The sequence below is a fragment of the Roseovarius atlanticus genome (assembly GCF_001441615.1).
Taxonomy (GTDB): Bacteria; Pseudomonadota; Alphaproteobacteria; order Rhodobacterales; family Rhodobacteraceae; genus Roseovarius; species Roseovarius atlanticus.
This window is the reverse complement of record NZ_LAXJ01000029.1, coordinates 1-57,253: the sequence shown is the minus strand read 5'-3', so window position 1 is coordinate 57,253 and position 57,253 is coordinate 1. Positions and strand designations below refer to the sequence as shown.

At 60.6% G+C, this 57,253-nt stretch carries 51 protein-coding genes and 1 pseudogene (1 of these 52 cut by a window edge); 20 read left to right on the top strand and 32 right to left on the bottom strand.

Annotated elements, in window-relative coordinates; genetic code table 11:
- The 11 genes in view from XM53_RS20575 to XM53_RS20525 are tightly spaced (at most 14 nt apart) and all read left to right on the top strand, a layout consistent with a single transcriptional unit that may run on beyond the window.
- Positions 1–242, top strand: the 3' portion of a protein-coding gene (locus XM53_RS20575) for a type IV secretion system protein VirB3 (protein WP_057796685.1). It extends 37 nt beyond the left edge of the window; the window shows 242 of its 279 coding nt (coding positions 38–279); the start codon falls outside the window, past its left edge; its stop codon occupies positions 240–242.
- Positions 232–2,616, top strand: coding sequence for a VirB4 family type IV secretion/conjugal transfer ATPase (locus XM53_RS20570; protein WP_057796684.1), 2,385 nt, complete (start codon positions 232–234; stop codon positions 2,614–2,616). Before XM53_RS20575 ends, XM53_RS20570 begins: the two co-directional genes overlap by 11 nt.
- On the top strand, positions 2,613–2,828 hold the full coding sequence (locus tag XM53_RS20565; RefSeq protein WP_057796683.1) for a hypothetical protein: 216 nt from the start codon (positions 2,613–2,615) through the stop codon (positions 2,826–2,828). The genes XM53_RS20570 and XM53_RS20565 overlap by 4 nt, the downstream gene beginning before the upstream one ends.
- A gap of 4 nt (positions 2,829–2,832) precedes the next feature.
- The gene (locus XM53_RS20560; protein WP_057796682.1) at positions 2,833–3,987 is read left to right on the top strand and encodes a lytic transglycosylase domain-containing protein; all 1,155 of its coding nucleotides are present in this window, start codon (positions 2,833–2,835) and stop codon (positions 3,985–3,987) included.
- A complete protein-coding gene (locus tag XM53_RS20555) occupies positions 3,984–4,781 on the top strand; it encodes a type IV secretion system protein (RefSeq protein ID WP_057796681.1) in 798 nt (265 codons plus the stop codon). Before XM53_RS20560 ends, XM53_RS20555 begins: the two co-directional genes overlap by 4 nt.
- A 14-nt stretch (positions 4,782–4,795) precedes the next feature.
- Positions 4,796–5,443, top strand: coding sequence for a virB8 family protein (locus XM53_RS20550; protein ID WP_057796680.1), 648 nt, complete (start codon positions 4,796–4,798; stop codon positions 5,441–5,443).
- Entirely contained in the window at positions 5,440–6,141 is a 702-nt protein-coding gene (locus tag XM53_RS20545; protein ID WP_149917079.1) for a TrbG/VirB9 family P-type conjugative transfer protein, read from the top strand. The genes XM53_RS20550 and XM53_RS20545 overlap by 4 nt, the downstream gene beginning before the upstream one ends.
- Complete coding sequence (locus XM53_RS20540) at positions 6,138–7,463, top strand: TrbI/VirB10 family protein (RefSeq protein ID WP_057796679.1); 1,326 nt, start codon at positions 6,138–6,140, stop codon at positions 7,461–7,463. Before XM53_RS20545 ends, XM53_RS20540 begins: the two co-directional genes overlap by 4 nt.
- 1 nt (position 7,464) lies before the next feature.
- Positions 7,465–8,499 carry an ATPase, T2SS/T4P/T4SS family gene (locus XM53_RS20535; RefSeq protein ID WP_057796678.1) on the top strand — a complete coding sequence of 345 codons (1,035 nt, stop codon included), beginning with the start codon at positions 7,465–7,467 and terminating at the stop codon, positions 8,497–8,499.
- Positions 8,486–8,935, top strand: a complete 450-nt coding sequence (locus XM53_RS20530) for a hypothetical protein (protein ID WP_236544583.1) — start codon at positions 8,486–8,488, stop codon at positions 8,933–8,935. The genes XM53_RS20535 and XM53_RS20530 overlap by 14 nt, the downstream gene beginning before the upstream one ends.
- A complete protein-coding gene (locus tag XM53_RS20525; RefSeq protein WP_057796676.1) occupies positions 8,935–9,960 on the top strand; it encodes a type IV secretion system protein in 1,026 nt (341 codons plus the stop codon). The genes XM53_RS20530 and XM53_RS20525 overlap by 1 nt, the downstream gene beginning before the upstream one ends.
- Positions 9,961–10,121: 161 nt before the next feature.
- Here the strand turns inward: XM53_RS20525 and XM53_RS20520 are convergent, their stop codons facing one another.
- The 5 genes from XM53_RS20520 to mobC form a co-directional block, all read right to left on the bottom strand.
- The gene (locus XM53_RS20520; RefSeq protein WP_057796675.1) at positions 10,122–12,398 is read right to left on the bottom strand and encodes a S8 family serine peptidase; all 2,277 of its coding nucleotides are present in this window, start codon (positions 12,396–12,398) and stop codon (positions 10,122–10,124) included.
- Positions 12,391–13,515: an AAA family ATPase gene (locus XM53_RS20515; RefSeq protein WP_201455457.1), complete on the bottom strand. Its 1,125-nt coding sequence runs from the start codon at positions 13,513–13,515 to the stop codon at positions 12,391–12,393. The genes XM53_RS20520 and XM53_RS20515 overlap by 8 nt, the downstream gene beginning before the upstream one ends.
- 194 nt (positions 13,516–13,709) lie before the next feature.
- Entirely contained in the window at positions 13,710–15,692 is a 1,983-nt protein-coding gene (locus tag XM53_RS20510; RefSeq protein ID WP_057796674.1) for a type IV secretory system conjugative DNA transfer family protein, read from the bottom strand.
- Entirely contained in the window at positions 15,685–18,033 is a 2,349-nt protein-coding gene (locus tag XM53_RS20505; protein WP_057796673.1) for a relaxase/mobilization nuclease domain-containing protein, read from the bottom strand. Before XM53_RS20505 ends, XM53_RS20510 begins: the two co-directional genes overlap by 8 nt.
- On the bottom strand, positions 18,020–18,607 hold the full coding sequence (gene mobC, locus XM53_RS20500) for a plasmid mobilization relaxosome protein MobC (RefSeq protein WP_057796672.1): 588 nt from the start codon (positions 18,605–18,607) through the stop codon (positions 18,020–18,022). The genes XM53_RS20505 and mobC overlap by 14 nt, the downstream gene beginning before the upstream one ends.
- A 552-nt stretch (positions 18,608–19,159) precedes the next feature.
- Between mobC and XM53_RS20495 the strand changes: the two genes are divergently transcribed.
- The 4 genes from XM53_RS20495 (at position 19,160) to XM53_RS20480 (ending at position 22,177) form a co-directional block, all read left to right on the top strand.
- Positions 19,160–19,879 carry a nucleotide-binding protein gene (locus XM53_RS20495; RefSeq protein ID WP_009574174.1) on the top strand — a complete coding sequence of 240 codons (720 nt, stop codon included), beginning with the start codon at positions 19,160–19,162 and terminating at the stop codon, positions 19,877–19,879.
- 10 nt (positions 19,880–19,889) lie between these two features.
- Positions 19,890–20,531, top strand: coding sequence for a hypothetical protein (locus XM53_RS20490; RefSeq protein ID WP_057796707.1), 642 nt, complete (start codon positions 19,890–19,892; stop codon positions 20,529–20,531).
- Positions 20,532–20,692: 161 nt separating this feature from the next.
- Complete coding sequence (locus XM53_RS20485; protein WP_038147482.1) at positions 20,693–20,932, top strand: hypothetical protein; 240 nt, start codon at positions 20,693–20,695, stop codon at positions 20,930–20,932.
- A gap of 120 nt (positions 20,933–21,052) precedes the next feature.
- Positions 21,053–22,177, top strand: coding sequence for a Fic family protein (locus tag XM53_RS20480; RefSeq protein ID WP_057796671.1), 1,125 nt, complete (start codon positions 21,053–21,055; stop codon positions 22,175–22,177).
- 25 nt (positions 22,178–22,202) lie between these two features.
- Here the strand turns inward: XM53_RS20480 and XM53_RS20475 are convergent, their stop codons facing one another.
- The 6 genes and pseudogenes from XM53_RS20475 to XM53_RS20450 all read right to left on the bottom strand — a co-directional run bounded on the left by XM53_RS20475 (position 22,203) and on the right by XM53_RS20450 (position 33,860).
- A complete protein-coding gene (locus XM53_RS20475; protein WP_057796670.1) occupies positions 22,203–24,530 on the bottom strand; it encodes a DEAD/DEAH box helicase family protein in 2,328 nt (775 codons plus the stop codon).
- Positions 24,530–26,518 (bottom strand): site-specific DNA-methyltransferase, encoded by a 1,989-nt coding sequence (locus XM53_RS20470; protein WP_057796669.1) that lies wholly within the window; start codon positions 26,516–26,518, stop codon positions 24,530–24,532. The genes XM53_RS20475 and XM53_RS20470 overlap by 1 nt, the downstream gene beginning before the upstream one ends.
- Before the next feature lie 291 nt (positions 26,519–26,809).
- Positions 26,810–27,067: pseudogene (locus XM53_RS20465) on the bottom strand (WGR domain-containing protein); the annotation flags it as partial.
- 84 nt (positions 27,068–27,151) lie between these two features.
- On the bottom strand, positions 27,152–28,084 hold the full coding sequence (locus XM53_RS20460) for a DUF2493 domain-containing protein (RefSeq protein ID WP_057796668.1): 933 nt from the start codon (positions 28,082–28,084) through the stop codon (positions 27,152–27,154).
- A 364-nt stretch (positions 28,085–28,448) separates the two neighbouring features.
- Complete coding sequence (locus XM53_RS20455; RefSeq protein WP_057796667.1) at positions 28,449–29,480, bottom strand: DUF7146 domain-containing protein; 1,032 nt, start codon at positions 29,478–29,480, stop codon at positions 28,449–28,451.
- A 3-nt stretch (positions 29,481–29,483) separates the two neighbouring features.
- Positions 29,484–33,860, bottom strand: coding sequence for a strawberry notch family protein (locus XM53_RS20450; RefSeq protein ID WP_057796666.1), 4,377 nt, complete (start codon positions 33,858–33,860; stop codon positions 29,484–29,486).
- A gap of 177 nt (positions 33,861–34,037) precedes the next feature.
- Here XM53_RS20450 and XM53_RS20445 point away from each other — a divergent pair, with 177 nt between their 5' ends.
- A complete protein-coding gene (locus XM53_RS20445; RefSeq protein WP_057796665.1) occupies positions 34,038–34,334 on the top strand; it encodes a hypothetical protein in 297 nt (98 codons plus the stop codon).
- Between the two features lie 220 nt (positions 34,335–34,554).
- On the opposite strand, the gene XM53_RS20440 is transcribed toward XM53_RS20445, so the two are convergent.
- From XM53_RS20440 to XM53_RS20400, 10 genes are all read right to left on the bottom strand, one after another.
- Positions 34,555–35,256, bottom strand: coding sequence for an RES family NAD+ phosphorylase (locus XM53_RS20440; RefSeq protein ID WP_057796664.1), 702 nt, complete (start codon positions 35,254–35,256; stop codon positions 34,555–34,557).
- Entirely contained in the window at positions 35,253–35,654 is a 402-nt protein-coding gene (locus XM53_RS20435; protein ID WP_028095451.1) for an MbcA/ParS/Xre antitoxin family protein, read from the bottom strand. The genes XM53_RS20440 and XM53_RS20435 overlap by 4 nt, the downstream gene beginning before the upstream one ends.
- Positions 35,655–35,719: 65 nt before the next feature.
- On the bottom strand, positions 35,720–36,364 hold the full coding sequence (locus XM53_RS20430; protein WP_057796663.1) for a hypothetical protein: 645 nt from the start codon (positions 36,362–36,364) through the stop codon (positions 35,720–35,722).
- The gene (locus XM53_RS20425) at positions 36,357–36,776 is read right to left on the bottom strand and encodes a hypothetical protein (RefSeq protein ID WP_057796662.1); all 420 of its coding nucleotides are present in this window, start codon (positions 36,774–36,776) and stop codon (positions 36,357–36,359) included. Before XM53_RS20425 ends, XM53_RS20430 begins: the two co-directional genes overlap by 8 nt.
- Before the next feature lie 75 nt (positions 36,777–36,851).
- Positions 36,852–37,049 carry a hypothetical protein gene (locus XM53_RS22790; RefSeq protein WP_082631157.1) on the bottom strand — a complete coding sequence of 66 codons (198 nt, stop codon included), beginning with the start codon at positions 37,047–37,049 and terminating at the stop codon, positions 36,852–36,854.
- Between the two features lies 1 nt (position 37,050).
- Positions 37,051–37,428 (bottom strand): DUF6915 family protein, encoded by a 378-nt coding sequence (locus tag XM53_RS20420; RefSeq protein ID WP_057796661.1) that lies wholly within the window; start codon positions 37,426–37,428, stop codon positions 37,051–37,053.
- Positions 37,429–37,438: 10 nt separating this feature from the next.
- A complete protein-coding gene (locus XM53_RS20415; RefSeq protein ID WP_057796660.1) occupies positions 37,439–37,930 on the bottom strand; it encodes a DUF6878 family protein in 492 nt (163 codons plus the stop codon).
- Positions 37,931–38,027: 97 nt separating this feature from the next.
- The gene (locus tag XM53_RS20410; RefSeq protein WP_057796706.1) at positions 38,028–38,546 is read right to left on the bottom strand and encodes a hypothetical protein; all 519 of its coding nucleotides are present in this window, start codon (positions 38,544–38,546) and stop codon (positions 38,028–38,030) included.
- A gap of 96 nt (positions 38,547–38,642) precedes the next feature.
- Complete coding sequence (locus XM53_RS20405) at positions 38,643–39,143, bottom strand: hypothetical protein (RefSeq protein ID WP_007803268.1); 501 nt, start codon at positions 39,141–39,143, stop codon at positions 38,643–38,645.
- Positions 39,144–39,236: 93 nt separating this feature from the next.
- Positions 39,237–40,436, bottom strand: a complete 1,200-nt coding sequence (locus XM53_RS20400) for a hypothetical protein (protein WP_057796659.1) — start codon at positions 40,434–40,436, stop codon at positions 39,237–39,239.
- Between the two features lie 241 nt (positions 40,437–40,677).
- Here XM53_RS20400 and XM53_RS23265 point away from each other — a divergent pair, with 241 nt between their 5' ends.
- Genes XM53_RS23265 through XM53_RS20385 form a run of 3 tightly spaced genes read left to right on the top strand, consistent with a single transcriptional unit; the run spans position 40,678 to position 43,134 of the window.
- Entirely contained in the window at positions 40,678–40,887 is a 210-nt protein-coding gene (locus tag XM53_RS23265) for a hypothetical protein (RefSeq protein WP_112324410.1), read from the top strand.
- A gap of 53 nt (positions 40,888–40,940) precedes the next feature.
- Positions 40,941–42,041 (top strand): HesA/MoeB/ThiF family protein, encoded by a 1,101-nt coding sequence (locus XM53_RS20390; protein WP_160321421.1) that lies wholly within the window; start codon positions 40,941–40,943, stop codon positions 42,039–42,041.
- On the top strand, positions 42,031–43,134 hold the full coding sequence (locus XM53_RS20385; RefSeq protein WP_144435636.1) for a HesA/MoeB/ThiF family protein: 1,104 nt from the start codon (positions 42,031–42,033) through the stop codon (positions 43,132–43,134). Before XM53_RS20390 ends, XM53_RS20385 begins: the two co-directional genes overlap by 11 nt.
- A gap of 321 nt (positions 43,135–43,455) precedes the next feature.
- On the opposite strand, the gene XM53_RS20380 is transcribed toward XM53_RS20385, so the two are convergent.
- The 4 genes from XM53_RS20380 to XM53_RS20365 form a co-directional block, all read right to left on the bottom strand.
- Positions 43,456–43,860 (bottom strand): single-stranded DNA-binding protein, encoded by a 405-nt coding sequence (locus tag XM53_RS20380; protein ID WP_057796655.1) that lies wholly within the window; start codon positions 43,858–43,860, stop codon positions 43,456–43,458.
- A gap of 808 nt (positions 43,861–44,668) precedes the next feature.
- Positions 44,669–45,820, bottom strand: a complete 1,152-nt coding sequence (locus XM53_RS20375; RefSeq protein WP_057796654.1) for an HNH endonuclease — start codon at positions 45,818–45,820, stop codon at positions 44,669–44,671.
- Positions 45,804–46,304 (bottom strand): hypothetical protein, encoded by a 501-nt coding sequence (locus XM53_RS20370; RefSeq protein ID WP_057796653.1) that lies wholly within the window; start codon positions 46,302–46,304, stop codon positions 45,804–45,806. The genes XM53_RS20375 and XM53_RS20370 overlap by 17 nt, the downstream gene beginning before the upstream one ends.
- Positions 46,301–47,542 carry a nucleotidyltransferase domain-containing protein gene (locus XM53_RS20365; protein ID WP_057796652.1) on the bottom strand — a complete coding sequence of 414 codons (1,242 nt, stop codon included), beginning with the start codon at positions 47,540–47,542 and terminating at the stop codon, positions 46,301–46,303. The genes XM53_RS20370 and XM53_RS20365 overlap by 4 nt, the downstream gene beginning before the upstream one ends.
- A gap of 447 nt (positions 47,543–47,989) precedes the next feature.
- On the opposite strand from XM53_RS20365, the gene XM53_RS20360 reads away from it, so the two are divergent.
- Positions 47,990–48,868, top strand: a complete 879-nt coding sequence (locus tag XM53_RS20360) for a hypothetical protein (RefSeq protein WP_057796651.1) — start codon at positions 47,990–47,992, stop codon at positions 48,866–48,868.
- A 300-nt stretch (positions 48,869–49,168) separates the two neighbouring features.
- On the opposite strand, the gene XM53_RS23615 is transcribed toward XM53_RS20360, so the two are convergent.
- From XM53_RS23615 to XM53_RS20330, 7 genes are all read right to left on the bottom strand, one after another.
- A complete protein-coding gene (locus XM53_RS23615; RefSeq protein WP_007803240.1) occupies positions 49,169–49,333 on the bottom strand; it encodes a hypothetical protein in 165 nt (54 codons plus the stop codon).
- 387 nt (positions 49,334–49,720) lie between these two features.
- Entirely contained in the window at positions 49,721–50,194 is a 474-nt protein-coding gene (locus XM53_RS20355; protein WP_057796650.1) for a hypothetical protein, read from the bottom strand.
- A gap of 99 nt (positions 50,195–50,293) precedes the next feature.
- On the bottom strand, positions 50,294–52,462 hold the full coding sequence (locus XM53_RS20350) for a ParB/RepB/Spo0J family partition protein (RefSeq protein ID WP_057796649.1): 2,169 nt from the start codon (positions 52,460–52,462) through the stop codon (positions 50,294–50,296).
- Positions 52,463–52,642: 180 nt separating this feature from the next.
- A complete protein-coding gene (gene repC, locus XM53_RS20345) occupies positions 52,643–53,854 on the bottom strand; it encodes a plasmid replication protein RepC (RefSeq protein WP_057796705.1) in 1,212 nt (403 codons plus the stop codon).
- Between the two features lie 214 nt (positions 53,855–54,068).
- The gene (repB, locus tag XM53_RS22785) at positions 54,069–54,998 is read right to left on the bottom strand and encodes a plasmid partitioning protein RepB (protein ID WP_010138191.1); all 930 of its coding nucleotides are present in this window, start codon (positions 54,996–54,998) and stop codon (positions 54,069–54,071) included.
- On the bottom strand, positions 54,982–56,175 hold the full coding sequence (gene repA, locus XM53_RS20335) for a plasmid partitioning protein RepA (RefSeq protein WP_057796647.1): 1,194 nt from the start codon (positions 56,173–56,175) through the stop codon (positions 54,982–54,984). Before repA ends, repB begins: the two co-directional genes overlap by 17 nt.
- 134 nt (positions 56,176–56,309) lie before the next feature.
- Entirely contained in the window at positions 56,310–57,191 is an 882-nt protein-coding gene (locus tag XM53_RS20330) for a recombinase family protein (RefSeq protein ID WP_057796646.1), read from the bottom strand.
- Between the last annotated feature and the right edge of the window lie 62 nt (positions 57,192–57,253).

Below are 57,253 nucleotides of genomic sequence, written 5' to 3'. Positions count from 1 at the left end.
GGCCACCGAAGCTGATGGGCCTGCCGATCATGTACGCCATGGTCTGGCTCTTCGGCTCGACGCTTCTGTTCCTCTGGGTGCAGAGCTGGGTGGTGGCCGTCTTCGCGGGGCTGGCCTGGCCGGCGCTTTGGAAAGCCGCAGACTGGGATCCGAACTTCCTCGATGTCCTGGTGATCACCCTGCAGGAAACCCCGCCCACGGCGAACCGCAAACTGCACGGAGGCGACAGCTATGCCCCGTGATGGAATTGCCGATGAGGTTGAGAACGCCATCGATCCGCTGACCGCGCTACCCGCATGGGTCAAGGGCGAGAAGCGGCTCTCAATGATGCTGCCTTATGTGAGCCTCGTGAACGACCGAACGATCCGGACACGCGGCAACGAACTGATGCAGTGCATCCGCCTCGAGGGGGTGAACAGCACCACGAGCGAGGACGGGCATCTCGACCGGATCGGAGGGTTGCTGGCTGGCATCGTCGCGCAGGTGGGGACGGAGTTCTCCTTCTACCTGCACAAGGTCTCGAAAGCGGTCGATGTGACCCTGCCGCCCATTCCGGGCGAGGGGTTTGCTGCCGCCCTCGACAAACGATGGCACGCGCATCTCGGCCGCGCGGGCTTGCGCGACAAGACGCTGACCCTGACCGTGCTGAAGCGACCTGAGACCGGCAGCCGCTTGCCGTTCGGGCTTGGGGCGTCTCGCTCGCGACATGCGGCCGACACCAACCGCCGCTTGCGCAAGCTCGACGAGGTTGTGGGGTTTCTGCTGTCCTCCTTCGATGAGCTGAAGCCCCGCCTGCTGACCGCAATCACCGGCGAGCTTCTGGGCTTCCTCGGTTCACTCAACACGGGCGAGGAGCACCCGCTCTTCCCCCGGTCGCGCATCGGTGTGATCGCCGAGGACGTAGCCAATACGCGCGTCACCTTCCGCGGCACGACCATCGCACTCTCGGACGGTGCCGTCGGCGACAAGCTCGGGGCGATCTTTGCGGTGAAGAACTACCCGGCCAAGACCGATAGCCTGATGCTCGACGAGTTGAATCTGCCCGTCGACATGGTGGTCACGCACTCTTTTGTGCCGATCAACGCCAACATCATGGCGGGCCGGATCAAGCGGCAGCTGCGGCTAATGCAGGCCGCCAATGACGGAGCCGTCAGTCTCGCCCAGGAACTGGAACTCGCGCAGGACGATCTGGAATCCAAACGCCTGATCTTCGGCGAGCACCACATGACCGTGGCCGTCTATGCCCGCACCCAGACGGCGCTTGACGATATCGCGGCCGAAATCCGCAACATCTCCGCCACCTCCGGGATCAACCTGATCTCGGAAGCCTTCGGGGCGCGGGCGCATTTCATGGCGCAGCATCCCGGGAACACAGGGGCGCGCAGCCGCAAGGCCGCAATCACGAACCACAACTTCGCCGATCTCGCTACCTTCCACCGCACCCCGCTCGGAAAGACAGGGCGGGAAGTCCCCTGGGGCGTGCCGATCACGCTCTTTCCGACACCCGAGCGCAGTGGTTTTCGCTTCAACTTCCACGAACAGGGCGCGCCGGATCGCGAGCCCACGGGAGGCCACACGCTGATCCTCGGCCGTCCCGGCTCCGGCAAATCCGTCCTGGCGGCTTTCCTGATGACCATGGCACGGCGGGCAGGTGCGCGGGTCTTCGTATTCGACTATCGCGCGGGGATGGAGATGGCCGTCCGCGCGCTCGGCGGCAGCTATTCGACCGTGCGGGCGGGGCGCCCCACGGGCCTCAATCCGCTCCAGACCGAGATCGACGTGCGGGGCCAGGCATGGCTTGCTGATTGGCTCGCGAGCCTCCTGGAGCGGCGCGATCGACCGCTGACCCCGGTTCAGACCAACCGATTGCAGGAAGTCGTGCGCCAGAACGCCAGCGCAGGACATGCGGGCCTACGTAACTGGTCGGATTTCGCCTCGCTGCTGGTCTCGACCGATGACGAGGGCGATCTCTTCGAGCGTATGCAGGAATGGACGGCCGAGGGTCGCTACGGCTGGATCTTCGGGGCCAATGCCGAGGACAGTTTCAGCATCGATGGAGACGTCGCGGGCTTTGACCTCACCGGCATCCTCGATTCCGAGAGCGAGCGGGAACGCATGGCGGTCCTGTCCTACCTCTTCCGCCGGGTTGAGCGGGTGATCGAGGACCGCAAGCCCACCATCATCGTCATCGACGAGGCATGGAAAGCCCTCGACAACGCCTACTTCGCGGAGCGACTCAGCAACTGGCTGGTGACCGCCCGCAAGCAGAACGCCGTCGTCGTGATGATGACGCAATATGCCAGCCAGCTCGAGCGCACGCGCACCGGCAAGACCATCGTGGAAGCTGTGCCAACCCAGGTGCTCTTGCCCAACATTCGTGCTTCCGCCGCTGACTACGCGATGCTCGGCCTGACCGAGAAAGAGCTCGACGTGCTTCTGGGCGTCGGCTCGGCCTCGCGGCTCGCGCTTGTACGCGACGACCGTGGTTCCGTCGTGATCGATGCCGATCTCAGCGCGCTCGGCCCGCTCGTGACCATCCTTGGCGGAATGGAGAAGGGCGAAGCGCTTGTCGGCGCCGATTATCGCGAACGTCCTGATTTCTGGAGAGTGACATGACCCGTACCATCATTCGCAGCGTCGTGCTGCTCGGGCTCGGCCTGACCCTGACAGCCTGTGCGCAGTATAACCCCCCGCAAGCCAACTGCTTCAATTTTCGCGAGGCACCTGCGCAGGCAGGAACCGCCACCGCCACGATCTCGACCATGGGGGCGGAGGTCACGCGGCGCGACACGGCCTGCGATTTCGTCCTCTTGGGGGCGGGCGGCTGAGCCAATGCGGACCTGGCTTCCTCTCTCGATGATCGGCTTTGCACTGGCAGGTCCCACACTGGGGCCAGCGGTCGCCCAAGGCGTGCCGACCTTCGATCTGCGCCTCTTCGCAGAGCGGCAGGCCATCCTTGAGCAGACCGATCGGGACCTGGCACTGCAGCAGGACCGGCTAAGCCGCGAGGAGGAACTGGCCGAAATCGAGCGCCAGCAACTCGCCTCCCTCGAAGGGCTGATGGATGCCATGTCGCTTGGCGCTGGAGACGTGGCCGGAACCGTGGCGGGGCTCGAGGCGGTAGACGACGTCGAAAGCGCGGCCGCCAGTCTTTATGCGCCCGAGGACACCAACCCAGCGGCAGCGCGGATGTTCGGCGATGCCCGGGAGGGGATCGAGGAGCTGATCATCCGCGCAGCACGCGACACCCATAGTCTGTCCGGGGTCGGCCGCGCAGGTCTTTCGCTCGTGCAATGGCGCTGTCTCTTGCAGGCGCTGATATGGCAGGAAAGCCGTTTCCAGATCGGGGCACGCTCGCCCGTGGGGGCCTTCGGACTTACCCAAATCATGCCCGGTACCGCGGGCGATCTCGGGATCTACCCGGCCTATTACGACGATCCCTATCTGCAGGTCACCGGCGGTGCGCGATACCTCGCACAAATGCTGAACATGTTCGATGGCAACATTATCCATGCGCTCGCCGCCTATAACGCCGGGCCGGGCAATGTGCAGGATTATGGCGGTGTGCCACCATTCGCGGAAACCCAGCATTATGTCCTGGTGATCCCGCAGCAGTACAACAGCTACCTCGCGGCCGTAGGCGGCATCGATGCGCTCGGCACCATCGACCCTGTGCTCCTCGCCAACGCGAGTTTCAGCCTCTCGGCCCACGGCGCAGGGGTCTATGGCGACTTTTCGCTGGTCTCGGTCCGTGCCGCCGCCCTGCGGGTTCAGGACATCATCACCCGCATTGGTGAGACCGAGGATCTGCACGAGGCCATCGCGCTCAACACCTATGCCCGGGCCGAACTGGCCCGGCTGGTCGCAATCCGGACCCGGATCAAGGCCGCCCGAACCGAGCCACTCAGTGCCGAGCAGATCGCCTTGGCGGCGGCCCAGGCTGCCGAGCGGCAATTCATGGATTTCAGTCAGGAGGATTTGCGTTGAACCTGCGCCTGCCCCGTTCCCTTTTCGCCGGTAGCATTGCTCTCGCGCTCACCCTCAATGTCACCGGACCTGTCGCGGCACAGGGTGTGCCCACGGTGGACACTCAGAACATTGCTCAGGAAATCCGCCAGCTTCAACAGATGCTGCAGGATTTCGGGATCCAGACCGATCTTCTGGACAATGCGTTGGAGCAACTGGACATGCTGCAAAGCCAGCTCGATCAGCTGAACGAGATGTATGCCTCGCTCACCGGGCCGCGCAGCATCCTCGGGCTTGCCATGGGCGGGGACCTCGACACCTTGCTTGAGGCCAACTTCGAAGACATCCCCGGCCTGATCCGAGGCATCCAGGCGGGCGATTGGAGCGCGCTCATCGGGCCCAATGCCGGGCCCATGCGCACGCAGATGGAACAGGCGCTGGCAAGCGCCGGGTTCGACGAGGATTCACTCCGCGAGATCGCCACCAGCGGCAATCCGGGCGCCGAAGGCGTGGCCACGCGGGCAACCACAGGTGCTGTGATGTCGGCGGCGGCGCAGAACAGCCACGCAGAGGCGGAACAGTCTCTCGAACGGGTGGAACGTCTGGTCGAGATGATCCCGGACATGGAGGATCTCAAAGCCTCGATGGATCACAACACCCGCGTCACGGCGGAACTCGCCATCGCTATGACCCGGATGTGGGAGCTGGAAGCGATTCAAACCCTAGGCGCAGGCAATGCAGGCGTGGTTGACGCCGCCACCGTTGCCGAAGAACGCCGCTACATGGACTTCACCTTGCCGGACCTTGAGCCATGAGTAGGGCAGGGGTGATGACTGCGCGCGAACTCGTGGAAGAGGAACTTGTCTACGGTGCCCTGCGCCGGGAACAGCTTTGGCGGATGATCGGCCTTTCTGGAGCAGGCTTTGGTGTATTCGGCTGTTTGACAGCTGCGGCTGTCGCGCTGATGGTCGAGACGCCGCCTCCCGTGGTTGTCCCCTACGATCCCGCGACCGGGATGGCGCTCCCCAATGCCACGGTTGAAACCGTGTCGCTCGCCGAACGCCCTGCCGTGATCGAAGCGCAAATCTACCGCTACATTCTCGACCGCGAGACCTACAACCAGCTCGACAACGATCTTCGTGTCCGCCGTGTCCTGGCGCAGTCTTCCGGGTCGGCCGAGGCCAGCATGCGCGCGATGTGGACATCGGGTCAGGAGAACTATCCGCCGACGCGATACGGGGCTGCGGCCGAGATGGCCGTTGAGATCGCATCGATCACCCTTATTGGCGAGAACCGCGCCCAGGTGCGGCTCAGAAAGCGCCTGACAAGCCCGCAGGGGGTACAGGATGGATCGTTCACTGCCACGTTGATGTTCGAATTCCAGCCCGAGCGGACCCGCGCGATCGACGATGTCTGGCAAAACCCTTTCGGTTTCACCGTCACCCAATATGCCATCCGATCGGACCGTTCCGAATGACTAGCACTCCAATCTTTACCTTGTTGGCCGCCAGTTTTCTCACGTTCGCGGGATCGACTGCCTTGGCCGAGACCACGCCCCGCCCAGGTTCTCATGACAACCGCGTGCGCGTAGCGACCTGGACTGAAGGCCAGGTTTACCGTGTCGTCACGACTCTGACCCGCGTCACCACAGTCGAATTCGGTGAGGGTGAAACCATCCGCTCGATCATCGCCGGCGATACGGTCGGGTTTCAATTCGACGGTGTCCCGGGTGGCCGTGCCTTCGCCATCAAGCCGACAGCATCTGGCGTCGCCACCAACATCACCGTCTACACCAACCGCCGCTCCTACTACTTCCATGTCGTCGAAGCCCGGGAGACGCCGCATTATGTCGTGCAGTTCCGCTATCCTGAAAACCGCGTGCAACCCACCAGGGCGGTTGCGGCCGATGCGCCGAACGCGAACTATGCGGTCAGCGCCCGAGAAGAGTTCACGCCGACGGCCATCTGGGATGATGGTACCTTCACGTATTTCCGGTTCGCACGGAATGCGCCGGTGCCCGCCATCTTCCGATATTCGAACGGCAGGGAACGCGCGGTGAACAGCCAGGCCTTGAGTGACGGCGTCATCCGCGTGTCCGGCGTCAACCGACAATGGGTCCTTCGCCTTGGCGAAGAGGTGATTTGCGTCCAGGACGCAGGACAGGCCACATCATGACCGAAGGTACGGAAGACCTCGCCGCGCGCCTCGCGGCTCTCGAAGGTTCGACGGGCAAAGCGAAGGCCAACAAGCGGCCTGCGCCGCTTGCCGCGATCCTTGGAGTCGTCGGCATCGCGGCAGCAGGCGGTCTGGCATGGGCTGCCCTGCAGCCGTCGGCAGAAGCACCAATGGCGACCGCCGCGCCGGAGGAGTTCCAGAGCAGCGGCCCCGGATTCGGAGATCTGGCGCCGATTTCTGCCCCAGAGCCCAGCCAAGCCCCGCCTGCGGACACAGGTCCGAGCGAGTCGGAACTCGCGCTGATGGAAAGTCTTGCGACATTGAGAGCGGAACTCGAGGACCTGCGCGCAAGACCGGCCGAGGCCGCAGATAGCGGGGCGGAGCAGGCGATTGCAGACCTGACGGCGCAAATTGCCAACTTACATGAAGCATCCGCCGAGGCTCAGCGTGCCCTCGAGCGTCAGCTGACCGAGCGGGATCGCGAATTGGATCAGCTCCGCATGGACTTGGAACTTGCACGGCTTGCACCACCAGAGCCGACCTCATTGGGACCAAGTGAAGAAGAATTGCGGCTGGCCGAACTCGAAAGGCGGCGCGCAGCCGAAGCTGAGGCCCGCGCAGAGCGCATCGCGTCTCCTATGATCGCGTTCTCCGGGATGGGCGCGGGTGCGGATAGGGAGAATACGCTGGAAGCCGCGCGTCTGAATGCAGATGAAGCCTTTGTTCGTTCGGGCGCGCAACCAGCACAGGTGACACGTGCCGAAGTGATCGCGAACCCATCGAACACGGTTGTTCAAGGCACCATGATTCAGGCTGTGACAGAGACGGCCCTCGACAGCACACTGCCCGGCGCGATCCGCGCCATCGTCTCGGAAGACGTCCATTCTTTCGATGGAACGCGTATCCTGATCCCGCGCGGCGCGCGGCTGATCGGGCGCTACCGCTCCGATGTCGCACTTGCCCAATCGCGCGTCATGGTGGCATGGGACCGGATCATCTTGCCCGATAATCAGACCGTGCAGATCAGCGCCTTCGGTGGAGACGAACTCGGCCGTACTGGCACCACCGGGTTTGTCGACACCCGTTTCGCGCAACGCTTCGGCTCCGCCGCGCTGATCTCCTTGATCGGTGCCTTGCCTGCGGCTGCAGCGGGTCAAATCGACAGCGAGGCGGCAGCCGATGTTGCGAATGATGTCGGCACCGACCTGCGCGATAGCACGCAAAGCGTGATGCAGGACTATCTGGCGATCCGGCCAGTGATACATGTCGATCAGGGTACACGGATCACGGTCATGGTCGACCGTGACCTGGAGATCTTCTGACATGGCGGCAAGCTATCTCGAAGCCTCGCTCGATCGCCTCGGCGCGCCGGTGCAGCGCGACGATACGATCGAGATCTGCATCAACCCCGACGGGCATGTCTGGGGCGAGTTCCAGGGCGATCATTTCATGCAGGGCCTCGGCACGCCGCTGACCCAAACCGAGATCAAGGACCTCGGCAACCAGATCGCCTCCGCCGCCTCGACGACGCTCAGCACGAAGAAGCCTATCGTCTCGGTCTCGATCCTATATCGAGATCGCCCAATCCGCGCGCAGGTGATCCAGCCGCCGGCAGTCGAGGGCGGTTTCTCGATTTCTCTTAGGTTTTTCTCCTCCCTGCCGCTTGAGAAGGTCAAACTCGGATTCCTTTTCGGCAAGGAACGCAGCCTTGAGGGTCTGCGTCGCGAACGGAACGCCGCGCTCCGCGATGTGGTGGCCTCCGGCGACATCGATGCCGCCCTGCGCTTCTGCGTCGAGAACAAGCTCAACATGATCGTTTCGGGCGGCACCTCGACCGGCAAGACAGTCGCGGCGCGCAAGATCCTTTCGCTGATCCCGCCCGAAGAGCGGATCATCACCATCGAGGAGGCGGCCGAGCTGCGCCCCGAGCAGCCCAATGTCGTGACGTTGATCGCGGACCGGGACACGGATGCCCGCAGCGCCGATGTGCTCTTGGCCTCAACGCTTCGCATGCGACCCGACCGGATCGTCCTCGGCGAAGTCCGCGGGCGCGAGGCGATGACGTTTCTCGAGGCAATCAACACCGGCCACGGTGGATCGCTGACTACGCTGCATGCCGAGACCCCACAACTTGCTGTTCGCCGCCTCGCCATCGCCGCCCTGAAAACCGATGTGCCGATGACCTATGCCGACATGATCGATTACATTGAGGGCTCGATCGACGTGATCATTCAGGCAGGCCGCCATGAAGGCGCGCGCGGAATCACCGAGTTCTTCCTCCCGGGTCAAACCACAGATTTGAACCTCGACACGGTCGACGGCAGAGGCAACAAGAGCCCCTCCGTTGCCGCTGAGTAAAAAAGGAACCCCCCAGATGCGAAAACCAATTCTCGCACTCATGCTTGCCGCCTTGGCGGGCCCCCTTGTGGCGCAGACTTCGCCTCAGGTTTCAAACGATCTCACAGTCGATATGTCGCCTCAACAATACCGGATCTGCAACGATCGTCCGGCGCGACCGACTTGGATGGACGAAATCAATCCGCGTGAAGCTTACAAGGCAGCAGCTTTGATGGAGTTGTACGAAATTCGGGCCTGGGAGGAGATCGCTGAATCTGGCGACTGCAGCTGTGAAACCCGCTTTCCCGCTTGGGATAGCTCCGATGGCGAATATCATGAAAGGTATGCAGGCCTTAGCCAAGCCGAGCATTCAGCGTTTCGCCGCGACTGGATTGAAGTAAGGAAGCAACTCGAGCCAAGCGTGCGTACAATCTGCGAAGCTCAAGGCAACTGGTAATGGGCGTCGTCAGCTGGATGGTCGGAACGGCAGACGCGTTCCTTGTCGATGCGGCTGAGTCCCAGTTCGGGGCCGTGGCAAGCAATACCGGCACGATCGTCCTGCTGATGGTCACGCTTTCGCTAATCGGCGTCTGCATCAACATGGCATTCCAGTTCCGCAGCATGGATGGGGCCAGCTTCTTCTGGTACCTGATCAAGCTGACCCTTATCGGTCTGTTCGCCTTCAATTGGGCAAACTTCAATGCAGTAGCAAACGCAGTCATTGGAGGCTTGGACTACGTCGCTGGCGCACTGGTGTCTTCGGTTGGCGGCGGAGGAGCCGGAGCCACACACTTTGCCGGCGAATTCGACATCCTGATCGAAAAATTCAGCCAGTACCTGAATGCCATCGGCAGCAACCTGAACTGGATGACGGGCGCGATCCTAGGCGGCATCGGGCTTATTCTTTTGAGCCTCCTTGGCTTCATGACCGGCATCGTCCTCATATTCGCCAAGATGATGCTGACCCTCATGCTCGGCCTTGCTCCGATCATGATTGCATTGTCGCTCTTCGACGCAACCAAAGATTTCTTCCACAGATGGGTCTCGACGACAGTCAGCTATGCCTTCTACCCCATCGTAATCGCAGCAATGTTCTCGACCGTCGTCGGCATGGCGAATTCGCTGCTAGCCCAGCTGGGTGATCCGAACTCGGCAACCAACATCGGATCGCTCGTGCCGTTCTTCGTCATGGTTTTCCTGGCCAAAGGATTTGTAGCAGCAACACCCCTGATCGTTCGCGGCATCTCGGGAAACCTAATGGTGGCGGCGGCACCGGCGATCGTCAGCGGGTCCGCAGGGGTACTGCGAGGGCTGGCTAACACATCTGGTGTCCAGGGCAGGGCACGGATAGGGGCGCTCACGACGGGTGAGGCGATTGGACGTGGAACTGTACACGCTCCTGCTGCGGTAAAAAGCGCCGCGGCGACGGCGAGCGCGCAGGTGGTCAGGATGGCGGAGAGGGCAAAGCGACTAGGGCAATAGCGCCGCGCTCAGCTTCTCTGATTGAGTTTTGTTTCGGCGCAAAGGACACAAATCGTACAATCTACCAAACCAAATGGAGGAACATTGGCGGCGACATGTTCCTCACAGGATCCGAATAGTGACCTTTTCGAATCCTTCACCGAACCGAGAACGCTGCAAGGTTAGCTGTCCCCGATTTCTACATCAATCTCAGTGTCGATGACGGCAGCTTCCACGAACGTTCCGAGTTCGTCTCGGAGTTCGTTATAAACATCGTCGTTTTCATCACCCGTACCGATCGAAAGAACGAAGACCGTCTCCAGCGGGGGCACTTCTTCGGTATTGTTCATTCCGTAGAGGTAGAGATCGCGGCTGAAGAGGCGGGCATACACACGCAGGTTTTCACCATCAAACTGGACGCCGCGCGCGAAAGATTTCTTGTGGTGGCGCACGGGCGACCATTTGTGGTCCAATTCTCGCGCTTGCTGTTCGGTCAGGCGCTCTTTTTCAAGTGACCCGAGCAAGTTATGAAATTTTGCATCGCCGTTCGAGGTTACTCCGCGCTCGAATTGTAACGCGGCTTCCAAGCGCGCGCTGAAGTAGTTCATCCCAGCAATCTCGGAAACCATAGGATGCGGGTTAAGGATGGCAGTGAGCGCTCCGGCACCCTTCAGCTTACCTGTCTTGCGAAGCGAAGCGGGGATCGGAAGCTCCCAATAGAACGCCGCGCCTGGCCGGAGCTGCGCTGTCCATTGTAGCGTAACAAATCCTGGCCGACATTCCCAAGGCAACGGATCGACCGCGGGTGTTCCGAACCCCAGTTTGGCATCAAAAGCGTCCCGATCCGCATTGTGCAAAAGCAGTGCTTTGACCAAATCAGGTGAGGCGTCCCGAAGCCGCGCCATAGTATGTGCCGCCACCGGAGAGGTCAGTGCTGTGGAAAAGCTCGATCCTTCCGTGACGGTGCCGCCGATCACCCGCACCTTCGAGAAATTGGTTAGATCAGGCTTCAGCATACAGGAGGGCCCAGGGCCGCTCAGGCTAACTCCACACTCTCCGGCAGGCTTTCCGTTGGCATCATGCTGCCGGCCCCCAACCGTGATCGCGGCTTCGCAATCGGCAGGGGGTTGGATGTGGCCGCCGGGCTTGTTCCCGATCGAAATGATCGGCAGTACCGCATGCTTGCGTGCCAGCATTGCAATGTCATGCGACAGAGAATTTACGCCATCGAGTGGGCAATCCTCTTTGATGTTCAACGAGAAATTCCAGACTCGCGTGTTCGTCGCCGCCCCCATCAAACCGTCGAGATAGGCGACGAGATTTTGCGGATCGACAAAGATGGACGAGCCATGTTTCGGGACAGCTTGTACCGTCCCGACCTGGCAATAAAGCGGCGGGAGCGCCAGATTGTTGTTCCAGTCGTGACCCTGCACAATCAACGAAGTGACTTGGTTGCCATGTTTCGTGTCAGCATGGACGTCAGGGATAAATGCCGGTGCCCGCCACGCTTCGGCCGGTTTGTAGGAATTAGCCGTCAACCCCCCGTCCACCACCCCGACGACCGGCAGGCCCGACATGTCGGCGGGCAAAGGGCGGTTTGGTTCCGCCCCATCTCCTGGCGCCGTGCTGGTGATCGGACTCACGGGGTCGATCCTGAAAACGGTGCCGGACGCTAAGAGTTGCGCTAGTGCCGCTTGAGACGGAATAATGAATGTCGCGCGAGCGTGCCCCCGCTGCCGGTAGTCACGCATCGCAAGCGCGATGCGATCTCCTTCACTGGCCGCAGCCTGCAAGCTTCGGCGCATGACGGCAGGAACACTACTATCAAGGGCGCCCCGAATGTCTTCTAGTAGCGGCCGCGGGGACAAGATGGCGTTGTCACGCAGCCCCGCCACCTTTTGGATAAGATGTTCGCCCGCTTCCCTGCTTCGCAGTGGCATCAGCCAGGTGATAAAGGCGCGGCCGTCTTCGGCTTCGGGGGCGGCATCCCACAAGGCACTCAGTTTCCGCCCACCGCGAGCATTCTCTTCGCTGAAGAACCGCGCGCTCTGCACCCGCGAGATGTCTACCAGTTCTTTTACCCGCGTTGTGCGTTCGATCTGCTCGGCGAGCCTCACCAACTGATCAGCTTGAAACTCGATGAGGTAGCCCGTGCGATGCGGGGCGATAAGGCGCGCACCATGAATAGGATGGAAAAGATCATCGGGAGTATATGACGGTGCAAGCGAGTCTTCGAACATACCAGCGTACACGACGACTTGACCGCTGAAGCTCGGTTGATTGACCACGGACTCTGCCATTGTTCGGAAGGTTTGTGCCAAAGCCTCACGCTGCTCATCCAGCCGGTTTCCAATAATGCTATCGGCGGACTTTCCGCCGCCAGTCACACGTTTGGGCTTTGGGTCTTGCGTGAAGCGCAAAACCGGATTCAGTAGGGGGCGCCGCGGAGAGTCAGCCATCCTGCACCTCCTTCAGATACTTATTCACCATTTGGCGGCTGACGCCGATGATCCGGGCAATCTCAGCTTGGTTGATCCCACCTTTGTCGCTAAGAAAACTACTCAAGGTTCTTTTGGCTTGAGCGTCCAAATCGTCGTTACCAATCAAGCGCGCGCTGCCCGATCTCGATCCCGAGACCGCAAGAAGAATTTTGGCTAGGGCAGGTTCCGCCCCAGAGAGGATCGCACGTCGCCGTGCAGCAAGGCCGATGTTCTCGATATCAGCGCCATTGAGTCCATCCGAAACCTGCGCGAGCAGTGTCGCTTCATCTCGACGTGCTTCTTGCCCCTCATAGAGAAAGTGCAGCCACAGGCTTTCACGCACGTCGCGGTCAGGCAGGCTAATTTCTGCCTTGTACGGAAAGCGCCGCCATATTGCGGGATCAAGAAGGTGCGGATGATTGGTGGCTGCGATGGTGACGACATCATCGGTCAGCGAATCCAAACCCTGAAGCACGGTGTTAACGACGCGCTTTAACTCACCCAGTTCGTGGCGATCATCTCTGACTTTGGCAATCGCATCCATCTCGTCGAGGAAAAGCACTGCCTTCTTAGCAGGTACATACTCAAACACGCCCCGGATGTTCTTGGCTGTCTCGCCAAGGCGGGAGGAGATCAATGAGTCCAGCCGAGCGATGTAAAATGGACGCCCGAGCGATGCGGCGACATGCCCTGCCAGAAGGCTCTTACCCGTGCCAGGCGGGCCATAAAGCAACAACCCGAGGCGCGCAGACACACCTTTCTCACTGAGGAGATCGATATGCTTCGCGTCATCAATAAACTGCGAAATCGTAGCGCCAGGTTCACCGTTGAGCATAATCGGTGTCGTGGGCCACTGACCTTCTTCGAGTAACGGCAATCGCGACGCGGCATCGCGCGGCAAAGCTTCGGCATAACCCGACGCTTGAAGCGGCACCCCACGCTTTCGCAGAATCGCTTGTATTGCCTTGGCTCCGTCATGGTCATTCTGCTTCGCGAGTTGTTTCGCGAACTCATTGCCAATACGTCGAAGGGAGGTGTAATCCGCTGACATGGCGGCTTCGAGAAGCCGGTTAATTAGAGATTTGTCAACTTCCACTGGCCTCACCCGCGCTATTTTTGGAACTTTGTAAACCTGATTTGCTTATTTGTCAATCTATGGCTGCAGAGAAACGGCTTGTTAGAGATCATCGTCAACCCAGAGGGCTGGCGCTTGCTGAAACCATGCCAAATGACGTCAATCGCCACTCCGAACACCATCGATGGATGCTAGAAAATCAGTTCTTGCACCGATCACCCGTGCTCTTTGATGATTGCCCGTGTCGTCTGAACAGCAGCCTCAAACTCTGACCTGTCTGCCTCCTTGATTCCCAAGCTAGCCAGATCGACCGACAACTGACCTACACCTGCGCCACCCACCTCCGAGCGAGCGGCTCTGCCTCGCGCCCGGCCTAACATCCTAGGCATTAAGTCCCGCGGCTCAGCTGAAGGCGCCCCTGCCGTCGCCAATGCGGCTGCTGGTCCAGCTCCTCGTGCCCCTGCTGCCGCCCGCACCTCCTGCAGCTCCTGCTTCAGCCTAGCCACCGTCTCGCGGGTCTCGGACATCTGCCGATCTCGCCGCACGCCTTCCTCGTCCGGATACGGGAAATTTCCCGACTGGCCCGCGTGCAGCACCTTGAGCGTCGGATCCTCGAAGTACTTGATCCGCCGAGCGCGGATCGGCATCTGCGCGTCTATCACTAGAATAACCTCGTCGAGGTCCATCCGCCGGGCCTGATCCTCGGTCAAAAGCGGGGTATCCTCGGTCCGCTCGGAGACGCTTCGCCCTTCAAACGGATTGCGTCCGACCGCGCGGGAGCGGGTCACCACGCGCTTTGTGGTCTTGCCGACAGCTTGGCTCAGCTCCTCGATGGTCTTCTGCTCGGACGGGGTGAGGTAGAGCTTTACCCCGGCGCCGCCCTGCAGCGACCGGCGGGTGTTCTCACCATAGATCTCGTCCAGCGCGGGGATGGTCTGGGTCACGATGGCGAGGTTGCCGCCGAAGGAGCGCAGCGTCTTGATGCTCTCGGCGACGATCGGCATTTTGCCGAGCCGGTCGAACTCGTCGAGCAAGATCATGACCGGCCAGGGCTCGTCATCGCCGGGTTCCCGCGCCTGCAGCGAGGCAATCAGGTCCGAAAAGAAGAGGCGGATCAGCGGGGCAAGCGGTCGGATCATCTCGGATTCGACCACAAGATAGATCGCATGTGGGCGGCGGCGGATATCCCGGAATGAGAAGTCAGAGGTCGCGGTGGCCGCGTCGATCGCGCGGTTGTCCCAAGTGTCGAGACCCGATGTCATCAGGAGGGAGAGGTAGGAAGTGAGGGTGTCGTTGTTTGTCGATGCCATACGCTCGAAGATCAGTTTGGCCGACTTGTTTTTCACCTCCTGTGAACGCTTCAGGTATTCCTTCTGCTTGTCGCCCCCCGAGGCTGTGATGCGATAGATCTCGCCGATGGTCGGCACGCCGCGCTCGAAGGCCAGAAGGCCGGCCGCCACGAAGAGGTCGATACCCCCGGCCAAAAGCCCGCTCAGCTTTTCATTGTCGGTCTGCAGAAAGAGCTTCGCGGTGAGTTTAAGCTCCATCTGCTGCCGGTCGGGGTTGGTCATGGCAGCAATGCGCGCCAGCGGATTATAGCGATGTGTCGGTCGGTCCCAGTCGGTCGGCGCGAAGCGGAAAACCTTGTCCCCCATGCTGGCGCGGAAGCGCGAGGTCTCGCGGAAGTTCTCGCCTTTCACGTCCAGCACCACGGCGGAGCCCTTGTAGGTCAGCAGGTTCGGGATCACGAACCCCACGCCCTTGCCCCGGCCTGTAGGCGCCACGATCAGCGCGTGGGGGAAGGTTTTTGAGACTAGGAACGGGCGCTTGGATTTCGGGGAGCCGAGCTTGCCCAAAAGGAAGCCGCCACCGGGCCTGGCAAAGAAACCGTTCCTCTTCATCTCACCGCGGGTCTGCCAATGCGTAGTCCCAAATCGGGTGAGTGCATCCCCCAGGAGCGTGACGCTCAGCATCAGCGATGCCAGACCGAAGCCGCCAAGGATGAGGTTCACCCAGAGGAAGTCTTTTGGTGCGGACTGAGACAGACCCCGATATTCGCGGGCAAGCAGGGTGACGTCGAAACGCGTGGGAGAAAGCCCATAGCGGAACATGACAAAGCCGGTCGCCACGACATAGCCCATGGCGAGACCGACCAGCACAAGGCTCAACACTCCTAAGGCAATCTTGCCTTTATCCATGGGTGATCCCCTTCTCACCATGGGCCGCGGCGTGGCGCGCGCGCTGCGCCTCGATCTGCTCTTCGGCCAGAGCATCGAGAACGCGCTCCATGGCCGGGCCATGCGCGGTGACCTCGCTGCCTTGAAGATAGGTCTTGGCGAGTTCCAGCTGGCGCAGCGGATCCTCGGTGAATGTGTCCAGGACGTCCGCGTTTCCGGCCCGCAGCGCGTCGATTGCGTCGGGGCTTAGTCGCTCGTTTATCTGCCGGACGATGTCCTGCTGCTCTGACTCGGAGAGCGGGCCCTCGACGTCGGCGTTTCGCACAAAGGCCATGACGGTTGGCGCTGTCTCTTCCAGATACCGGCGCTCGGCGTAGTCTTGTCGCGCCTGGTCCTCGATCTCGAAACTGCGTTCGCTGATATAGGCACGCGACGCGCCGAGCGAACGAAGGTGATTGATTTCGTCCTGGACGGCCTGCCCGAATTCATCATCCGGCATTTCCGTGCGATAGCGGGCGAGTGTGCGGACTTCTTCGGTGATCGGACCGAGATGATCCGAGGGATCCCGCAAGGCGAGGTCCATGTCGCCAGCATGCAACGTGCGGTCCTGCTCAGATACCGCATATTGCTGCGGCATTCGACTGTCAGTCATCTGTTCCCAGGCCATCGAGGCCAATTCGGCATGCTGCGGAGATCTCTGCGCATAGGCGCCGAACGCGACGCGGGCCTCTTCAACCTCCACGGCGCCGGCCCGCCTTACAGACGGGTCGTCGGAGAACGGATGATCGAAATCCGTCCGGCGGAACTGCGCCACCAGCGCCCTGAACGCCTGCCGCTCCGATGGGGCAAAAATGTCGGGCCCGTCCTTCACGAGATCACCCCCTGGTGCCGCCAACCGCTCACCGAGCACTTCCTCAGCGTCATCCACCTCGTCGACCTCGGTTGGCGCACGCAGGACGCGTACATCGGTCAGAACATCGCCCAACCGAACATGCGTGGCTTCCAGCCGGTCGAGCGCTTCTTCCCGGTCCGCAGATTTCTCCAGATCGAGGTCGCTTGCTTTGGCAATCCCCTGCAGATCCTGTGCCAGCCACTGGCGCTCCAATGCGGCATTGCCTGCCCCCTCCCGCAGGCGCGCGGCCACAGACTCGGCATCGATGCCCGTGCCTTGCAAAGCCTCGGCCAGCTTTGATGCCACCTCTCCATCGTCAAGACGCGCGAGGTGTTCTTCACTTAAGTTCGGCCTTGCATAGATGCCGTCCCGGGATGGGGCATCGACCAGGGCGGCGGAGCGATCCCCGAGCGGGTTCAAATGCGCGACCGAGGCCAGAACGTCGGTCAGCTTGCGCTCGATCACCGGCCTCTCGGCCGCCGGCGCCCTGTCGATCGCCGCCTCGATCTGGCGAATGTTCTGAGAAAACTCGGTGATCAGCGTGTCGAACGCTGCTTCGTCTTGGGACATGTAGATGGCTCCGTCAGATTGAATCTGACCGCCACTGGCAAGGATGGTGCTGGCCCGCTCGAGCGCTTCGGCCACGTCGTCGAAATTCGAACGTGACGCCTCCGCCGCGAGCCCACGGTAGATCAACGCCTTGTGCCGGACGGTTTCCAGAGCGGCCGCCAGGTCAGCACCGGTTCTCTGGCGCTCGACTGGGGGACGACCTTCGTCGCGAGCCTTGTAGATTTCATCGATCTCGGCGCGGTAGGTCGTGACGCCGCGATCTAGACGGCGCGTCGCCTCAAGGCGGATCCCATGAACTTGGGCCGCCTCGACCATCGCCTCGCGAAAGGCGTCGTAGTTGAAGTGATGATCCTTCCCGAGAAAGAACATTTCGCCATCCTTGCTGCGGCGGTTCAGAACGATATGCGCATGTGGATGCGCGCGATCTTGGTGTATTGCAGCAATATAGTCGAATTGCGAGCCCTCACCTTGAAAGAACTTCTCGCAGACCGCCTGGGTGATATCGCGAACCTCTTCACCCCTGGTCCCAACCGGGAATGCCATCAGCAGATGCGACGTATGGCCAAGCTTGGGGCTGTAGCGCTCGTTCCACTGGTTCTCGAACCGCCGCGCCACTCGGTTGATCTCGGCTTCCGAGAGTTGCTTCTTCCCGTCATGGGTGCCGCGGCTGTCGAGGATATGGGTCGACTTCGTCGTGAGATATGTGAGCTGCGCCCGTAGCTGCGCCCCGGTGTGGCAGCCCCCTTTCGAGATAGCCTTGAAGATCGCTGGCGAATAGCCGCGCGCGGCCCGAACCATCTGCGCGCCCTTCGAAAGCCCCTGCCAGGATCCCGAAACCCGGCTCCAGCCGCGGTCAAAGAGCGCCGGGTCGATGCCACGGACCCGGTCACTCCGCGCCATTCTCATCCCTCTCGGCGAGGCCCGCCAGGGCAGAGCTGATCTCAAGGTCCAGCAGGCTGCGCCGCGCACGCGACATCTCCTGGACCTGGTCGGCCAGATCGAAGACCAGACCCGCAAGGGCGCGGACGTCACGGTGACTTGAGGCCGGGTAGGACAGTCTCTCGCCCCGCACCTTGGCCTCGTTCAGACGTCGCGCGATCTGGTTCACGTTGTTGCCGACCCGGTTGAGTGCGGCGCCGAGGTTGCGCAACTCGTCACACATCGCGTCGTCGGGCAGGAAGACACCTTCGGCCGCCAGCATCAGGCGGCGCATGGCATCCGAGCGGTGCGCAATCCCGCGCCGCGACAGAGCCGCGTCGAACCGGCGCAGGTCGTCGTCCGAGACCCGGATCCCCACAACCCGCGATCGGCTGCCGTTCGCTGTCTGACGCTCACCCCAGTGGTTCACCACGTTGTAGATCGTCTTAAGGCTGACATCGTAGCGGGCTGCCAACGACGCCGCGGAGACGCCGTTCCGGCGGTCCTGGGCGATGGTCGATCGCTCGATCTCTGACAGTCTACGACAGCGGGGCATTTTGAAGTTAACGTTCCTATTTCTTGCCAACTTCGTACAAGCCCGCCGACTCCCAACGCAAGTGGAGTCGGCCATAAGGGATTGTACTCAATATAGAAAATCGCCCTGCAGGGGCGATTTCCCGTCCTTTGTCAAATGGATCGCGCGTCGCGCTCATTGCACCACGCGATGCGGTCTCCGCATCGCGCATCGCGTCTTTCGCGCCCCGTCTCTTGCACCCCGCAAGACGGGTTTTGCCGCATGCTGACCGTCTCGCGTCACCCGCAGAACGACATACGCGAGACTGCCTCCCGTCGTCTGGAGCGCGCTATCCGTCACCTGCATTCCGTCCGCAGCACATCGCCAAGCGCATCCCGACATTTGGAGGGTGTGTGGTGCCCCGCGACGAATGCTGAAGGCGCCACGGCAGACGTTGCACGGTCATCGCAAAACGCCGCCCGCAGCATGCCAGACGCGGGTCGCATCCCGACTTCTGCTTGACCCCTCCGCCTCATGCGTTTAGCGACATTTTGGTATTATCGTTGCGATTCACTATTTTTGCGGAGGATCAGAATGCCGAACGAAAATCTTGTGGTGATCGCAGCGATGGCCCGGAAAGGGGGCAGTGGAAAAACGACGCTTTCGCGCGCCTTGATCAGCGCCGCGATCGCCGCCGGACGCAGAGTGATGTTGATCGACACGGACAGCACGAGAGTACTCGGGGCCTGGCATGCTCGGGCGGAAGCCGGTGGGCTGAGTTCGCCGCTTCTCTGCTCGGCCACCGTCGAAAGCGTGGCGGGTGTCGAGGACCAGATCGATCAGGTCTACATGGCAGGCACGGCAGACTTCATCTTCATCGATACCGCAGGGGTCGGTGCCGAATGGTCAGACGGCATTGCGGTGCTTGCGGACCACATTGTGACGCCTGTCATGCTGTCGACGTCTGATTTCGATGTCGGCGCACAGACTGCCGATTGGTATGAGAAGCTGAAATCCCGCGTTGACGACCCCTCCAGCCTTCCGCGCCACCACGTCGTCCTCAACATGGTTGACCCGAAAACGACCCGTGCTGACGCCGCCCTGATTGAAGAAGCGCTCACCCGTTTTCCGGTGATTGAGACCGTCATGATGCGACGAAACACTTACAAGGAGATGGATCAGAAGGGGCTTCTCCACGCCTTGGCGCTGGAAAAGCAATCTGATCCAAACCCTCTGATGCGTCCACACGTACGTCATGTCGTCGAGGCGCTCGAGGAGGCGACGGACATCCTCAACAATATTCTTGCTGCGTGAGGACAGTCGATTGCGCAAGAAGATCCCGACCATCACTAGGCCCGACCCAGCCTACGCCGCCACCCTGCAACAGGGTGACCGCGAGATTCCCGGGAAGGAAGATGAGGCACAGGTCACAGCAACAAAGACAGGCACCCCAGCCGCTGACGTTGACGCGGATCGGCACGGGTCAGAGCTTGTGCCGGAAGGTGCCGTGGCGCCGCACCAAGTCACCGCGAAAAGCTCAGACCCGCATACCAGCCTGAGAGCTCCCGTATCGGCGCGCGCTTTGAGCCCCACCCGGAAGATCGACATCAGGGTCAACGCACTCGAACGACAGGAAGCAGCGCTGCAGGCTTGTGGTGTCGAGCCAGCACATGTGGTGCGCGCCGCCCTGCGCCGTGCAGTCAAAGGCTGGCAACTGTCGCCGGTCTTCGCGCCAATCGCGGAGGAGCGGCGCACTCGAAACACGCAGTGGCAGGCCCGTACATCTCTGGCAGTAGATGCGGCCAGCCTGGGTGTCCTCCTCCGGGACCACGACCCCCTCGACGTCTTGAGTAAATGGGCCCTGATCCGTGGCCAGATGGAACCACGCATATGGAGCGAGATCGACAAAATCTTGGAAGAAATTGCGGTTCGCGCTGCATCACCGCATGAACCGCACGCACCGTAAGAGACCTATCTGAAAAGATAACTTGCATTTCGCCGGTGGATTTTCGCCCACCGCCCGAAGCTCGCCTTGCAGTTGCGGAAAGCGTGGCGCTAATGAGCGTCATAGGGAATTTCAGACCTCAGTGGTGACGAGTTACGAGGTCCATTTTGGAGGAACGCATTATGAACACGAAGCCCCGCCTGACTGGCGAACCGATCATGCGCATCCTCTGCAAGACATCTGAAAATCTGGTTGGCTACCTTTACCAATGGAACAATGGTGACGTGCAGCCTGCCTGGTTCGACGGCGCCATGGCGGACGTTCGCTATGAGCCATTCATTCCAGCGCCGGAACAGAACCCTGTCGATCCAAAGATCCCCAGACCGCGTCAGCAAGATCTGACGCACCTTGAAAAGGCCTAGCTCAAGGCCTCGCGTCGGTTTGTGGGTCATCCCATCCCGCAGGTCCTTTGAGCGATAGAGTTGACTTCTATGCCTCAAAAGTGATCTATGTTTGAGTTATAGAAAGGACATCTATACCTCATGGCTTGGAACTGGACGCTGCCTGATTGGCCGGATTTCCGGTATGACGCCTCCGCGCTGGAGCCGTTTGAGCAGACGTTCCTGCTGTCGTCCGGAGAAATCCTCGGCGCGGTCCATCATGTCAGCCAGCCGGAGCGCGAGCAACTTCGCATCGAACTGCTCAGCGAGGAAGCAATGCAGACGAGCGCCATCGAGGGTGAAATCCTCGACCGGCTCAGTGTCCAGTCTTCGTTGCGCCGCCATCTGGGCCTCGATCCGGACAGCTACCCTGCCAAACCGCGCGAACAGGGCGTCGCGGAAATGATGGTCGACGTCTATTCCAGTTTTGCAGAGCCGCTGACCCATGAGACGCTGTACCGCTGGCATCGAATGCTCCTGTCCCATGACCGTCGGTTGGAAACCATCGGGGCCTACCGACAACACGCCGAGGCGATGCAAATCGTTTCCGGCCGCCTTGACCGGCCCACGATCCATTTCGAAGCGCCGCCCTCAGAGCGGGTCATGCCTGAGATGGAGCGATACGCGGATTGGTACAACAAGACCGGGCCGGGGGGAGCAGAGCCGCTTCCAGCGCTGACGCGCGCAGGGCTAAGCCACCTCTATTTCGAGAGCATCCACCCATTCGAAGACGGCAACGGACGCTTGGGTCGCGCCCTCGCTGAAAAGTCGCTGGCGCAGAATATTGGCCAGCCGACCCTCATCTCGCTCGCCTTCACCATCGAGAAGCAGCGCAAGGCATACTACGACCAGCTCGAGCAGCATCAAAAAACGCTCGATGTGACCGATTGGCTCGTCTGGTTCGCGGAAGTTGTCTTGAAAGCCCAACAGGCAACACTCGACCGCGTCGGCTTCTTCATCAGCAAGGCACACTTCTACGATCGTCACAGAGACCACTTGAACGAACGCCAGGCCAAGGCCATCGCTCGAATGTTTCGGGAAGGCCCTGGCGGTTTCAAAGGCGGCCTCAGCGCCGACAACTACCTCAAGATCACCGGAACCTCACGCGCGACCGCGACCCGCGATCTGAAGGATCTGGTCGAGAAGGGCGTGCTCGCTCGAACCGGCGAGCGGCGGCATACGAGGTACTGGCTGAAGCTAAGATCTGAAGGTCTGTTCAAGAAATGATACCTGGAGATTATGGAGCTACCGTTCAATCAACAACGAGTACCGCCTCTACCGCCTCTTTCTCGGTCTCACAATGCGTGGGTTGAAGCCGTCCATTTCGCCATGCCCAAACTGTAAAGCCAGTCTTGGCCCGCTTATGCACGGTACCATTCTGTATTTCGACGTGCCCCTCAGACACGAGCCGGAGCACCACACGCTTTCCAGCTTCCGCTCCATCAATCTCAAAAAGTTTCGAAGCTGAAGCCTCTACAAGCAAGTGGTCTCCCTTGGTGTCTATTACGACTACAGCCTTATCAACCCATACAAGGAAATCCGGCCAATAGGCCTTGCCCTCGTGAAGAAGGGGAAGAGAGTAGCCGCTGCCAACCGGGTTTCGCGCCCAAACCCGCTGCGTTCGATCAAGAGCGCGCGCGAACTTTGCTTCAAGCGGGTTCAAGCCCGAATACTTTCCGTGGAGTGAGCGCTTGAACTCCTCATTGGAGTTTGGATCGATAGCCACCGGGCCAACAGAATAGGGACTATCTACATCGTTCTGGAAGATGACTGAGTGCTGGATATAAGCGGCAACTACTTCTTGAGCTTTGGTTCGCAGATGATCCGCCGCAGGACTGCTCAGCTCAATCATCGCATCGAACTTTGGCTCCTCGATATCCACGAGGTTCACAGGACCCCCTGCCCTTCGAAGGCCGCCAGGATAGCTCCGCAGAATCTCTCGCCGGAAGACAGAGCGTGCCGTGACGCGGTTTGAATGCTCGACATCAACCCACTCAAATTGAGCGTCGGATTCTTCCCCTACCTTTTGGAGCACCTGCATCCGGCTTCCTTGACCCACAGTATTTTGCGCGTCCGAACGAAAGTCCATGATTGATTTGACGATGCGCGAAATTGGTTCCAGAGCGCGACTGCTCTCGATTCCAACCGTAGGAATGGTTCGCGGAGGTTGGGGGTCTATCCGATCGCGCTTACCGCGCGTCTTTTCATCCTTGACCACCAGCGCGATAGAGGGGTGCTCAGAGGCCAAGTCTTTGCGGATATCCCTCAGAATGTCGTCAAAGACCCCCTTCTCATCCGTTCGGATATGGAAGTGCGCCGTGTTCAGGATTGGATCGTTGTAGTGCACAGCCCCTGGCTGGCGCAGAACCCGGCCTATTACCTGAGTGATTTGCCGCGCCGAAGCCATTTCCTTGTCGATGTAGGCAAAGCAGCAAGCAGGATCATCCCAGCCTTCCTGGAGACCAAGATTGAAAATGACATGCTCATATTTTCCCGCCGTGAAGCGGGCATAGTCCTTCTCTCCGCCGTCAAACAGGTGCATTTCAGTAGGCTTGGGGGAGTCCTTTGAGAACTTGAGCTGGCAGTAGACTGCTATCTTCTCTGGCTTGATTTTGGCTACCTCAACAAGGTGACGCCAAATGAGAATGGGACGAGCCTGCCGGTCCTTGAACGGTCTCTTCAAATCCTCAGTGATGGACATCCCATCGACAGTGTTCGTTGAACAGACGTAGATGGCCTTCGGCGTGAAGGGGAGCTTGTGATCCCTTGTAACTTCCTGCGCGATCTTCAGGTCTGCAAGCAAGTTATCCAAGGCTGGCTCGAGAGGCGTAATATAGCCGTCTATTGAGATACGCTCTTTTACAAGTCCCGAGAGAACAACTTCTCTGCTCGAGACTGACGTTGAAAAGTCCTCGTCCTTCCAACCCTTATCATTGCGAAGCCGCCCCATGACATTGTTGAGACGCGGCGGCAAGGTAAGCGTAGCGCTCGCAACGATGAGCGCATCCGGTGACAGTTCCAGCAGCCTTTCAGACTGCAAGTCCGAGAGATTGTGGCCTTCATCATACACGATGATCAGCGGACGCCTTTGTCCCTTCTCGGTTCGGCGCTTCTTCAGCTGATCCCAAAGGGACTCTTCCGCAAGGTCGAGCTGGGCCCGATACACTTTGCGGTCTTCGCTCGAGCTATCCTCGACAGCGAACTTGCCGACTGTCGCCACCAAGAGAACGGGCGTGTCGGCGCTCGACAAATGATCGGGAGCGACTTCAAGAAGCGGCACGATGTTGAAGCCGGAAAGGTTGTCGGCGTACTTGCCCGAGGAGAGATTCTCGAAAGTCTGAGAGACCACCACCCTTCCCTTCGATATCCACAGGACAACAGGGGCCACACCGAACCCATCTCGCATCTGCGAAACCGCATCCGCTAGCATTAGCGTCTTGCCGCTGCCGGTGATTGCAACCAGCGTCTGAAGAAAAGGGATCGTCGTCGTTCGATCCACCATTAAAGGGTTAGCTGAATAGTCAAAAAATCGTTGGGCAATCTGGCTTGATGCCCGTTCTTGAAAACCAATGAGCTCCATTAAGCGCGCTCGTCCTCATTATTGTATTCGTCGTTCTCGTTCAGGCCGAGGTCCGCCAGAATCTTGTCGGGAATTTTCCAGAAGCGAACGTTAGGAGACTGGAACATCTCGTAGCGAGCGTAAACATGAAATGGCGGCTCAATACTTGCCTTCTTTGCCTCTATGGCAACCTTCTTATAGGTGTCGAGGCTCAGAGAGCCAACCGGCCCACCATTGTCCCAGATGAGGAAGTATCCCTCTTCATTCTGATCTAGACCGACCAAGTACTGATAGCTCTCGTCATCTACACGCTTCAGGCTTGGTGCTGAGCGCTTGTGGTTCTCCCAGTGCGACGTGAGCACAACGTCAATGAGCTCGTCTCGCTGCATGGTGAGAACAGTCTTGGCGTCGATAGTCTTGGTAAGAAGGCGATATTCAAAGCCACCGCCGAGCGGCTTTGCCTTCTTCCCATTTGGCCGCTTGCCTGTGACGGCATTGTGCAAGCGTTGCCAGGTGAGGGTTCTAGCATATTTGTCGCCGTTCTCAGGAGCACCTTGTTCAATAAGGATAAAGCGGCGGTCTGCCTCGAGCTCCATGTTGAGCTCCAGAACGGCATGTCCGGTTGAACCGGATCCCGCATAGGGGTCGAGCACAAGTCCATTGTCCGGACACCAGATCTGAATGATTTTTTTGAGCAGACGGAGCGGCTTAACAGTATCGAAGGCGTGACCCTTGCCTACAATCTCATCAAGCTCTTTCTTGGCCATGTCCGAGTGACCTGACTGAGCGTGAGGCCACGTTACTGACCCCACGTCAGCAGGAGTCTCGTAGAATTCCTCATCCCAGAATGTTGTAGGGATCATGCCAGCGCGGACGACATCAATAGGCGTCTTGAGACGAGGACGCCCTGCCCCCGGCCTTCTCTTCCTATCATCACGGAAGAACAGCTTCGGCCAGTTACCCTTCTCCCGACGCTCAAGCGCTTTCTTCGCTGCAAGTTGGACTACTGGGTCGCTCGCAGGATTATAGCCCTCAAGTGCAACGCTACTCCCAGAAAGGACAAGAGCGTTGCCCCGGCCATCGCCGAGGTCTTTCTCGACATACGCGACACCCCATTCTCGAAGATGCTTCTTCGCTTCGGCTTTAGTGAAATTTACCCAGTGGGCACGAGCCTCAGGAAGGTTTCCGTCATACTCGTACTCGCCATTCGGGTAATGAAGGTTGCCAGTGAAGGGCGATTGGATCGCGTAAGCTGTCTTTTCCCGATTTTGCCGTGCTGAGGGGTCAGTTGGAATCCAATCCCCACTATCGTCTCCATCAATATTCTTCGACCCAGACCGATCAATAGGCAACAGATCCATTTTCGCCAGCCCTTTATCTTTGGCGTAGACGAGAACGTAGTCAGTGGTCTTAGAGACAGATTTTCCACCTTTAGGAGAGTACGCCTTCTGCCAGTTAATAATGGCAAGCCGGTTCTTTTCCCCGAAGACTTCATCCAGCATCATCCCCAAGTGGAAGAGCTCGTTGTCGTCGATGCATATTGCAAGAACACCAGAAGGTTTCAGCATCGCCTTCATGATCTGAAGGCGCGGCATCATTGCCTTGATCCACTTGGTGTGACGCGACCCATCTTCGCTGGACACAATCGTCCCAAGTTCGGGGTCGTTCGGGTCGTTGTCCCAACGGTCGTTGTACCGGAAGTATTGCCCAGTGTTGTACGGAGGGTCGGTGACGATGAGGTCTACCTGCCCGCGGTACTTGTAGAGCGTTACCATGGCTTGAAGGTTTTCACCCTCGATGAGCATGTTCTTTGATTGCGCTTCAGGCGAACCGACATGGAGCTTGGGCTCCCGGCGTGTCTGACGAGGACGGACCTTCTTGGCAATCTGCATTGCTGAGCGCTTCCCATGGAAGCTCAAGGCAACGCCGCTCGTCATCATGCTTTTTGCGAGGCGCTCTAGCTCCTCGCGAGTGAGTTTTGAGAGCTCTGCCTCGAAGTCAAATTCCATATCTAGATACCGCTGGGCCCATCGATTTGTTCTTACTATGTTCTCATTAATCAGATCTAAACGCATTTACAACTTGCGAGTAGAGGAAGTGCGCTGCTCAGACCCGTTTGCGGCCACCCTTGTCCAGAGCTTTTAGCCGAAGAAGCTTCTCCAGATCGAGGCGAAAGACCGTGTGAATTGGGCATTTCAACGACGAGGCTCACCTACGTGAAGTACGTCAACATTTCCACCACAATCAGCGGCGTCCATAAAGACGACCGAATTCCGGGTCGTTTCTGATGAGTTCCCGAACGCTTGATACCCCCTCCGATTCTTCGTCGCCGCAAGCTTCATGAGTGCGTTGACCGCCCTGCCCTCGTCCGGGTGCTGTTCGATTAGCATCTGCCCTCGAAACCCGATACGGCCCCATTCCCGCACAAGGCATGCGCCGCCAAACAGGTCCGGCTGAACGCTCATTCGATAGAAGCGCCGCATGTTGAGAGACGGGTCGATCCGCTTGAGATCGACCGTTGTCGGGAACACTTCCATTTGCTGCGATATGTCGAACATGTTGCTGGCGCCTCTCTCCAGACCACAATATCAAGCGCTCTTCGACGCTTCCACAATGTTCTGTCCCGGATTGAAGTCGGGGGCTCACGCCCCCTTCTCGAACTTCATGACCGGGATGCCAAGCTTCTTGGCCTTGTCGGCGAGGTTTTCCTGGATACCGGTTCCGGGGAAGACAAGGACCCCGACCGGGAGCACATCCAGCATCGCGTCGTTGCGCTTGAAGGGCGCCGCCTTGGCGTGCTTGGTCCAGTCGGGCTTGAAGGCCACCTGCGTCACGCCCCGGGCTTCGGCCCATTTGGCGGCGATGAGTTCTGCGCCCTTCGGGCTGCCACCGTGCAGGAGGACCATGTCGGGATACTTGGTCCGGACCTGGTCGAGCTTGCCCCAGATCAGGCGGTGATCGTTGAAATCGGTCCCGCCGGTGAGGGCGACCTTGGGGCCTGCGGGAAGCATTACCTCGGTCTCGGCGCGGCGCTTGGCGGCCAGGAAGTCGCGGCTGTCGATCAGGGCGGCGGTCATGTGCTGGCGGTTCACCATCGAGCCGGTGCGGGGGCGCCAGGTCGATCCCATGTGATGGACGAACTCGGTGGCGGCGTGATCGCGCATCATGTCCATGCAGTTGCGCCGTTCAACGAGAGTCAGGCCTTCGGCCGTCAGGCGCTCGAGTTCGACGGACTTCACTTCGGAGCCGTCCTGCTCGCGCTGGAGGCGGCGCTGCGCCTGCTCGTTCTCATCGAGCGTCCGCTCGATCCGGGCCGTGGCGCGGTGGAAGAGGTTGACCTGGCCCCAGAGCACTTCTTCGAGGTCGGGTTCCATGCGGGTGTCTTCGAGGGTCGCAACGAGGGCGTCGAAGATGTCGGCGACGGCGACGGCGAGGCGCTGCCCATCTGGCATCGGGCGCGGATCGGGCTCGTCAAAGGGGCGGTAGCCATAGAGCTGCAGCTCGTCGAGCGCATGGGCGGTCTGGGATGCGGTGTGGGCGGGTTCATACGCGTCGTCGCGGGTATGGATCGTCATCGGTTTCTTGCCTCCGGGCCTGTCTTGTCCGCGCGTCAACCCGCGCGGCCTTCATGGGCTGCGAAAGCCGTCACGGGGGCCGCCTCTTCACCCCCTTTCGGGGCCGGAACGCATGTGGAGGAGGACGGGGAGCGACTGATTTGTCTCGCGATGCAAAGGCGGGGCTCGTCCCCGCCGGCGGAAATCAGTCGCCCCCCGTCCTTGAAGGGGCGACCCCTTTGACGGCCGCCTGCCCATCTCTTGAAGGCCGCTCGGGTGACGGGTGGATGAGATTGCCCGGGATGGGGTGAAGACGACGATCCAGAGCCACGACTGGGATGCAGCCCCCTGCCCCGCACTCCCAGACCCCCCTGCGCGATGCAGCTCAGCTGGGCAGGCGATGCCGATCCTCTGGCCCGATCTGACCTGCCAGATGCTGGCGCAGCGCGTCCTTGCCGTTCGCCCGAAGATCATCGTTGAAATCCCCGAGCCGCGGTTCCAGCACCCGCACATGCACCCCGACCTCGGAGGCTCTGGCGCTCAACCTCCCTGCCGCTCGTTGCCCGGCCGGATCGCGGTCGATGGCGATGTAGAGGCGCTGGAGCCCCTCCGGCAGCAGGACCGCCCCGAGGTGTCCCGACGAGAGCGCCGCCCAGACGGGAAGGCCGGGGGCCGCCTCGGACAGGGACAGCATGGTCTCGATGCCTTCGCCGACGACGAGGATGTCATCGTGCGGGGTGAGCCTGACAGCATTGCAGAGGAGGTGACCCATAGCCCGACGCTCTGGACTCACTGCCGCCTTCCCCTGTCCGTCAGGCGCCAGCCAGGTGCGATGCACGCCCTGCACGGCCCCTGCCCCATCGGTAACCGCCGCGATCATCGCCGGTCTGGGGATGCTCCGGGTCTGCCCCTCTTCCCGATGCCAGCACTTCGGATGGAAGCGCAACGCACCCTTCGCCCCGAATTGGGTGATGCCCCGGGAACGGAGGTAGGTCTCAGCAAGCGTGCCTGTGATCGGGTTCGAGGCAGCAAACAAGCGCGACGCCGCCGCAGGAGTGCCACCGGGCGCCTTGGCCTTCCTCGGCTCTTGCCTATCCGGGACGACCGGCTGCGGACGGCCAAGATGCGCTCGGGCCTCGGCGAGAAGGTCGGGGAAGCGCGTGATCCCCGTCCGGGCGCGGATGATGTCCAGGAGATCGCCATGCTCGCCTGTGGCCCCATCCGTAAACTTGCCCGCTGCCCCTGGTCCCGACGCAGGGCCCGTCAACCGCACGAAGAGTGATCGGCCGGGGTTGTTCTGCAGATCGCCGACGATCCAGTAGGATCCTTCCCGCCGTCCGGCGGGAAGGTAGGCACGACAGACGCCTTCGGCAATTTCTGCCAGATCGCGCACGAGGTCTTCGGTCTCGGAATACATGGGTTAACAACCTCCGCGATCATGTAGCCTTGCAACAGGACAACGTGCAAGCAGACGATCCAGTATCGCGACACCATCGGCGTCGGTCGGGCAGAACAGCCGAAGCTTCCAACTGATGATCTCCGAGAAGAAGCCATCGGCCTTGAGCCGATCCTTGGCTGCCTCCGAGAAGCCCGACAGTTCGATCCGGTTCGCGCCCATGACGCGCGAGCGGTGCAATTCCATCCCTTCCGACAGGCGCACCACGGTCTTGCCCTCCAGAACGAGGGCATGGACCTGCGCGGCCGAGAGCTTGGGCGCATCGGCGGCCAGCGTGGTCGCGACCCAGGCAGGCGAGACGCGGCGGCCGATGATGCGCTGCCCGTCATCGGTCTGCAGGCGGTAGACGCGGGTTTCATCCTGGGGAAGCTGCTTCCAGATCGGCAGCAGCAGACCTGCCACGATGTGCAGCGTGGAGTCCGAAAACTCCGGCACCTCGGCCAGTTCCGCAGTCCACGCCGCAGTGAAGGCCGCGCGGTCGGCCTCGAGCCAGTGGGTGTCCTCCATGACCTTGGCCGGGACCGTGCTGGCATCAAGCGGGCGGATCAGGCGGAGGCGCGGCTCGATGGTCCCATCGTCCAGCATGTGACTGGTGGCAGGAACCTGCACGGCAGCCCGGCCCGAGCGGCTGTTGACCAGAAGCCGCGCCTGCGGGTCATCCAGCCATTCGAGCGCATCGGCCAGTGAGGTAGGCGTGTTGCGGCGCTTTTCCGCGATGGTCAGCAGCTGGGTTTCCGCGCCGGAGCCCGGATGGGTGTAGATGACCTGTACGTCGGTCACCCGGAAGCTCTCAGCACGGAGTGTCTCGAGCCCGAGATCGTAGACCCCGGCGGCGATGGCACCCTCGATCCGCTGGTCGAGGAGTTCTTCGAAACCCGCGAACAGCACGGCCTGCATGTCGATCGTCAGCGCCAGCAGGCGATTGAGGAAGGTCGTGATCGGCGGCAGGTCGTCCTTCAGCCCATTGTCATCGGTGAGCTCAAGGCCAGTGGCATCCTCGAAAGCCCCGAGCGAGCAGCCAGCCAGATCGCCGCGAAAGATGCGGCGGTAAAGCTGGCGCAGCGCGTCGCGGGCGTAAGGCGACTCGAGGTTGTCCTCGGGGCGGAACAACCCCTGCCCGCCGGTCTGGCGCTGGCCGCGCGTGATGGCGCCAAGCGTGTCGAGGCGGCGCGCAATGGTCGACAGGAACCGCTTCTCCGCTTTCACATCAGTGGCGACCGGTCGGAACAGTGGCGGCTGCGCCTGATTGGTGCGGTTTGTGCGCCCGAGGCCCTGGATCGCCGCATCTGCCTTCCAGCCGGGTTCCAGGAGGTAGTGGACCCGCAAGCGCTGGTTCTTCGCCCCAAGATCGGCGTGGTAGCTGCGCCCCGTGCCCCCGGCATCCGAGAAGATCAGAATAGGCTTTTCGTCATCCATGAAGGCTTGGGTCTCAGTGAGGTTCGCGGCTCCGGCCCGGTTCTCCACCACGAGCCGTGCCGAATGCCCTTCGCCCTTGCGCACGATGCGCCGCGAGCGCCCTGTGACTTCGGCCACGAGATCGGTGCCGAAGCGCTGGACGATCTGGTCGAGTGCACCCGGCACGGGCGGAAGCGAAGCCAGTTTCTCGATCAGCGCGTCACGACGCCGGACGGCTTCGCGGCATTCGACCGGTTGGCCGTCGCGCGTGACGGGGCGCGACGAGAGGTTGCCCTCGCTGTCGGTGAAAGGCTCGTAGAGCTGCACCGGGAAGGAATGGGCGAGGTAGTCCAGAACGTATTCCCTGGGTGTGATGTCACAACGGATATCATTCCATTCGTCGGTTGGGATCTCCGACAGGCGGCGTTCCATCAGCGCCTCACCCGTCGAGACGATCTGGATGACCGCCGCGTGACCCGCAGCCAGATCTGCATCGATGGATGCGATTAGCGTGGGGGTCTTCATCGAGGTGAGCAAATGGCCGAAGAATCGCTGCTTGGCGGACTCGAAGGCGGACCGCGCGGCGGATTTCGCCTGACGGTTCAACGTGCCGCTCTTGCCAGAAATGTTCGCCGCATCCAACGCCGCGGTCAGGTTGTTGTGAATGATGGCGAAGGCCCCTGCATAGGCATCGTAAATGCCGCGCTGCTCGGGGCTGAGCGCATGTTCGAGCATCTCGTATTCGACACCGTCATAGGACAGCGACCGCGCCGTGTAGAGACCGAGCGCCCGGAGGTCGCGGGCAAGAACCTCCATCGCCGCGACACCGCCAGCCTCAATGGCTTCCACAAATTCCGCCCGGGTTGCGAACGGGAAATCCTCCCCGCCCCAGAGACCGAGACGCTGCGCATAGGCAAGGTTGTGGACCGTCGTCGCGCCCGTGGCCGAGACATAGACCACGCGGGCATTCGGAAGTTTGTGCTGCAGGCGCAGACCCGCCCTGCCCTGCTGCGAGGCCATGGTATCGCCCCGCTCGCCTTTGCCCCCGGCAGCATTCGCCATGGCATGGCTTTCGTCGAAGAGGATCACCCCGTCGAAATCCGCCCCCAGCCAGTCGACGATCTGGTCGACGCGGGATTTCTTAGCGCCGCGTTCTTCAGAACGCAGTGTGGCATAGGTGGTGAAGAGAATGCCCTCGGCGAGCGGGATGTCGCGGCCTTGCGCGAAGCGCGAGAGCGGTGTGACGAGCAGCCGCTCCTGACCGAGCGCGGACCAGTCGCGCTGCGCATCCTCGAGAAGCTTGTCGCTTTTCGATATCCAGAGCGCCTTGCGTCTTCCTCGAACCCAGTTGTCGAGCAAGATCCCGGCCGACTGACGGCCCTTGCCCGCCCCGGTGCCATCGCCGAGGAAGAAACCCCGGCGGAAGCGGACGGCGCCCGCGGCTTCGTCGGGCGCGGCCGAGACCATGTCGCCGGTCTCATCGACGATCCAAGACCCTGCGAGATATGCGCCATGCGCCTCCCCCGCGTAGATGACGGTCTCGAGCTGCGCGTCGGAGAGCATGCCGTCGCGCAGGATGGTCGCCGGAAGCTTGGGGCGATAGGAGGGTTTCGGAGGTGCGACAGAGGCCATGGCCGCCGATTGCACAAGCTTGGTCGGGTGCGATGCGGCGTCTGGGATGTCGATAGCCTGCAGACGGAAGGTCTCGTAGATCGCGTCGGACAGCCGTGCGGCGTCTTCGTCCCCGGCGGCGTCGCGGAGAGCGTAGTCCAGTTCCTCGGCCTCAATCGGCGTTTCAGGTGTCGCCATTTGAGCCGCCGAGGTCGCGCGCGATCGGCTGATGGTAGTGCGTGTGGTGGGGGTATGACTTCCCGGGAAGAGGGAAGTGTGGCCCAGACCCGCTTTTGTGGCCTGTTCCAGTTCGAGGCGTGGCGGAACCTCCGCGGCGACCCGCGACATCAGATGCGCCACGTCCGGGGACGTGGGTTGGCGCAGGTCTGCGGTGGTGCCGCCCGTCTCGCCGCCGCGGCATTTGTCAAAGACAGAAATCCGCGTCTCGAAGCTGGTGCCGTGCTTGGCGAAAGCCGCGCCCGACACGGCACCCGTAAAGACGAGATGGGACGCCTCGGTCAGACGGCCAAAGGTGTCGGCCCAGGCAGGCGCATCCGGCGCAAATGCTGCCCCTGTGATGGCAACGAGCCGTCCGCCGGGGGCCAGGCGCGCGAGGGCCGAGCGCAGATGTCGGGCCGTCGCCTCGGTTGTCCGACCATCGACATTGGCCACAGCCGAGAAAGGCGGGTTCATCAGGACGACGCTCGGACTTGAGGAGGCGTCGAGATGATCATCGATCTGCGCGGCATCGAACCGCGTGACCGGGCGACCCGGGAACAGCAAGCCAAGAAGATAGGCGCGGGTTTCGGCCAGCTCGTTCAGCGAAAGACTGCCGCCTGCGATCTCTGCGAGGATCGCTAGAAGCCCGGTCCCCGCTGAGGGCTCGAGGACGAGATCGCCCACGTCGATCCGTGCGGCAGCCATCGCCGCGAGCCCCATGGGCAGGGGCGTGCTGAACTGCTGGAACCGCTCCATCTCTTCCGAACGCCTTGTGTGCGTGGGCAAGAGAGCTGACACCTTGGCGAGGATGGGCAACAGCGCCGCTGGCGAGCCAGACCGGGCCAGCAGCGCGCGGCCGAATTTCCGCAGGAAGAGGACCAGCGCCACCTCGCCCGCCTCATAGGCGAGCTTCCAGTCCCAGGCGCCTGTCGCATCGGAACCGCCAAAGGCGCGCTCCAGTTCCAGCCGCAGGCGCAGCGCATCGATCTGGAACCCCTGCGAGAGATCGGGCTGCAGCGCCTCGGCGACGGCAACGATCGCAGGAGCAGGATTTGCTGCAAACGGAACAACGGGCGCAGGCACGGACGCCCGCGCAAAAGGGGCAAGATGGGTCATCGGGAAACTCCGGAATGAGGGACAGGATCAGGTCCGGGCACCCTCTCTCGGGCACCCTCAGGCCTGATCTTTCCCGGCCCCTCTCTCCCTCTCGCACCAAGGTGTTCCCGACGCTTGGCTTGATTATGTTCTTTTTATGTTCTATTTTCAGAACCAAGCCAGAAAGGGGGTTCAACCATGGAAAGCACCAAGCACGCCCTGCCCGTAACGCCCAAGCAGATTGCCTATGCGCGGTCGCTCGCCCTGCGCAACCGGACGCTCCTGCCCTGGGAAGTTCAGCAAGACCGGCGATCTTTGAGCACGTGGATCGAGGCTCAGGCCCGGCTGAGGCCCGTATCGGACATGGACCAGCTGCCCACCTCCAGGCAGGTGGCCTTCGCTGAGAAACTCGCCCGGATCAAACGGCGCGCCGTTCCGGACGAATGCTTCCGCGACAAGGGGCTCATGTCGAAGTGGATCGACGGGAATAAGTGACGGGTGTCAGTTGGTGGATGGCGTGTCGGCGCAAAAATCCACCAGAGTTTCCCTCCGCCTACGAAACGCTGCTCGTAGTGCGTCGGTCGGTGGGGGCGGACAGTCCAACGCCTCAAAGAACGGCTGATGGTCACATGGCTTCAAGTTCGTGACGTCCGCGCTGTTGTCGTCTGCCAGTTTCATTTCTTCGGACCCCCAAAGGCGCATGCGCTGCAACTTGTCAGCCGACGGCCGCAATCGAGTAGTGCGGTGTCCCATCCCAAACAAGATCCCAAGACGCGCCCGGCCGGACGTTCTGGATGGCGTGGGGCTCGAAGCAGACCAGGCAATTCCCGCCCGGTGCAGGAGCCCGGACCGAAGGGTAAATCAGGCCCTTGGATCCGCCCCGGCGCAGATGCTGGGCCAGGCTTTGGCCTTCAGGATACCCGACGTCTGGATCCGGATGAAGCGCGGGATGACCTGCCTCATCGGTCATGTCGTCAAAGACGCCGATGAAGTCCGCCAGCAATTCCACATAGCGGGCGCTGTCATGGAAGCTGCCGGTAAAGCCGAGTTCACGCGTGCGGTGCCAGGCCACTTCGCTGACAGAAACCATCACATCCCATGCGCAGTACCACGCGCCGCGCTCCTCGGCGTTGAAGCGGTTTCCGCCGGCGCGGGTGTAAGTGAAGGCTGCGTTGACGTGACTGTCCCCATAGATGCGCAGATCGCGGCTGCGGCGTTGCCAAGCGAGTTCGCGCGGGTCCAGATGCGGGTTGCGCCCGCGTTCGGCCTGTAGACGTCCACTGGTCAGGCCCTCGATCTCTGCCAAGATCTCCATCTCTTCATCGGAATCGACGAGACCGCGCAGTGATGGTGGCTTGTGGTAGGTGGCGGGCAGGAGACGAACGAGACCGCGATCGGAAATCTCGGTCTGCTTCATGCCCCACCACGCAACGCATCGAGATAGGTCCGCACCGCCAGGATCTGCGGCAAACCCCCGTCGATGGCGGTGTCGACTGGTCGGCTTCCACCAAAGAGCGGCCCCTTGTTCGGTCGGGTGAACCAGCTTTTTGCCAGAGGCTCCGAGAAGTAGAGTTCGAGCGACTTGAAGATGCCAATTACAGCGCTGAGCCGCAGCAGTTGGTCCTTGGTGAGCTCTCCGGCGAAATCCGGCTTCTTGGCGCGCTTCCACGTGCTCTCTGACATGTCGGCAAGGCCAGCCGCTTCCTTGAGACTGAGACCCCAAGCATCGGCCACGCGTGCATAAGCTTTCAACGCGACGGCGTTGATCTGTGCGGGTTCCCGGATTTTCTCTGCAACGTACATGGCGTCCTCCATTGGCTTCAATATAGTCCATATGGACTTGCTGTAAAGATCAAATGAACCTTGCGCTTTGATCTCTGTTACCCGAACCGCCGCCCTCCTTCCGTGAACGTATACGCGTTGACGATGATCCCCTCCTCGATGGCCTCGTCCGAGGTGAGGTGGTCGTATTCGGCTTCAAGCTGGCGGTAGAGCCAGCGGGCCAAATCCCACAGCGCCTCGGTCACGATTTCTTCCGCGTCCTCGGTCGGCGGCTGCCAGGTCGGGCTGTCCCGCGTGACGTCCACCGACATGGTGTATTCATGGTAGTAGCGGCCACGGTGGCTGGCCTCGGCGGCGAGCTGGTAGAAATTCCACCGCTGGATGGCCTGCAGCCGGTCGGCGATGCCATGGAGCGTCGCATCGGTCGGGGCGTAGTCCCGGATGCACGCGGCAGCGCCCTTGGCGTAGGACCAGTAGCCTTCGAAACATGCCCCATCACCCTGGCTCCAGAAGCCGGAGAACCAGATGCAGGGCTTGGCCCGCGTCCCGCCGCCCATCAGGCGGACGGGGGAGGTCTTCAGGCGGATGCCGAGGATGTCGCAGACCCGCTCGAAATCCTCATAGACCGCGTCCCACCAGTCGTCGTGGGGTCCGAGGTCGCGATACCAGTTGCGGGCCTTCTCCTTGGCGGCATCCGAGAGCTCGGGGAACTGGTAGACGGTGGTGCAGATGATCTCAGGCATCGACGTCCTCCCCGTTCAGCGCCGCGACCAACCATTCTTGCGTGCTGGACCAGCCGATGGATTTACGAGCGCCGAGATCGAGGACATGCGCGCCGCCACCAAAGGCGTCGAGCCGCGGCCGGGAGCAGGTCAGAGCATACTGGAACCCCCAAAGGCCGGTGAGGTCGAGCTCTTCGGCGAGGCGCAAGACGAAGCGGATGACGGCTTCGACATCGCCTTGGTCGTCATCATGGATCCAGAGACTGCTGCCCTCGGGGGCATCCTGGTGCACGAGATCGAAGCCAGCGACATCCGGGTCATCGGCGTCCTGATCCGCAGCGCGCAGATCGTGAAACAGCGCGAGTGCGCGGGCCGCCTTGTCGGGGCTGCCGACGTCGAGCAGGCATGAGAAATGGGTGAAGTGATCCGCCATGGGAACCTCCTGAATGGGGAAGACCCGGCCAAGAGGCCGGGTACTGAATCGGGATGAAGGGTCGGCCGGGAGCGATCAGCCGATCGACGTGTCGTCTGCCGCCTTTCGTGCGGCATGCGCGCAGAGCATTTGCCGGTAGAAACGCTTGCGCGCGGTCCGGAGGCCGCAAACAGCGCGCGTGTCGGGGTGCAGCGCCCGGACCGCCGCGCGAACCACTGCCAGTGGCGAAGCGGTCGGCGGCAAGCCAAGACTTAGATAAGTGGGATCGGTCATGTCACGTGACCTCGACCACGGGCGAGACGAGATGCGGATCGACCTGTGCCTCGATCCGTTCGGTCCGACCCATCCAGGACTCAGGCCGGATCGCCTTCACCCAATCGGCGAAGCTCGGGATGAAACCAAGGTCTTCCTTCACATGCTGCTCGCCGATCCATCGGGTTGGGATGACACGCCCGGTCGAGAGGGTGAGCGTCGGACCAAAGATCGTCTCGGCCATGAAGATGCCCTCGGCATGGTGGCGCAGCGCCCGGTGCCGAAAGTCGGCGGTGATCTCCTTGCTCTGGTCGAACCAGGAATGCACGGCGAGGTAATCCTCGACCGTGCCGCCCCATTTCTTCACCGAGGACAGGGCGTGGTGATAGGGATGTGCCATCGCCGCCCCCTCAGAAATCGTGTGTGTAGAGCTCGGACGAGGTGAAGCGCTCGTTGAACTCGAGGTGGATGCTGCGGGCGTCTGCGTCGAAGCAGAATTCGCCGTAGGCCCCGTCGTTGTTTTCCCAACCGCCATGGGTGTCGGAGAGGAAGTCATAGGCCAGTTGCTCCACGACATCTTCGAGCGAAAGCGCCCGCATCTCGACCTCCGGGTCGTCCCAGGTCAATGCGGCGTAGGCGATCTGGGTCTTGGGGAAAGCAACCTCGGTCTCGCCAGCGTACGCCACGATGCTCTCAACCTGACCACTGTCGCCATAACCATCAAAACAGACAGTCACATGTGTGATGCCCGCAGCAAACAGGCCATCGAAGAGGCGTTCCTTGTTGGCCGGACGCAAAGCTGCGATCCGCGCGTCACGCTCGGACTGCCGAGCCAGCACGGCGGCGAAATCAATCCTGGACGGCGCCATCGGCGCGGCCAGGGTGGGTTCGATCTTGGACATTGAAAACTCCGAAATGAGGGAAAGGATCTGAACCCCGAGGCTCTCTCTCGTCCTCCTAGGCTCACATCCTCCCCTGCCCTTCTCTGACTCTCGGGCGTCACGCCGCGATCTGCAGTGCGCGAGACGCGAAGACACGCCAGAGCGGATCGACAAGACGGGCATCGAGAACGTCGGCGTGGTGCCGCAGCCGTCGCGCGAGGCTATGTTCATGCCACTCGGCCGCCCGCATGGCCTGCGCGCGGGTCTGGCTAGCCTCGGACACGACGGTGCGGGCTTCGGCGGCATCCGAGACCGGGTGGCACCATGCGACCCCGCCATCATAGGTAGCGCCGGCCAGAACGAGGCGGCCCTCCCTATCGAGGATCGCCAGGATGCGCGGCGCGTCTTCAGGGGTGACATTTTCGGCATGAACGATTGCCCCCTGCATGGCTTCGGCCAGCGTGGCAAACCGCTCCAGTACCTTGGGGTGTGCCTGCCCGGACATGAGAGCCGCCGACGCGTGGCAAGCCATCGTGAGCGCAAACGGCAAGTCTTGATCTGCAAGAACGGTCAGGAAGCTCGGCGGCAAACCTGTCTTCTGTGTTTCCGGCTGAGTTTGGAGAGGAAGGTCGAACATGGGCATATCTCCGACGGTGCGGAGAGCCTCTCTCCCCGCTTCAAACCGTCAAAGACCAAACCGCCCCCTCGGACTCTCTGTCGCTGATCGGGCCGATCATTTCGGCGTTGGTAAATCGCCCCATCGAACCCGCAAGTAGCGCCCTTCGCGCTTTGGAAGATCTTTTCGGTCGATCATCCGACCCGAGACCTGAAAATCCTCGTTGATCTTTACAACCAAGAGCTTGTTGAAATGCCCATTTGTATCGACCACAACCACATCCTTTGTCTTGAATGGCGTAATGGTCTTGACCTCGACATGATCATTGCCAAGTCTTCCGTCAGCACCCTGGGCATAGGTCTTGTTCAGCTTGATACCGTACGTGATAGCACCGAACAGCTCACCGATATCGCCGTAGACAGAGAGGTGAAGGCCGGTCTCGAGGTGATAGCTTTCCGCGAGGGACAGGAGATCCTCAAAATATGGGATCATAGACCTGATCGCGTTCGGGTATTTAGCGCCCCACTCCTTGTAGCGAAGCTGCTCGTCGATTTCCGACCAGGTAACCCATTCACCGTCATCATAAAATGCACGATCTGACCAATCAATTTCTTCCATGCGCGTACTTCCAACACCTAAACGTGTCGGGCACAGTAGCAGATCGATGAAACAGGAACGAGACCGGAGGCGATATCGCCTCCGGTCGCCACCTCAACCAACGCGGTCGAGAAGCTTCTTGGCGCGCCCTTCCATATCAAGGCGGGCGTCCTGCTGGGTCTTGTCGCGCGCAAGCCGGGTAATCCCCTGCACAAAATCGAAGATGCTCTCGGGCGGGCGGCCTTCCTCCATCAGCACCTTCTCGATGATCTTGCCGGATTCGGCTTTCGAGAAACCGCGCTTGCGCAGGAAATCCGCGCGATCCTCGTCGCTGCGCGCCACGATCTGCTGGCGCGCCGCCTTGATGCCGTTCACGAACCCCTGCGGCGAGGAATTGGCAAACCGCGTCAACGCGGGCGCGGCCTCATGTGCGAAGCGCGAAGCGGCGTATTTCGAGTGACGGATCTTGATCTCCTGGAAATCCTCGACGCCCCAGAGGTTGCGGTTCTGGCACACCGCCCGCAGGTAGAAGCTCGCCATGCCGAGGGTCTTCGCGCCCACCTCGGAATTCCAGCAATAGAAGCCCCGGAAATAGAGATCGGGGGAGCCGTCGGGCAACTTGCCTGCTTCGATCGGATTGCGGTCGTCGACCAGGAACAGGAAGACGTCGCGGTCCGAAGCGTAAAGCGTGGTCGTGTCGCGGCTGATTTCGACATCGGGGTTGTAGACCCCGGTCGACCAATCCAGCACACCCGGCACCTTCCAACGCGTATCTCCAGTGCCATTGCCCGCGATGCGCTGAACCGCCTCGACAAGCTCGAAGTCATGGATGCGGCCGTAGTCGGGACCGGTCACGGCGCGCAGTTCCGTGCGGCCATCCTCGGTCTCGAAGGTCTTCACCTGCTCGGCCCGGTGGTTGGTCAAACCGTATTGCAGGTTGATCCCCGCCAGAGGAGCAGGCAGCTGCCGCAGGTAGGAGGCCGGAGCGCCGACAATGCTGGCGAGCTGGCCGAAGGCCCAGTGTGTGGGCGCTACCGGTTCATCCCCCTTCGGCAAGACCAGGTGCAATCGCTCGGCGCTGTCGCGCGTTGCCTCGACACGGATGTCGGCTGTCTGAACCACCCGGCTGCGGCTGCGCTCGGAGCGACCTTTCACATTGGCCCAGAGATCGTCGAGCGACAGATACCGCTCGTCATCCGGCCGATTGAACCATTCGGACGACACCCGCCCGTTCCGCTCGCCCAGGCTTGCGTCCACTTTCCAGCCACCAGCCCGCGCCGGCTGAACCGGATCCAAAACTTCCACAACGCCCATCGGCATTCCTCCGTGACAGACGCTGGAAGCCACTCTCCCAGCCATCAACCTGTCACCGGAAAACCAGCACTCCTCTCGCTCTTCACCCGGAGCGCGCATGGCGGCAATGCGGACAAGCCAGACCTTGTTTCCCGCTTTGTATCCCATCATCTTTGACCTCACCCCCGGTTGCGAGTTGACCGAAACATCTGTCAAACGTAACATCATGGAAATATTAGGATCCGGGTCTGGAGTGCCTTTAATGACGAGCAAGTACACCTTTGAAAACCATGGCTTTGAGGAAATCGAAGCGTCCGAGGGCATGACGAACGCAGCCGCGTACACGAAGGAATGTTCTGGCGGGCGCTCCGACTGCTGCACGCGCACCTGCAGCGCGGACGCGACCTTTGTCGCGAGCGATGAAGACTGGGCCAAGTTTCTCGATGTACGAGGCGGTCAGATCCAGTATTGATCTGCGGTGACGATGACCAATTCGGATCGCTTCGTCTCTGGCTCAGGGACGGGGTGGATGTCTATATTTCCCCAGATGACGTCGTTCACTTCGTCTTTCTGTCCACGAGGAAGCGGCTACGCCTCAAGGTGACGCCGCTTTTGATTGAGTGCCTCGAGTGGCTAGACGGCTCCGCGTCAGTCATGGAGCTGGATGCACGGTATGAAGCACAGGCATCCAGGCTGGACAGCAAGCACCCTTCGTCATTTGTTGACTTCATTCAATATCTTTATGGAAAGGGGATCCTTGTCCGGAAGGATTGGATGCATAATGCGTTCTGCCCCGAACAAGTTGAGCGTTATTCTCGACAGCTGAATTTCTTTCTCGACATTGAAGAGTCCGAAGCTGCGGCCACGGCCCTCCTAAAGAGAATAATGAACTGCAGGATCGCACTGATTGGTATTGGCGCGGTCGGCAGTTGGATTCTCAGAGAGCTTGTTCAGATCGGCTTCCAGCGCTTCATCCTTGTTGATCCAAAGACATTGAAGCCCGCCGATCGCACACGAAATGCAATTTTCGATCACCGACTGATCGGCGAACCAAAGGCTTTGGTTGCCGAGAGATTCGTTCATAGCCAAGCGCTCGAGCCAGAAACACGCGCCATACAATCCCCCCTCGACATAGAAACGAACGTCGAAGAACTCATCGGAGCGGATACAGACCTGATCATAAACACTGCGGACGAGCCATACATAGGCGCGACAAGCATAAAGCTATCGAGATACTGTGTGGAGAAGGGTCTGCCCCTGCTGGTTGCTGGTGGTTTTGACGCTCACCTCGCAAGTCTCAGCGAGATGATTGTTCCCGGCCAAACACCTTGCTCCGACTGCTATGCAATACACTTTGAAGAGACATTGCGCGGTTGGAAACCAATCTCCCATCCCGTCGTTGATCGCCGTCGAGGCTTCGGTGGCCTGCCGTCGTTGTCGGCATTTGCCGCCTCGGCCGCGGTCCTGAAGATCGTTCGGCTCCTTTCGGAAAATGGTGGGGACGTCGAGCAAGGCCGAGGTGAGTTCCTGTTCGATCAATACAGTATCGACAGTTTCAAGGTAGAAAGAAATCCTGAATGCCCGACCTGCGGCGACTTTGAAAGGCTGCAGGCACGTGCAGATTGAATTCTCACCCGGCTCACGTTGGTTATTGCGACCGTCCGTCTCCTTGATTCCGGTCGGCGATGGGATCTTTGAGTTATTTCAGTCTTCTACGCGCAGATCCATGCGATTTCGGCTGAGATCAGAAATCGCCGATGTCATCAGGGGGCTTGATGGCAGCCAGCGCCTTGAGGAGATCTGCGAGGTGCACGGAGCTTCGGTGTCACAGGTATCGCATCTCATGGAAGTTCTGCACGAGCGGTGCGCCGTTGAACCGAGGGCGGTTCGAGACACTATTGACGCCACGGAGCACTACCGCGTCCTGAATTTTCTTGGAGACTACTTTCCTGCCGCAGAACTGTTTGCTGCCTTCGAAAGGCTCCGCTCAACAAGGGTTGCCATTCTGGGCTGTGGTGCCGTGGGTAGCTGGACCGCAGTGCAGCTTGCTCATTCCGGCCTCGAAAACTTCACCGTGATTGACGGCGATCAAGTGGAGGAGTCCAACCTTAACCGCTCGATCTTCCTTCATGAGGACATTGGTCAACCAAAGGTCAAGGCCATCTCATCCGCCCTACATCGGATATCACAACGGGTTCGGGTTCGGAGAGTCAAAGAGAATGTATGCGATGCAGACGGACTCCGCGCTTTGCTTTCCGAGGCAAGACCAGACGTGATTGTAAATTGCGCCGACGAGCCGTCGGTGGACCTCACGAGTGAATGGATCAACGAATACTGTCAGGATCGACGCGTCCCATATGTCATCGCAGGCGGGTACAACCTTCACCTGAGCCTGATTGGAATGACGGTCAGTCCCGGTGTGTCTGCGTGCATCAACTGTTCGCGCATCACACTGGATGAACTCGAAGACGAGTCTCTGCAAGGTGTGCGAAGACTGTGGCGCCCGAAGCGCAATCTGGGAAGTCTCTCCCCGCTCACTGGGATAACCTCGTCGTTGGCGGCATCTGAAGTCCTACGTCTTGCGGTCAAGTCTGACAGGCTCCGTCCAGCCATGTGGAACCGCCGGGGAGAATTCAACTTCCTGACCAACGAACTCTCGTTTGTAGATCTTGCGCCACGTCCAGAGTGCGGATGTACGGCCGAGAGTATCCGCTCCTAAGTTCCCAAGCGTTCCCCTTAGCTTGAGCATCTTCCCCGGGCAATTCTGTCGCGCATGCGGATCTTCCTTCTTCGCCTTCTCGGCCTCGCTCGCGGCTTTGACGCTGCAATTGGTGGGCGGCGTTAGGAAGCGAAGCAGACAGTCGACGAGCTGAGGGCGCGAACATGTCAGACGCGATCACTGTGGCGCGACCGGAATAGTGGAACCTACGGGGCAAATCCAAGGCTCGCGGCGGCGGCAAAAATGGACTCGAAGCTGCCTTGCGGCGCACGGCGAACCCGGCGGGTTGCCCCGCCAGGCCCGAAAGGGAGACCCCGTTCCTCAGAACGGGATCTCATCGTCGCGGTCGACCAGCTCGGGGTTTTCGTTCTCGGCCGACTTCGGGCGGCTCAGGAAGTCGACCTTCTCGGCGATGATCTCGCAGCCGTAGCGGTCGTTCCCCATGCTGTCGATCCACTTGGTGTAGTGGATGCGACCGTGGACGAGGACCTTCATGCCCTTTTCGCAATGCTCAGCGACCGTCTTGCCGAGACCGTTGAAGCAGGTGATGCGGTGCCATTCGGTGTCCATGACCCGGTAGCCGTTCTCGTCGCGCTGCACACGGCCTTCCGAGAGGCGGGGACGCGAGGTGGCGAGGCTGAAGTTGGTGATCTTGGTGCCGCTCTGGGTGGTGCGGACTTCGGGGGACTGACCGATGTTGCCGGCGAGGATGACGATGTTCTGCATGATAAGCTCCTGTGTTTCCTGTCTTCGGGACCGTCCCTTCGACAAGACCCTGAAAAAGCCCGTCGGGTGACGCGTGCACGGTGGCCAGCATGGACACCGGACACCCCCAGAAGACCGGGGTGGAGCGGGCAGGACGCCAAGGGCGGCCAACACGGCCCGGACTAACGCGGGGTTGTGCGCAGGAGACCGAACGGGATTAGGGGATTGTCAGTCGAAGGGATGGCCCGGGAGACAGAGAGATAAGGGGAGCCCATGCCAGACCATGACCCCTTGGCAATCGGGACTGCTTTACCCCAAGCCCAGCACGCCGCTAGCGGCCAAAGTGGCGATCACCAGTTCTCGCCCCCCTGCCCTTGCCTGACGGGATTTGCAGGGCCCTGCCGCGATGGGATATCGATACCGGGAAATCCAAGATACGGACCGCACCAACGGCTGCTTTCGATCTCGAGGTACTGTCGCTCAGCGAGCTGAAGAATCTGCAAAAAGGTCGTCGCCGAGGCGATCTCCACGGTCGAGGATCGTTAAAAAGCGGAAGTCCGCGCCAAGGTAGAAGCGTTCGCCTAAGACCCCGGCTACTCGCCGGCCAAATTCGTGGGTACCGAGACGACTATCACGTGCGCGTCTGGCTCCGGTCAGATGAGGAACTTAAAGCCTGGACGGAACTGATAGACACTGCACCGACAGCAGATCAGATGAACCCCGTGGGCTGAGCCATGGCAACGAATGAGCAAGGTCGTTACTCCTACAAGTCGATGTCTGAGGGAGTTTTCCCTCGAGAATTCAAGGAAACTCGGGCCAAAGCGTCTTGCTAATCTGACATTGGCCGACCAATGGCGTGGCGAAGCAGAAAACCCCGTTCCGGTATCTGGTCATAGATGAGGAAGGGAGGATGGACCTTCTGCTGCCAGGTTCTTCCGAACTCGATCGCGCAGGCCGCGGGAGCGGCAGGAAAGACAAACAAGTCAACGTCCATCCCGTGCTGATCCTTGATGGCGTCGAACGTCTTTCCGACGAGTTCCCGAAAACGGGAGAGATCATCCTTGTTACGAAGCTCTGACGCGCCCAGCCTGCTGCTCCGGATCTCCCAGAGTGAAACAGGTTCGTCAGGCAGCGCCTGGATCACACGATCATCTGCAATGCCGGCGGTTACCGATAGTTTCAGCGCTACTTTCTTCGGACCGGGAGCCCCAGGGACGCAGGTAAACTCGAGAGGTTCACGATCGTTCGGCCAGGCCCAGCCCGGCGTTGGCTCCCTGTGCCTGCCGTAGACTGAAACGGCCGACAAGTCTGAAAGCAGTCGACCAAGCTCCATAAGGACTGGCATGGGCGCGAAACCGAACACCGCGAGATACTCGAGATCACCGTCCGCGAACCTTCCGTCGATTTCCCGCTCGATCTTCTTGCGAAGTGCATCGATGACGACGGGGTAGTAGTCGGAATCGCTGTCCTTCTGCGCAATGTCGCGGATCTTGATATCGATGGGACGCCGATCCGCCGGGGTGAACTCCGGCCTCATTGCCTCGATACAGTCCCGGAGCGGAACAGCTGTCTCGTTGTCACCGATCGCCGCAGCAATCCGAAGGATATGTGCGGGCGTTGCATTCGGGTTCTCGAGGAGCCGCTCGATCCGCTCCTCGTTGGCACGTTTCATCTCCTGCAAAACGTCCACGGTGTAGCGGTCGATCTTGGCGGGATCGTCGATCTCGCGGTGGTGCGGATCGCACATCAGCATCAGGTTGTCAGGATCGTCCGCGAGTTGGTGCGACAGGACCGGGTGGCCACGTTCGCCGCCCGGGTCAGAGGCGATGATATGAGCCAGGTAGGCATGGTTCTTAGCCAGATCGCCCGTCACGAGGTCGCCATCGAGGCGTTTGCCGCAGCCGTGATACTGGCATCGGCCGGCGGCGCGACCCCAGACGAGAATTCTTGTCTTTTGCGATGGACTACGCCCTCGTGCCATCCGGAGCCTCCTGCCGCTGCCTGAGGATCTCGCCCACGGAAATCGGTCCCGGCGCGTTCGAGCCGCGCCAGACGCCGTCGAGATGCCAGATTTCATAAAAATGCAGCCACTCGGATGCCCATGGGACGATCCGGTCGGCGATAAGCATCGTGCTATCCCATTCCCCGGCATCGGGATCGAAAAGGCAGAGCGCCGAATCTTCCGGAGTCTCATGATCGTAGTTGAGGTGCGGCAGATCGATGAAGTCGGTCCCCGGCCGGGGTTCTATTGGCGGGTCCAGGACATGGACCAAGGGAACGGCCTTCGGTTTCTGCCATTCCCACAGGACGGCGACCTTGTATTTCATCTGGAAGCCCCGAAGAGGTCCGATCCACGCAATGACCCGACCTTCTTCCAGCATCAGCGGCCGGAGATCAGCCCAGCGGTGCTGCATGCGGTTGAGCTGGACCTGAGCGGAGCGCGGCTTGCGGGGCTTGGTCTTCATTCGTCGCGGAAGCCGGGATGGAAGTGGTGGGCAGGGGCCTTCGAGACCTGGGCTGCCTTCTTCGGTGCGGCCGCAATGAGGGCAGGATTGGCCACGAACCCCTTGTTGTGCTCGTAATGCGCAACGCCGGCCGTCGAGGAAAGGCCGTCGATATAGGCCCGAACCGCCTTCTCGCTGACCCGTTCGCCGAACAGGTCGTCGAAGATCTTGCGCGTATCCGACAGACTGGAGGAGCGGGCGCGAGCCAACTCCATGATGAGATGGCGGAGATCCATCCGAAAGAGCTTCATTTCACGATCGTGTGTCGGCCACCGGTCGTTGAAATTCTCCTCCCAGAGCGCGGGATTGCGCTCTTCCGGACGACGACCGTTTTCCAGTGCGACTGCCATGCGCCTGTCGAGTTCTGCGGCGTAACTCTCAAGCTGCGCGCAAATCCCGAAGGGGGAGAGGGGGACCTCGGCGGCGATCTTGGACAGATAGACGGACACCGGACGCTTCTCGTCCCGGTTGGCATAGCGCAGGTTGAGGTATCGCTTCATGAGCTTGAGGGCGATGACCTGAGGCGCATCCCGGATCGGATCAATCGGCTCGGGGAGCGCGTCTATGTCCGCATCGGCCATGATGGTGCCTGACACCAGGCGATCCTTGATTTGCAGCTTCGAGCGCACATCGCGGACATGATCCTGGAAGCTCCGGCTCGGCATTGTGATGCGTTCCCTGAAGTCTTCCGCAAAGCCGTAGGGGTTCACGCGGAACCGTTCATCACGTCCTTCGTCGGAACTGTGATAGATCTCACCGACACGTTCGCGCCGAGGCTCACGGTCAGGATCCATCGGCGTGACGTCCAAGTGCATGAAGGCGAACTGGAGCTGGATGCAGCGTGTGCAGCGCTCGATCTTCTTCACGTCGGGAAAGCCCTCGAAGGCGGCGTGGAGCTCGTCTAGTACTTTTCTCGGTGTCCATCCGACCGGGGTGCGGAATTCGAGGATGGCGTCGAGGTCGAACCTGTCGTCGTCAGCGCCATGAACGATGGTGGCGCCGATGGCGCGGGAGCCCTGAGGATAGACGAGGGCGGTCTCCATGTAACGGCGGATCGGACTGTTCGGCCGCTGGAGATGTTCCGGGATCAGGTTGTATCGTTTCGATGCGACCTGGTTGTCTCGCGGGCTCAACTCCATTTCGAGAACGGTTCCGAGCAGTAGGGCATCGAGTTGCGGTGCGGTATCGTCGAGCGGCATCGAAAAGGCCTCCTCCGGTGTGGTGCCCGTCCGATTGCCTCCCTTCAACCTTCCGCGCCAATCAGCACAATATATGCTGTGCCTTGATTCATTTCAACACTACAGGGTGTATTTTGTTCTTGGTTTACCCCAAACTTGTTAGTTGCGGGGTTTCGTCCGACAAGACGAGGCGCCTGCCAGTGTTTCAGGATGGAGGAAGCATGATGGTTGGCGGCGGCCAACCTGCCGCGAAAATGCGGAGTCCGAAAGATGCAGGGGATGCCTTGTATCGAGAAGACGATACGCCCATATCAATAGCACGGCTCTGGTGATCCGTTCCGCCCACAGTGGAGAAGCATGCGTGCGCACCGCAGGACGAAAGACCTTGCTCTCTTCATCCAATCTCTTCGACGCATCGCCGTCGGCATAGTGGGCACCCAATACGGCATCTGTTGAAGGATCATCACCTTGCCTATTCATTCTCCCGACCAGCACGCGTTCAAGCGTGCAGCGCAGGCTCTCTCGAAACTGCCAGGCGCAAGCTCGCTGAACGCGTGCCAGACCGCTCTTGCCCAGGCGAGCGGCCATCGCGATCTGCATCACCTACAAGCTGTCCAAGCGAAGACTCCTCATCAGACAGAGGCGTCTGTGGTCACCCAGGCCGACATTGTTTCGCGGCTTCACCGGGCCAGCAGTCTTCGGACTGGTGACATCCTCGATGCACTGACCCGAACCAGGTTTTTCGGCCCCAGCCCAGACCTTGAAATCACGCTCGCCGTTCGAGAAGCGCTGTTCGCCGCTGACTATCCGGATCGCGGGCGGCATGACATTGGAGCTCCGTGTCGTGTGAAGGCCCCCGGCTATGACAATGCGCGCGCCTTGCTTGTCGAGCGCGGTGAGGGGCCGGAGGGGCTCACGCGCGTCATGATCGATCATAGCATCATGACCTGCGTCTCCCGGGAAGCCCCTGCACATCGCGCCGGGCACCTCTTCGTCCCGCTCCGCTTCTGGATGCCATACGGATTCTGGACCGAGGCGGATGGCACGAAGGTCCTTTTCTCACGCGACTACTGCCCGCTCTGGAGAGTCCAAGAGGGGCGAGCCCCCGTGCGGGACGATCCGGATCGCGACGTGAAATTCGTCAAGCAGGAGTGGTATTTCGACGAGGGCTCTTTCCGCGGGCCAGTTGACACGGTTTTGTCCCGGGGTTTCGAAATTCTGAGGCAACATCGGGTGGTCTCACTGCCCCGACTGGTAGAGTGGTTTCCTGAGTGTCTCGCGACAGGACGATGGATTTCCGACCTGAAACGGTGGCCGGGAGGTTCCGAGATGGTCCGTGCAGGGTAAAGCTCATTGGAGGCCTAGAGATCGCCTTCTATGAACTGGGATCAGGTGGAGGTAGCCCAACCAAGTATTGGAGGCAAGGCAGGACGGAGGCGGCATTTCTCAGGCCACGACCGGAACGTACTTCCCGGTCCAACTGACGAGCTTCGGCAAAATCCTCAACGAACGGTCGTCGGATCACGCTGAATGCGCTTGGCCACAGCTTGGCGCTCGTTGGAACGGCATTGCCGATTGCAGGACCGTCGATAGGCCCAGGGGCACACCTGCGTCTTGCTTGGGCCCTCGGGAAGTGAGGCCGAAGCCTCACCCGAAGGGATCGTATTCCGACACGATCACGACCTCGTCGCCGTCGATTTCATCGGCGGGGACGGCGCCAAACGTTCCATCACCGGCCTGGAAGACGACGATCGAGACCATAAGCGTGGCGGCGAGGGAGGCTGCGAAGGCGTGAGCATCTTTGCGGGACATCTGTTTGGCTCCTGTCTTGGAGGCGGAGGACCATCCCCCGCGCGACAGGACCCCGCAGGCCCGAAGACTGGCTGACATCACCGGGTGCGTTCGGCTCGTCCGAATCCACCCGGCGGCACGGACTCGCCCGTAGTCCGACCCCTTGCGGGTTGATCTCAAAGACAGGATTCGGGGCAAGGAAGGGAATGGCGAGCGGGGGATGGTGCGACCGCTGACTGGAGCCGGGTGTCCCACTGATGCTATCGCGGCCAGCCTCCCGGGCAGGCTCTTGGGTAAGATCTCTCTCCTTGATGGATTGGGTCCTATGGTGCTCCGCGATTTCGCGGGACAGGGTCGTGATGGGTGAGAGGCCCGCGCTTTGGCGGGCCCCTTGGGTTCTACGTAGGCTCAGGCGGCAAGCTCCGCGCCCCCTGCCCTAGCAGCGCCTTCTTCGCCGACAATCTCCAGCCGCGCATTGCGATAGCCTTCTTTGGCGATCCAGAGCTCGGCAGCCGTGACAGACTCGGCCAGATGGAGCAGCTCCGTGCAACCGCCGAAATCCAAAAGGACGCGAACCTGCCCGGGCTGTGGTTCCTCAGCGACCTCGAAGGTCAAGGCGCTGTCAGCCGAATGCGTTCGCATGATCGTCACGAGAATGACCCCGTCCGAAGAGAAATTCCCCTCGTGCAACGTGAACGACGCCGGCGCAGTCCAGGTCGGATAGGGTCGCGGTGGCTCCTTCTTGACAAGACGGCCGACGCCGTTCGAGCGCTCCCAGGCCGCGAGTTTCTTCGTGAACCGCGCAGGCGGTTTCGGACTGTTGTCGGTGTAGCTAATGAGCGCGCCCAGGGGCACGGTGTCGAGAATGGTCGTTGCAGACATGATTCCTCATCTTGAATGCGCGATTTCGCATTCATCTTATTGATATTGTTATATTTTATTTAATTGAGGGCGGGTTTTCCCGCCCTCGGATGGCGCGGATCACTCCGAAGCCATCATCGATGCCTCATCGCTTGGCAGTTCAGAGGTGAGGAAGGCAGGCAGGTCGACATCCTCGGTCTGGCCGGCGTCGGAAACGGGCTCAGGCGCCCCCTGCCCTTCCGCGTCGTCGAGTGCTGCAAGATCGTGACGACGAAGAGCCTCCGGCAACCAGCCGCTGCCTTTCAGCAGACGCTCGGCTTCACTCGCCATCTCGCCCTTCTTCAGGTGATCGAGGAGTTGCGCCGTCCCCTCCCCTTTCGCCTCGCGCACGGCCTCGAGGATCCGGGCCTTGGGCACACGGTTCAGGTAGGTATCGGCCGTCGGCTCCCAACCCGCCTCGACCATGTCGAGATCGACCGCCTGTGCGACCAAGTCGGACTGGGTCATCCGCCTGGTCAAACCGCTGGCGGAGATACCGGCACCATAGGGGTTCACCTTCTCGTGGAGCGCGTTGATCCCAAAGCTGAGGCAATGCGCGAGCAGCGACAGCCGGCTCCCTTGATCAAGGGAGGTCAGGAAGTCCCAGAGCGCGGCATCGTCGCCGAGCGGCAACTCGGCCTCCCACTCCGCGTGGCGATCGTCCACCAGCTTGGCCACCACGCTGTCGTTCAGATCGCTCGCCTGCGCCGACATGTAGACGTGACGGACCGAAGCCTCGAGGCAGCTGCCGGCCGAACTGGACGTCCGGAAGGTGTCACCCACGAGCTTCAAGAGCAGCAGCGTCAACGCGACGTCAGGTGAGCGACCGACAGCTTCGCGCAGTGCCAATGTCCGGTGCGCCGTCAACTCCATGATCAGCCGCTCGGGCAAGGGCTTCAACGCACCATCGTCGTCGTCGTCGGGCACGTTGACGCCAAGCGCTTGACCAGCGGAGGTGATCACCGTGCCGTGGCCGACACCATCCGTGCTGCTCGCAGCTGAAAGCTCAGCGCCCTGCCCGCCTACGGCCTGTTCACCGCTGTGGACATCGGCGTCTGCCCGCGGCTCATCCTCGGGCCGGACAAAGCCCCGATAAACTGCAAGCTCGCCATAGCGATCAAGCGTCACGAAGGCCCCTGCCCTCGCGATCTCCTCCGCGTCGAAGATCAGCGGCCTGGCCTCGAGCCTCTCCATCGCGACTTCCAACTCGCCAAGACGCGCGTCGATCTCTTCGGGGAATTCATCCTGGCCCTCGTATTCCTCTTCGAGCGCTCGGTATTCGGCAAGTAGCTTGGCATGGGCCGCGCCTTCGTCATCCGTCATCGGCGCCGGGTCTCCGCTCAGCCGCCGCAAACCGTGGCTGTATCCATAGGGGAGGTCGAGAGAGACCTCGATCCACTTCCAACCTTCGGTCGCAATGGCTTCGGCTTCAGCCTGAAGCTTTTCGCTGACCAGACGATCGAGCAGGGCAGGGTCTTCCAACCAGCCGCCGTCATCGCCTTGGAAGAGGTCATGCAACATTGTGCCACCAGCCGTCTCGTACGCCTCGACGCCGACAAAGACGGCCCGACGGTCAGAGGCGCGCACAGAGGTTTCCGTCAGCATGCGTCGGATCTGATAAGGCTCTTTGTTCCAAGACGACTTGACCGCATCCCAGACCCGAACCTGGCGCTCATGATCCGGATTGACCGTGAAGGCCATCAGCTGCTCCAGCGTCATCTCGTCCTCGGCATAATGCTCGAGCAGGGCAGGGGCCACGGAGGCGAGTTTCAGGCGCTGTTTCACCACCTGCGGCGTGACGAAGAAGGCGGCTGCGATCTCTTCATCGCATTGACCCTTCTCCCGCAAAGCAACGAAGGCGCGGAACTGGTCGAGCGGATGCAGGGCTGCGCGCTGCATGTTCTCAGCGAGCGAGTCGTCTTCGGCGAGGATCGCGGAAGTGGCATCCCGCACGATGCAGGGAATGGGCGTGGTCTTGGCCAGGCGTTTCTGCTTCACCAGGAGAGACAGGGCCTGGAAGCGTCGGCCGCCAGCGGGGATTTCGAACTTGCCGGTCTCGGACCCATCCTCGGCCAGAACGGGCCGGACGCTCAGGCTCTGCAGCAATCCGCGGCGGGCGATGTCTTCGGCCAGTTCCTCGATGGAGATGCCGGCCTTGATGCGCCGAACGTTGGACTGGCTCAGCACGAGCTTGTCGAAGGGAATGTCCCGGGACGGGGACAGGGTGACTTTCTGGGCAGATTTCGCCATCAGATCTTCTCCAGGACGGGCGCCGGAAGCCACTCTTCCGATCTCACTTCCCGTCATCCCTCAAACCAACAAACCTTTCCCTCTCTTATTCTGACGCTCCCGAGACAGGACCTTAACAGCTGTTAAGTCGTCAGCTCCGATGTGGCGGAACAGTACGCAGTCTCTCAACCTTAACAGCTGTTAAGCTGCAGATCGTCGCCCAATCAATGCCATGACCATCGGCCCACAGGAAAACTCACCGGCCGCAGCTTTGGCAGTTAGAGCTCGCAAGTATCCACCAGGCGATCTGATGTCCTCAAAGCGTTCCAGCATGGCAGAAACAACGATCGACGCTTGCTCCGGACCCATGAACCGCTGCGCTTCTTCCCATGCAGATGCACTGATCCCCATGGCTGGTCGCACATGGCATGCCGCATCGAAAAGCTGGTGCCAATGCCGGATTTCGCCTTGGTAGAAGGTCTTGAGCGAAGGACATGCCGCGATCACCAGGTGCAGCGGGATCTTTGGCAGGTGTCTTGTGTCCTGTTCATCGACGTCAGCCACGGGCTCATCCCTTTCCACATCTGGCACGCCGCCCGCTGCCCCGCTTTTTTCTAAAGCAGGTTCAAGATCTATAGATTCTTTATTTGAATTATGATGGTGACGCTCAGATCGGGCATCATTGGTGTTCATTTCTTCTGTTCCAGAGCCATCAATGATGTTGCGTGCCTGGTCGAGGAGAGCTTCAAGATCGGCTCGATAGGCCACGAGGTCCTCAATTGAAAGCTTGCGGCGAAGCGCACGCGCTGTGAGGATAGCCTTGTCACGAAGCTGGTCCCAGATGCCTAGGCCTGGCTGCATCTCGTCTCCGAACTCCGCGAGAGCCGCGAGATCACGCCGCATGAGGCTTACAACCTCTCTCAGACGCCTGACGCGCTCCTCAGCCTCACGTACGGCCTCTGCGGCCCGTGCTATCTCCTCGGATTGGCAGTAGAGCGGGGAAAGATCGAAGCCAAAGGCGACGCGCTCTTCGCCGTGCTTGCGGACGTAGCGCTTTCCATTGGGGCTATCACGCCGCTGGAGCAAACCAGCATCGACAAGACGCGCGAGGTGACGACGCATCGTGGAGCAGGGCATACCATTCAGGCGCTCACAGATCGCCTTGTTCGAGGGGAAGACTACCATCTCGGCGTTCCCGCCAAGTGCATCGTTTGGAAAGAAGCTGAGGAGCCCCTGCAAAACAGTCAAATCACGTTCTGACACGCCAAAGGCCGCTTGCGCCTTCGAGAGCTCGCGCAGGAGTTCCCACTTGTTGACGGGTCTACCCGGAACAGATGCCTCGGGTCGCTCGATCACGCGCAGATGGGCGTGCGAGATCGGCCGCATAAACGGCGAAATCGGTGTGTACTCCATGAAAACGTCCACGAAGGCAAAATTTCTACGGCCCGCGAATCGCTTTGCGCTTGCGGGGTAGGGGCCAGAACGCTACATTCAGAAGTGCGAAAACTGAGATTTTGTAGCGGGCTGATCCCGGTGCGAAACCTTACAAAGGTCTCGTGAAGCTAGCTTCTCGGGGCCTTTTTCTTTTTTGCCTGTATCGTGCCTCCTTCTTGTTGGTTGCTCTTCCTCAGTCTTCTGAACGCTTCCAGCGCTCATGAAGCTCGGTAATCAGCTTTGAGGCATTGCCCTCCAACCAGCTGACAAATTCAGGTTCATCCGTAGTCAGATCGAGTTTTAGCTGCTTGCCTTGGCGACCGGTCTTGACTGTCGCAGCTCCGACACCGGGGATCGCCAAAGCAGGCGCGCCCTTGCGAGGCGGACTTGCTTTCCTCTCCGCGCTCTTCGCAGCTTCCAGAACTGCGAGAAACGCACGATCAGAAACCTCATCGACCGAGCCGGAACTTTCGGACTTAGCTGTATGAGCTGCGGCTTGCAGTTGGTCTCGATCACCGTCGTAGGCACCCAAGGCCTTTTTGAGTTCTTCCCATCTTGGGCGACCAATCCCAGGAGCTGCACCAATTGCCTGGATGAGTTCCTCGCCGACTGTCCGAACGACACTCAAGAGTTGTGAAACCCCAGCTTCGTGGAGGTTAAGGACTTCGGCGACACCACGATTGGTGCGCTCAGCCCCTTCCAAATGGTCACCGTCCAGAAGCGCCGTTGCAACAAGCGCACGTTCAATAAAGCTCAGATCACGACGCTCTTGGTTCTCGAGAAGCTGATCTCGAAGCGCTTGATCACCCTCAACTTCCGTGACGATGGCTCGAACTTTGATGCCGAGTTCGCGACATGCTTCTAGGCGCCTGCGGCCATAGATCAGGTTGTAGCGATCGCCTTCCAGTGGGCGGACCAATACAGGCACACGCTGACCGTTCTTGGAGATAGAGTTCTTCAGGCCCTCAACTTCAATCTGAAGCCTGTCATCCAACCGTCCTTCGGTAACAATCTGCGCCGGATCGATCTCAAATACACCACCACGCAGTCGGCGCCCTTCAAGAGCGTCAGGAGCGTTGCGAAGGGTCTGCAGCGGCAGGCCGAGTTTAGGCTTTCTTGCCATTCCGCCCCCATGTGTTCTGGATGATTTCAGCGATCTCATCGTTGACTGCGTTCATGGATTCGATCGCACGATCAAACGTCTGACGCGTGAAGTCCTTTTTGTCAGCTTCGTAGAGCGTTTGCTTGGTCAAGCCGGCATCAGAAATTGCGGTCGATTCAACCATGTGATTGGTCAGGACCGACCTCCCAAACAGCCCGCGAATGAAAGCGATGACTTCGGTTTGTGGCGCGTCGCCGACTTTGTATCGCGTTGGCAAAAAGCGCAGCCAATCGAAGCGCAGATTTGCGCCTGCATCCCTGATCACTCCCAGGAGATCCGCAGTCATTCGCAGGAATTGGGACATCGACATGAGGTCAAGCATCTGCGGGTGAACCGTCACGAGAACACCCGAGGACGCGGAAAGGGCTGACATCGTCAAGAAACCAAGCTGCGGCGGGCAGTCGATCACAACAACGTCGTAGTTTGCTTCAACACTGTCGAGAGCATCATGAACTCTCGCAAAAAACGCCTTCGCTCCTCCTCGCTGGATAGCAGCAGGCGTCTCGTGCTCGAACTCCATGAGTTCAAGGTTGCCCGGGATGAGATCAAGGCCGCGGATGTAGGTCTTGCGGATCACTTCGTCGATCGAAACCGGATCGTCGTAGCGAACGGCATCATAGAGGGTCCCGCCCTCCATAAGGTCAAGTTCCGGTTGGATTCCATGAAGAGCTGAAAGGGATGCTTGAGGGTCGAGATCGATCGCAAGAACCCTGTACCCCTTAAGCGCCAAGCGTTGAGCGAGGTGAGCAGACGTCGTCGTCTTGCCTGACCCGCCCTTGAAGTTCACCACTGAAACGACTTGAAGCTCGTCACCGTCGCGACGCCCAGGCACGTAAGTTCCAGACTTCTTTGCATTTCCTTCAAGGGTCTGACGGATTTCCCATATATCGTCGAGGGTATAGCGGCGATGACTTCCAGCCGTCGTCTCGACGTCAACGATCTTTCCTTCTCGATGAAGCTTACGAAGATAGGTATGATCGACGCCAAGGAGTTCAGCAGCTTCGCCGCTAGTCAAAGTGCGCATCACCTTCTTTGCATCCGGAGGGAAGTGGGCAGCGCGCTGAGCATGCAGGTTCGACGCGAGAAGTTCCGCGTAGTGCCCGATGGCGATGTCTAGATCCTGCTCTACTTCGCTCATGTCTGCCCCGATCCGTGGGCGCGTTTTTTATGTGACCGCGCGTTATTTTTCGAGACTATTGCCCGACCAACCAGATTCGTGCAAGCACTTTCTAGATTTAGTGGCAATCGGTTAGGCCAACACAAGTGTGATCCTCAGAGGAGCCCCAGCTTTTCAGCACGCTCCAGCAGCATTCTAACTGAGGAAGGCTGCCAGCTGGTGCGACCGCGAGGGGTGCGCTCACGCATGGATTCCAGTCGGTCGCAGATTGCCTGCAAGGTGATCTCGGGGTCAGCACCTTTGATTGCGGCGACAATCACAGGCAGGCGATCGTCGGTTTCGCGACGTCCAGCGCGTCCAAGCACTTCAGCGGGCAGGAATCCGTCCGCCACGTATGCCTTCACGGCGCGGAGCAGGCGGCTTTGCGTCCAGCGCCGATCATGGGGCAGGGGGCCATTGATGATCCGCAGGACGTCTTCCCAAGCCATATCGGGGCGCAAACGGCGCACATGGGGCACCCAATCCTGCGCAGTTTCGTTCAAGCGCTCCATGTAGCCGTCCTGTCGCGCCAGCCGCACCTTGCGCAGCGCTTCAGGGTCCTTGGCGCGAAGACCTGGGTTGCCGCCGACGCGGCCCTTTGAGCGTGCCGAGGCAAGTCCGGCTTTGGTACGCTCGCGGATCAGAGCGCGTTCGAACTCAGCCGCAGCGCCCAGAACCTGCAACGTGAACTTGCCCTGGGGCGAGGCAGTGTCGATCGGGTCCTGGAGCGAGCGGAAGAACGCCCCCTTGCTCTCCAGTCTTTCGATCACCTCAAGTAGGTGCGACAAAGACCGCGCAAGCCGGTCGATCCGCACGACGACCAGCGTGTCGCCCTTGCCAATCCGCTCCAGCACACGTGCAAGCACGGGCCGCGCGCGATTGCCGCCCGAGGCGTGCTCTTCAAAGATCTCGGCGCATCCCGCAGACTGCAGTGCCTCAGACTGGGGCAGGGGGGTCTGATCCTCGGTGGAGACGCGCGCATAGCCAATCAGGGGCATGAAACTGGGCCGTTTGCAATTTAATATATCGCCAATAAACGACCGTTTGTAAACGGATGCAA

Excerpts from the sequence above, each read along its gene's own strand:
- XM53_RS20570 (WP_057796684.1), top strand. The coding sequence starts at position 232 with ATGCCCCGTGATGGAATTGCCGATGAGGTTGAGAACGCCATCGATCCG.
- XM53_RS20565 (WP_057796683.1), top strand. The coding sequence starts at position 2,613 with ATGACCCGTACCATCATTCGCAGCGTCGTGCTGCTCGGGCTCGGCCTG.
- XM53_RS20560 (WP_057796682.1), top strand. The coding sequence starts at position 2,833 with ATGCGGACCTGGCTTCCTCTCTCGATGATCGGCTTTGCACTGGCAGGT.
- XM53_RS20550 (WP_057796680.1), top strand. The coding sequence starts at position 4,796 with ATGACTGCGCGCGAACTCGTGGAAGAGGAACTTGTCTACGGTGCCCTG.
- XM53_RS20545 (WP_149917079.1), top strand. The coding sequence starts at position 5,440 with ATGACTAGCACTCCAATCTTTACCTTGTTGGCCGCCAGTTTTCTCACG.
- XM53_RS20540 (WP_057796679.1), top strand. The coding sequence starts at position 6,138 with ATGACCGAAGGTACGGAAGACCTCGCCGCGCGCCTCGCGGCTCTCGAA.
- XM53_RS20535 (WP_057796678.1), top strand. The coding sequence starts at position 7,465 with ATGGCGGCAAGCTATCTCGAAGCCTCGCTCGATCGCCTCGGCGCGCCG.
- XM53_RS20525 (WP_057796676.1), top strand. The coding sequence starts at position 8,935 with ATGGGCGTCGTCAGCTGGATGGTCGGAACGGCAGACGCGTTCCTTGTC.
- XM53_RS20520 (WP_057796675.1), bottom strand. The coding sequence starts at position 12,398 with ATGGCTGACTCTCCGCGGCGCCCCCTACTGAATCCGGTTTTGCGCTTC.
- XM53_RS20510 (WP_057796674.1), bottom strand. The coding sequence starts at position 15,692 with ATGGATAAAGGCAAGATTGCCTTAGGAGTGTTGAGCCTTGTGCTGGTC.
- XM53_RS20505 (WP_057796673.1), bottom strand. The coding sequence starts at position 18,033 with ATGGCGCGGAGTGACCGGGTCCGTGGCATCGACCCGGCGCTCTTTGAC.
- mobC (WP_057796672.1), bottom strand. The coding sequence starts at position 18,607 with ATGCCCCGCTGTCGTAGACTGTCAGAGATCGAGCGATCGACCATCGCC.
- XM53_RS20495 (WP_009574174.1), top strand. The coding sequence starts at position 19,160 with ATGCCGAACGAAAATCTTGTGGTGATCGCAGCGATGGCCCGGAAAGGG.
- XM53_RS20485 (WP_038147482.1), top strand. The coding sequence starts at position 20,693 with ATGAACACGAAGCCCCGCCTGACTGGCGAACCGATCATGCGCATCCTC.
- XM53_RS20480 (WP_057796671.1), top strand. The coding sequence starts at position 21,053 with ATGGCTTGGAACTGGACGCTGCCTGATTGGCCGGATTTCCGGTATGAC.
- XM53_RS20475 (WP_057796670.1), bottom strand. The coding sequence starts at position 24,530 with ATGGAGCTCATTGGTTTTCAAGAACGGGCATCAAGCCAGATTGCCCAA.
- XM53_RS20470 (WP_057796669.1), bottom strand. The coding sequence starts at position 26,518 with ATGGAATTTGACTTCGAGGCAGAGCTCTCAAAACTCACTCGCGAGGAG.
- XM53_RS20460 (WP_057796668.1), bottom strand. The coding sequence starts at position 28,084 with ATGACGATCCATACCCGCGACGACGCGTATGAACCCGCCCACACCGCA.
- XM53_RS20455 (WP_057796667.1), bottom strand. The coding sequence starts at position 29,480 with ATGTATTCCGAGACCGAAGACCTCGTGCGCGATCTGGCAGAAATTGCC.
- XM53_RS20450 (WP_057796666.1), bottom strand. The coding sequence starts at position 33,860 with ATGACCCATCTTGCCCCTTTTGCGCGGGCGTCCGTGCCTGCGCCCGTT.
- XM53_RS20445 (WP_057796665.1), top strand. The coding sequence starts at position 34,038 with ATGGAAAGCACCAAGCACGCCCTGCCCGTAACGCCCAAGCAGATTGCC.
- XM53_RS20440 (WP_057796664.1), bottom strand. The coding sequence starts at position 35,256 with ATGAAGCAGACCGAGATTTCCGATCGCGGTCTCGTTCGTCTCCTGCCC.
- XM53_RS20435 (WP_028095451.1), bottom strand. The coding sequence starts at position 35,654 with ATGGAGGACGCCATGTACGTTGCAGAGAAAATCCGGGAACCCGCACAG.
- XM53_RS20430 (WP_057796663.1), bottom strand. The coding sequence starts at position 36,364 with ATGCCTGAGATCATCTGCACCACCGTCTACCAGTTCCCCGAGCTCTCG.
- XM53_RS20425 (WP_057796662.1), bottom strand. The coding sequence starts at position 36,776 with ATGGCGGATCACTTCACCCATTTCTCATGCCTGCTCGACGTCGGCAGC.
- XM53_RS22790 (WP_082631157.1), bottom strand. The coding sequence starts at position 37,049 with ATGACCGATCCCACTTATCTAAGTCTTGGCTTGCCGCCGACCGCTTCG.
- XM53_RS20420 (WP_057796661.1), bottom strand. The coding sequence starts at position 37,428 with ATGGCACATCCCTATCACCACGCCCTGTCCTCGGTGAAGAAATGGGGC.
- XM53_RS20415 (WP_057796660.1), bottom strand. The coding sequence starts at position 37,930 with ATGTCCAAGATCGAACCCACCCTGGCCGCGCCGATGGCGCCGTCCAGG.
- XM53_RS20410 (WP_057796706.1), bottom strand. The coding sequence starts at position 38,546 with ATGTTCGACCTTCCTCTCCAAACTCAGCCGGAAACACAGAAGACAGGT.
- XM53_RS20405 (WP_007803268.1), bottom strand. The coding sequence starts at position 39,143 with ATGGAAGAAATTGATTGGTCAGATCGTGCATTTTATGATGACGGTGAA.
- XM53_RS20400 (WP_057796659.1), bottom strand. The coding sequence starts at position 40,436 with ATGGGCGTTGTGGAAGTTTTGGATCCGGTTCAGCCGGCGCGGGCTGGT.
- XM53_RS23265 (WP_112324410.1), top strand. The coding sequence starts at position 40,678 with ATGACGAGCAAGTACACCTTTGAAAACCATGGCTTTGAGGAAATCGAA.
- XM53_RS20380 (WP_057796655.1), bottom strand. The coding sequence starts at position 43,860 with ATGCAGAACATCGTCATCCTCGCCGGCAACATCGGTCAGTCCCCCGAA.
- XM53_RS20375 (WP_057796654.1), bottom strand. The coding sequence starts at position 45,820 with ATGGCACGAGGGCGTAGTCCATCGCAAAAGACAAGAATTCTCGTCTGG.
- XM53_RS20370 (WP_057796653.1), bottom strand. The coding sequence starts at position 46,304 with ATGAAGACCAAGCCCCGCAAGCCGCGCTCCGCTCAGGTCCAGCTCAAC.
- XM53_RS20365 (WP_057796652.1), bottom strand. The coding sequence starts at position 47,542 with ATGCCGCTCGACGATACCGCACCGCAACTCGATGCCCTACTGCTCGGA.
- XM53_RS23615 (WP_007803240.1), bottom strand. The coding sequence starts at position 49,333 with ATGTCCCGCAAAGATGCTCACGCCTTCGCAGCCTCCCTCGCCGCCACG.
- XM53_RS20355 (WP_057796650.1), bottom strand. The coding sequence starts at position 50,194 with ATGTCTGCAACGACCATTCTCGACACCGTGCCCCTGGGCGCGCTCATT.
- XM53_RS20350 (WP_057796649.1), bottom strand. The coding sequence starts at position 52,462 with ATGGCGAAATCTGCCCAGAAAGTCACCCTGTCCCCGTCCCGGGACATT.
- repC (WP_057796705.1), bottom strand. The coding sequence starts at position 53,854 with ATGGAGTACACACCGATTTCGCCGTTTATGCGGCCGATCTCGCACGCC.
- repB (WP_010138191.1), bottom strand. The coding sequence starts at position 54,998 with ATGGCAAGAAAGCCTAAACTCGGCCTGCCGCTGCAGACCCTTCGCAAC.
- repA (WP_057796647.1), bottom strand. The coding sequence starts at position 56,175 with ATGAGCGAAGTAGAGCAGGATCTAGACATCGCCATCGGGCACTACGCG.
- XM53_RS20330 (WP_057796646.1), bottom strand. The coding sequence starts at position 57,191 with ATGCCCCTGATTGGCTATGCGCGCGTCTCCACCGAGGATCAGACCCCC.